We start from the raw sequence: 56524 nt of genomic DNA on the forward strand, positions 1-56524 counted from the left end.
CGCGTCGATGGCCTGCCGTACGTATGCGATTTCCGGCGCGAGCCAGGTCAGCGTGTCGTCGTACGCAGCGTCGGGCGAGCCCATGACCACCAGCAACTGCGCCTCGGACAGCGACGGCGGCGCGGTGTCGGGACTGTGATCGAAGGAGTGCACGTCCAACTGGAAACCCCTGCTGCGCAATTCGGCGTCGAGGGTGCCGATGTCGCGTCGCGCGAGAGCCGGGTCCCGGTCGTGGACGAGTACTACGGCGCGCGGGTCGTTCGTGTATGTCACAGGGCTCCTTTACGGTGTTCGTGCACACCGTACGACAGACTGGATCCGATGCCACCTCGTAGACGCACAGCCCGATCCACCACTGCCCGCACCGTCAAGGCCGGGCAGAGCAGCGCTGCGCGAAAGTTCGCGGCCGCGAAGAACGGTGAGCCGGCACCGAAGAAGGCCGCTGCTCCGAAAAAAGCAGCACCCCGCAAGCGGGCCGCTCCGCGCAAGACCTCGCCGCGCAAGACTGCTGCCCCCGATCTGCGGGTACCCGATCCCGGTGAGCGCGTCTGGGTGCTGGACGTGCCGTTCGAGGATCGGTCGGCGGCAGGCGCTGCCGGAGCGCGCTGGTATCCGGGCCCTCGGGTGTTCGCGTACTACGGCACCGAGTTGCCGGAGTATCTGCAGCCGTACGAGTCGATGCCGTACAGCCTGCAGCGGTGGCTCGAGGACGACGCGAACGAGAATTGGCGTGACGAAGCTGTGCGAGAGCGGGCGATGCAGCCTCGCGACACCCAACTCGAGTCCGTCGGGCGCCATCTCGCCGCCCTCGAGGCCGGTTTCCCGTACTTCGCGCAGATGGATTCGACGGGTCTGGGCAAGACGCTCGCGGTGTGCGAGGCCGTCCGGCAGATGTCGGCGGCCGAGATCGGCACGGTGCTGGTGGTCGCACCCAAGGGCGCGCTGCCGGGGTGGCGTCGCACCATCGCAGACAGCGAGGCAGACATCGAGCCGTCCGAGCGCAAGCGTTGGCTGCTGATCACCTACCAATCGACGAAGAAGCTCCTGTCGGTTCCGCCGGAGACCGATCTGGGCAAACGCAAACGGACACAGAACAAACGGACCATCTCGCTCGGTGAATTGCGGTTCGACATGGACGTGGTGATCGCCGACGAGTCGCATGCGCTGATGAACATCGAATCCCAACAGTCGCAGATTCTCTGGCGGTATCAGGAGGCGGCCCGTTCGGTGGTGTGGATGTCTGCCACGCCCGGCTATCAGCCGCTGCACTTCGCGTACATGGCTCGGGCGGTGGAGCGCAGTCGCGGAGTCGAGATCCTGGGCGACGAGGAGTACCTCGGGTACGCGGTGACGATGAAGTGGGCCGAGTTCCTCATCGAATCCGGGTTCGCCGTGAAGGCGGGCAAGGCGACGACGGGGTTGACGACGTGGCGCTGGGAGCCCGAGGACGCCGCCCGCCGCGCACGTGACATCGCGTCCGTACACGGCTGGTTGTCGGGAGGCACTGTGCCGTGGTCGATTTCGCGTCCCTCGCCACCGACGCCCCGCGAACCGCTCGGGCAGGAACTCACTGCCGCCCAGAAGCGGCTGTACAACTCGGCATGGGTGGACTATCGCAAGGAAGTCGGGCTGCCGATCTGGAAGGCCGTGGGCGGAAAGCGCGTGCTGCAGAAGAACCCGAGTACTCGCGCGGCGACGCTGCGGTTTCGCCAGAAGTGCTCGTACTTGCGCATTCCCGCGTCCGCGGACCAGGTACGGACGTGGGTCAAGGCAGGCAATCAGGTGTTCGTCTCGATGTTCTACCGCGAGTCGGTCGCCGCGCTCGCGCAGACTCTGCGGGACGAGGGTCTCGATGTCGCCGTGGTCGACGGATCCATGAGCAGCCCCGAGCAGGAGGCATCGATCAGACGTTTCCAGACCGGGGCGGCGTCGGTCATCGTGTCGACCACCACCAGTGCAATCAATCTGCACACCAACGAGTTACTGCTGCCCGAGGTGACGGTCTCGACCCTCGCCCCGCGCGTGACGCTGATTCACGACCCGAGGTGGACACCGATCGACATTCGCCAGATCGAGGGGCGTGCGAACCGAATCGACAAGGACCACAACCACACCACCTCGACGTGCTACTACGGTTACGCCGAGGGCACGGTCGAGGAGGAGATGGTACTCACCGGCATCGAGCGCATCGCGGATCTCGGATCGATCGTGGGGCAGGCGGATCTGATCGATCCGGAGGCATTCCTCGCCGCGAAGGTGGATGCCGGAAATTAGCGACAATCGTGAGCAATCGTCCACGTGCCCGAGTAGGTTCGGTTTCATCGGCAATTCGTCGGTACCGGGCTCACTTTGGCACCAGGAGTAGTCATGATCGTTCTCGGAATCATCCTCGCTCTCATCGGCTATTTCGCCGGCATCTCCATCTTGACCACTATCGGCATCATTCTGGTGGTCGTCGGCGCGGTTCTGACGCTGCTCGGTTCGATGGGGCGCGCAGTCGGTGGCCGCAAGACGTGGTTTTGACCCACGCGTTAGAACACACGTTCGATTTCTGTTAGTCTGAGCGTGCCCCCGGAGTTGGCGATGCGGCCAGCGGAGCCACTTCGGGCGGTCCAGAGCGGACTGTACGGATTCTCGAAGGCGGTCGCACGCAATGGCAGTCGAACCCGAGCCTGCGGCCGGCTCGCTCTATCGCGTCGGGGATCGATGGGCCGAGAGAGCACCGAAGCGTTGTGGCAACGGTCATCGGCTCGTCGCAGGGTCGGTTCTCGTCGGTTCGCGGGCATGTTCGTGTGAACTCGGACATCACCGGACGCATCAGTGCCAGTCCTGTGGCGTCGTGAGATTCACCCCCGAACTGGGCCCGTCGTGCAGTGATGCGAGCTTCGATTCGCGCGCCGCGCGCGCCCGACCTGCCGTCGTGGACAATCGTGTTCATGAACGAGGTCATGAAGAACAGTGAAACCGCGGTCGACCTGGGTCGACTCAGGCACGATTTCACGCGATTCATGATGAGCTACAAGTTCGGGATCGACGAGCTGATCACCAAGATCAACATCCTCAAGCAGGAATTCACCCACATTCACCGCTACAGCCCCATCGAACACGTCTCGTCGAGGTTGAAGACGCCCGAGAGCATCATCGACAAGGCCCAACGCAAGAAGTGCTCGCTCAATCTCGACGCGATCCGCGAGAACATCTTCGACGTCGCGGGTGTGCGCATCACCTGCAGCTTCATCTCCGACACCTACCGCATTGCCGACATGCTCAGTAGCCAGAGCGATGTGCGCGTCGTCGAGACCAAGGACTACATCGCGAATCCGAAACCCAACGGCTACAAGAGTTTGCACCTGATCGTCGAGATTCCGGTGTTCATGTCCGACCGCGTCCAACCGGTGCTCGTCGAGCTGCAGATCCGAACCATCGCGATGGATTTCTGGGCAAGCCTGGAACACAAGATCTTCTACAAGTACCGCGGAGAAATTCCGCCCACTCTGCTGGCCGAACTGACCGAGGCCGCCGAGAGCGCGAACAAGCTCGACGAGAAGATGGAAAGACTGCACGACGAGGTGACGGAGCTCAACGGCGATGCCGAGAACTCCATCACCCTCGGTTCGATGCCACCGTTGGCATTGCCGCCGGAGTTGTTGCACATGCTGCTCACCGCGCAGGCCGACGCGATCGACCCGGAGTAGAGACCCGCACTACGACAAACCCCGCTGCTCGACGGGTGAGCAGCGGGGTTCGTCCTGCATGACCTATCCGATGTGCACCGGGGTGTCGCCGACGGGCAGGTCGTCCTTCTTCGCACGGACGAGCACCAACACGACCGGGCACACCAGCGCGACGAGGATCGCCGCGGTCCCGAAGGCCCACGCGTAACCCGAGACCTCGGCTGCGAAGGCGTGGTCGATGGTGGCCAGCACGAAGTTTCGGATCGGCTCCGGCAACGCGGCCAGTACTTCGTCGCTGGGGATCTCCTGGCTCGCGAGAGCTTCGGCAGGAACTCCGGCAGGCGGAGTCGGTGCGGGGTTCTCGGCCAGGTACGTGGACTTGGACGAGGTGTACACCGTGGTGAACACCGCCGCGCCGAGTGCGCCGCCGACCTGCAGAGTGGCGTTGATCAGCGCGGATGCGGCACCTGCGTCGTGATCGGGCACTCCGATGAGCGCGACGTTCTGCATCGGCACCATCAGGAGGCCGAGACCGAGGCCGAGCAGCACGACGCCCGGGAGGACGTGCGTCCAGTACGAGGTGTCGACACCGATCTGCGTGAGCAGCAGCAGGCCGATCGCGGACACGACGGGACCGACGGTCATCAGCGGCTTGGGCCCGATCTTCGGCACCAGCGCGGAGGCGATTGCAGCGGTGATCAGGATTCCACCGGTCATCGGCAGCGACGCGACGCCGGCGATCACCGGGCTCATCTCGAGCACGATCTGGAAGTAGAACGTAAGGTACAACGTGCCGCCGAGCAATGCGGCACCGATGACGGCGGATCCGATGTACGCGGCACCGCGGTCCCGATCGAGCAGCACACTGAGCGGAAGCAACGGGTTGTCCGACTTCGACTCCACCACGACGAAGGCCGCGAGAAGAGCGAGGCCGAGGGCGATGAAGGAGATGGTCGGTACCGTCGCCCAGCCGTCTTCGGCTTCGGTGAAGCCGTAGACCAGCGATGCCAGCCCGAGTGCGACGAGGATCGCGCCCGGCAGGTCGTAGCGAGTGTCTCCGTGCGCCTTGCTTTCCTTGACCAACGGCACCGCGGCAGCGATGGCGACCACGGCGACCGGGATGTTGACGAGCAGGCACCAGCGCCAGTTCGCGTATTCGGTGAGCACTCCGCCGAGGAGCAGGCCGACGGCTGCGCCGCCACCGGCGATCGCTCCGAACACGCCGAATGCCTTGGCTCGTTCCTTGGTGTCGGTGAACGTGACCGTCAGGATGGCCAGTGCTGCCGGTGCGAGCAGTGCGGCGAAGACGCCCTGGCCGGCGCGCGCGATGAACAGCTGCCAGCCCTCCTGGGCGAGTCCGCCGATTGCGGAGGCAACTGCGAAGCCTGCCATGCCGACGATGAACGAGCGCTTGCGTCCCCAGTAGTCGGCGATGCGTCCGCCGAGCAGCAGAAGTGCGCCGAACGACAACGCGTAGGCGGTGATGACCCAGGCGCGGCTGCTGTCGCTGATACCCAGGTCCAGCTGAGCCTGCGGCAGCGCGATGTTGACGATGGTGCCGTCCAGCACGATCGTGAGCTGAGTGATGGCGACGATGCAGAGCACCAGCCATCGGCGCTCGTAGTTCGGGTTGAGATCCGGCGATTCTCGCTCGGAGAGCTGCGACATGTTTCTACCCCACTCGTACTCGTCGATTCTCGGGCACGAAAATGTCCCGATCGAAAAGGTAGGCGATGCCGTCCGAGGTGTCAAACGAACTAGTTGGTAGGCGGTATCGTGACCGTCATGAAGCCTGACGCCAGCGCAACCCGCGCCCGCATCGTCGCCGCCGCTCGCGCAGAATTCTCCGAGCACGGACTGGCCGGAGCACGAGTGGATCGCATCGCCGTCTCTGCCAAGGCCAGCAAGGAACGCCTGTACGCCTATTTCGGCGACAAGCAAGCACTGTTCCGAGCCGTGATGGAGGACGGATTCACCCGATTTCTCGAATCGGTTCCGTTCACCGCCGACGATCTGGGGCGATACGCCGCCCGCGAGTACCTGCACTTCGCCGCACACCCCGAGGAACACCGATTGCTGCTGTGGACGCAACTTCAGGGCGGCAAGGGCGCGGCAGGCGTGGAGAAGGTCCGATCGGTGTTCGCCGAGCGACGAACGGCTGTGGCCGCGGTACAGAAGAAGGGGACGATCTCGGACGCGTTCACCGTCGACGACCTGTTCACCATGATCTTCGGCATCACCTCGTCGTGGATGACCGCGCCGGGTAACGACTGCGGAGCCGTCGACGACACCGAACACCAGCGTCGGGCGTCGATCATCGAGGGTGCGGTACGTCGACTCTGCGCTCCGTAGGGTTGTCTATCGTTCTCTAGCTTTGGGTCGAGAGTGGCGAATAGTGAGGTAGCGGGGCCGGTTTCCCCGCAAACGCGCGCGCGTTTGTCAGACGCGCGCGATTTCGACATCGATCCTGTGGCAATTCCGAACGCGTCCGACGATTCCGCGCGCGTCTGCCGAGTTCACCGCCCCGCCAGAATTGCCGCCTCACGCTCGGCCGAGAGTCCGACGGGCGGCCGATCGTCCCTCATCGGCGTCCGTCCGTTCAGCGACTGCAACCACATCCACGTGTCGGCGATGGTCTCCTGAATCGGACGAGTCCGGAGCCCCGCAGCGACTGCCTTCGAGACATCGGATGCATGCAACGAATCGTGATCGACCCCCGGCGGAATCCAGATCGGGAGCTCCGTCCACGGCTGCACGCCTGCAGCGCTGAGTACGTCCGGCTCCACCCAGCACAGCCGAGCATCGGAGCGGGTGGCTTGGATGCAGGCCTGCAGAACGTCGTCGATCGTGGCATGACCTGGCCGGCTCACCACGTCGTACGCGCCCCCGAGACCCCGGGCCGCTGCATCCAGACTCCAGGCAACGAGATCGCGGGCATCGACATATTGCAGTGCCAGGTCGGCGGGACCGGGCGCGAGCACATCGCCAGCGCGCTCGATTCTGTTCAGCCACCAGGGAAGTCGGCCGATATTTTCGTAGGGTCCCAGGATCAGCCCGGCGCGGACCAGCAGCGCTCGAGCGCCGAACGCTGCAGCAGCGGCCTGCTCACCGCCGAGTTTGCATCGCGCATAGTCCTCGCCAGGCCCGTGGACCGTCGGCCAGGTCTCGTTCGCTCCTGCCTCGGGCGCGTCGTACACGGATCGGCTCGAGACGTAGATGTAGCTATCGACTCGACCGACGAGCGTCGCCGACGACCGCTCGACGGCGCTCGGCTCCCATGACCAGGTGTCGAACACCATGTCCCAGTAACCTTCTCGAATCGCATTCAGCCCATCGGTCGCGCGTCTGTCTCCACGGAGTTGGTTGACCCGGGGATCCGACGGGGTCGTGCCGCGATTGAGTACCGTGACGTTCCACTGCAGATCGAGAGCATGTTCGACGGCAGTTCGCCCCACGAACTCACTGCCGCCGAGGACCAATAGCTTCATGTACCCAGTGTGCCGGTCATCCGGTCCGCGCTGCCGTCGACCAGCCTGATGGGATCGCTGCTGACAGCAGAGTAGCTCCAGCTACACGGGGAGCGTGCTGTGGCCGGTCTCCTTGATGGTCAGCACCGTCGCAACACCGATGGCGCACACGCCCATCACCCAGTACGCCGGTGACATGGCGTTGCCGGTCGATTCGACCAACTGTGCAGCAACGTACGGCGCAGTTCCGCCTGCGGCGATCGTTCCGATGTTGAAGCCCAACGACACTCCGGTGTAGCGAACCGATCGCGGGAACAGTTCGGTGAACAGCGGGAACGCCGGAACCTGTACGACGCCATTGAGCACCATGTAGACGAAGTAGACGACGCCGACGATCAGAATGCTCGACGTGGCACCGAGAATCATGAAGACCGGTAGCGCGATGATCACGTAGGCCACATAGCCGAACAGCAGTACCGGTTTGCGGCCGAATCTGTCGGTCAGCATCCCGCTCAACGGAAAAGTGGCGCAGGCCAACGCAATTGCCACCGCCGACGTCCAGTACACCGAGTCCTTCGAGAACCCGAGGTCGTTGATCAGGTACACGCTGAAGTAGGTCAGTCCGATGTATCCGGATCCGTTCATCGCGATCGCGATGCCGACGACGCGGAGCACCGACCACGGTTGCTTCCTCACCACGTCACTCAACGGGCTCTTGGCTACCTCGTTCTTGGCTGCCATTTCCTCGAACTCCGGGCTGTCCTCCAGCTTCAGCCGGACACGGAGACATACGAACGCCAGGGGCAGAGCAAGCAGGAACGGGATGCGCCATCCCCAGGACGACATTTGTTCGTCGGTCGTGATCAGAGCGACGACCCCGACGACGGCGGCAGCGACGGCGAAGCCGAGTGTCGATCCCACCGGCGTGAACGAACCGAAGAATCCACGACGGTTCGGCGGTGCCGATTCGGCGATGTAGGTTGCGGCACCGCCGATCTCACCGCCCGCCGAGAATCCCTGGGCGAGCCGGACGATGACCAGCAGAACCGGGGCCAGCACGCCGACGCTCGAGTGCGTCGGCAGCAGGCCGAGAATGCCGCAGGCGACGCCCATGCACACCACGGTGATGACGAGGGCGTGCCGACGACCCTTACGGTCTCCGAGTCTTCCGAAGAAGATTCCGCCGAGCGGACGGGCGACGTAGGCGACGCCGAAGACCGCCAAGGTCGCCAGTATCGATACGCCGGGGCTGGTGGATGGGAAGAACAGCGGTGCGATGACGACGGCGAGGAAGCCGTAGACCGCGAAGTCGTAATACTCGATGAGCGTGCCGACACCTCCGGCCAGCGCAGCTCGGCGCGCGGTCGTGGTGTCCGCCTTGGGCGGTGCGACTCCTGCGCGGGAGTGTTCGGTGTTCGTCATCGCGCTGATCCTTCTGTGAGTGGTTGCTTGCTTCGGTGTTCGGAGAGAAGCAGTTCGTACGACCCTCCTGCTTCGATGACGGCGACCGTGCGGGCATTGGGTGGATGACCGGTGATCGTGGTGCCGTCCGCCTTCGACACCTCGGCCCGACGCCAGTCGAGTCCGACTACGTCACCGACGGCCACCGCGTCCGATATTCCGGGGACGGTGATCAGGGGCATACCGTTGAAGGTCTCGCCGCGCCAGAATCCGGGCGAGAACGATTCCGCCACAACGGCACTGATGCCCAGGTTGCGCAACGCCACCATCGGCGGATAGTGCGGATGTCCGTAGCCGAAGTTCCGCCCACCGACGATGATGTCTCCGGGGCGAACTCGATCGACGAAATCCGGGTCGTACGCCGCCATGCAGACCGATCTGAGGTGATCGGGGTCGTAGGACTTGATGTTCGCGACACCCACCACCAGATCGATGTCGAAGTCGTCGCCGAATATCCACGCGACTGCGCCGTCGATGACGTCGGGCGGGGGCGGATATGCGCTCATGACCCCACCTGCGCGATCGTCCCGGCCAGGGCGCTGGCCGCGACGGTGAAGGGTGAACCCATGTAGATGTTGGCGTCGGAGCTACCCATTCGCCCGGAGATGTTCAGCACCCCGGTGGAAATGCAGTTCTCGCCTGCCGCGAGGGGCTTCTGGTATCCGAAGCAGAAGTCGCAGCTCGACACCGCGATATGCGCGCCCGCCGAACGCAGGATGTCCAGCAGCCCTTCGCTTTCGGCTTGATCGTGCACCTTCTGCGAGGTCGGCACCACGTTCAACTCGACCCCGGGTGCGACCGTCCGCCCGTCGAGCACCAGAGCCGCCGCGCGCAAGTCTTCGATGCGGCCGCTGGCACAGGACCCGATGAACGCCTTCGTGATCGGTATTCCGGCCAGATCGGCGGCGGTATGCGTGTTGGCGGCACGGGCCGAGCCGGGCTGCACCACCTGCGGAACGATGGTGGACAGGTCGATGGTGTGGCGGGCCGCGTAGGTGGCGCCCTCGTCGGGGAGCACGGGGCTGAACGCGTGCCGGGCGACGTTGTGGGCGTAGGCGAGCGACAGCTCGTCGGGTTCGAAGATCGCCGAGACCGCTCCGGTGAACATCGCCATCCCGCACAGTCCCTGGCGGTGGTCGATCTTCATCGACCGCGCTCCGGGACCACCGAACTCCATGACCTGGTGGGCGCACCCGTCCGCACCGACCAGGTCGATGATCGTGTGGACGAGATCGCGACTGTCGACGCCGGGGCCGAACTCACCCACGAGGTCGAACCGGGTGGTGGCCGGGATGTCGACGTACAGCTGTCCTGTCACCCATGCCTCGATCAGATCGCGCCGGATGCCCCAACCGAGTGCACCGAAGGCACCGATTCCGCTGATGTGCCCGTCGAAGTGGACGAGGAAATCTCCTGGCGTCGCGAGTCCGAGTTCGGCGGTGAGTTGATGACCGATGCCGCGACCCTCGTGCAGTTCGATGCCGTAGAACTCGCACCAATCTCGCGTGATCTGATGCACCTCTTGTTCTTTGGCGTTCTTCTTGGTGAGCATGTGGTCGATGAAGACGACGTATCGCGCCGGGTCGTCGAGTTCGGTGATGCCGAAGTCCTCGCGCATCTGCCGGAACATCACGTCGGTGTAGCCCGGGAAGTCGTAGGCGATCATCCGTGCGGGTCGCACGGCATGATTCTCTCCGGCGTGCACCACATCGGCATCACAGGTTCGGCCGAGGATCTTCTCGACCATCGTCAGTGCGTCGGAACTCATACCGATCACACCTTCGAGTCGGCGGGAAGGTACTTGCGTTGCGCTGCTTCGACTTCCGGAAAACCGATGAGATCGACGAACTCGTGGTGCTGCAGCGCGTCGGCACTCACCTCCGCCGGGGCTTCTCCGCCTGCGAGTCGGCGCAGAGCCTCACGAGCAGCTCCGGTGGCAGCCATCAGCACCTGGGTCGGCAGTAGAGCGAGTCGAACGCCGATCTGCTGCAACACCTCCGGGGTGAACTCGCGCTCGGTCCACGTAGACGCGGTCAATGTCGCCATCAGTGGGACACCGACGGCGTCGTGACAGCGAGCCCACTCGTCGGCGGTCTCGAAGGTCTTCGTGACCGGCATGATCATGTCGGCACCGGCGTCGACGTATGCAGTCGCGCGTCGGATCGCGTCGTCGCCACGCGCATCGGTGCGGGCAATCATCAGGACGTGGTCCGGCAGCGAATCCCGCACTGCTCTGACCTTTCCCGACGCTTCCTCGATGCTGATGAGGTCCACGGGCTCGCCCACGCAGATGGGGCACTTCTTCGGCGAGAGCTGATCTTCCATGAAGACGCCCTGCACACCTGCGACGGCGAATCGACCTGCGGTCCGCGCCGCGTTGACGGCGTTTCCGTAGCCGGTATCGATATCCGCGACCAACGGTAGTGACGACGCCTCGCCGATGGTGCGCACCGCCTGGAGGTTCTCGGTCATCGTGTACAGCTCGGCGTCGGGGAGTCCGAGTGCGGCCGACACGGCGAAGCCGGAGGCACACAGGGCCGAGAACCCGGCCTGTTCGGCCAGCTTTGCCGTCAGTCCGTCCCATACGCCCGGGGCGTACACCAGGCCCTGTTCGGTCAGATCTCTGAGTGTCGCGGTCATGAGCACCATCCATTTCGTAATGCGGAACGTATTCCGAATTTAGAGTGGCTCGGATCACAAGTCAACACCGGTCGGTGCACTCACCGGTTCCGATCGCTTCGTAGGATGGCGTCGACGCTTCAGCCGACCGGAAGGAACAACACGTGGACGTTCCCACCGAGTCCGATACCCACGCCGGCCGCGACATAGTCGGTGCCGTCGTCAAAGCCTGCACATTGCTCGATCACTTCGATACGACGCATCCGGTGTGGACGCTCAACGACCTGACGACTGCAAGTCGAATGAACAAGACGACCGTGCACAGACTGATGACCACGCTGATTCATGCCGGTTGGGTGGATCGAACGGCCGAAGGCTCGTATCGAATCGCCATGCCCGTGTTCGAGATCGGGTCGTCGGCACTGACCCAACTCGACATCCGCGGTGCGGCGCAACCATACCTGTCGGAGATTGCCGAAAAGTTCGGCGACACTGCATATCTCATGGTCCCAGCGGACGAGGGAGCCGTCTGCATCGATCGCCACGAAGGAAGCAATCCCCTGGTGGTTGCGGGCATTTCGATCGGTTCGGTACTGCCGTATCACGCCACTGCAGGCCCGATGGCCATGCTGGCGTTCTCCGCCCGGATACGCGACCGGTGGCTCGCCGATGACCTACCTGCGTTCACGGATCGAACACCGACCGCGCCGGAAGAGTTGCTCACCCGTCTCGAACAGATCCGGTCTCAGGGGTACGCACTGAGCAACTCGGATTACCTCACCGGTGTCGCGGCCGTCGGAGCACCGATCCTCGGACGAAACGGTGCGGTCGTTGCATCGATCAGCGTGGGCGGCCGAGCGGAGACCTTCGAGGGCGATGCCCTGCGAGAGAAGGTGGCGACGGTTCTGGCCTCCGCACAGAGCTTGTCCCGTGTGGCAGAAGCGCTACCTGCGCCAGGACGAGAACATTGAGTTATTCGTACATCTACCCGATCAGCTAGAGAGCCGAATACTCATCTACCGATTCGCTCGATCAGTCTCATGGCATCGAAGGGTGCGTGTCCCTTGATGTCGTTGTCGAAATACACGTGGACGTCTCGGCCCGTGGCCGTCCAGTCCGAGATCTTCGCCGCCCATCGGTCGAGAGCGTCATCGGTGTAGCCGCTGGCGTACAGCTCCTGGTCGCCGTGCAGGCGGGCGTACATGAAATCGGCCGTCGGAGTGTCAACGTACGGATACTTACCGGCAGTATCGGCGACTACGAACGCAATATCGTTCTCTCGCAACAACTCCACAGCTTCATCGGTGGCGAAACTCTGATGCCGAGCTTCCACGCAGTGCCGAAGCGGCCGAGACGACGGCGAAGGCAGCAACACTCGATCCTCGGCGAGTTTGTCGTCGCGAGAATGGGCCAGAGTGACTGCAGCAGAAACTGTTCGGGGCAACAAGGCGAAGAAATCCGCCATCTTCTGTGCGTCGAATTCGAGGTTCGGTGGCAACTGCCACAGGAACGGTCCGAGCTTGTCGCCCAGCGTCAACACGCCGGTGGCGAAGAAGTTCGCGAGCGCTGCCTCGACCCCGACGAGCCGTTTGATATGGGTGACGTAGCGACCGCCTTTGATCGAGAACACGAAGTCGTCCGGGGTCTCGTCGTGCCATTTGGTGAAGCTCGACGGCTTCTGCATCGCATAGAAGGTGCCGTTGATCTCGATCGACGACAGTTTCTCCGACGCGTACCCGAGCTCCTTGCGATGGGCCAAGCCCGCCGGATAGAAATCACCTCGCCACGGCGCGTACGTCCACCCGGAGATACCGATCAGAACTCGAGGTCGATGCGACGCGGGCATGAGCAGACTGTAGACGGGCAGTTCCCAGACGTTCGGCGCAATCGGCTGCAACCAGCTGGCACCACCATCATCGTCGGACCATAATCGGTTCCTATGCGGTCGGGTGGACGAGCGGTGGTGCTGACGCTGGTCGCTGCCGGCGTGTGGCTCTTCGCGACGCCGCAACTCGATCCGGGAACCACAGACTTCGTGGCCACGCCGGAGCCCATCGCGCCGGCTGCTCCCGTCGTCGAACCGCCGCCGCTGACGCTCGACGAGCTCTCGGCTCGCGTCGATCCCACCGTTGTCACACTGTCGGCATCGGCCGGCTTCACCGGGGTCGCGGGCACCGGCTTCGTCGTCGCGCCGGATGGAATCGTGGTCACCAACTTCCACGTCGTCGAGAACGCCACCGAGATCAGCGCAGTGCACATGGGCAACGGACTGATCTACGACGCCACCGTGCTGGGCTACGACGAGTCCCGTGACGTGGCGGTCGTGCAGTTGATCACCGCGGCCGACCTGCCGGTGGTCGAGCTTGCCCCGGACCCACTTCCCGAGGTGGGTGATGCGGTGACAGCCGTCGGGAATGCCTCGGGTGCAGGGGTATTGGTGCCTGCGCCGGGAGCGGTGACCGCCCTCGATCAGCAGGTGCGTACGCGCAGTTCGGTGGACGGCTCACGAAATACGTTGGAGCGGATGATTCGCGTCGATGCCGATGTGCGAGCGGGGGATTCGGGTGGGCCTCTGTTCGACGCCTGGGGCCGTGTGGTGGGCGTGAACACCGCCGGGTTGTCCGACGAGGCCCGCAACGGCACCGAATTCTCGCCCCCACAGGCACCCGAGGCGTATGCCGTCCCCATCGCCGAGGCGGTCTCGGTACTCGATCAGGTACTCGCCGGGCAATCGGGCGGCACGGTCCACGTAGGCCCCACACCGTATTTCGGTGTCTCGGTACGCGATGTGTCGGTCTTCGAGAACAGGCCGGCGATCGGAGCGGCCGTCGTCTCGGTGACCTCCGATTCCCCGGCCGAGTCCCTGGGGTTGTCCGCCGCGGACGTGATCGTGACGTTCGACGGCACGCAGATCGAATCCTCGTCGGACCTGTCGCAGGCACTCATCGGACGACGCCCGGGCGATTCCGCCGTCGTCGAATGGGTCGACGATGCGGGTGTGACCAGCTCCGGCACAGTCACTCTCGACGCCGGATTGCCGACGGCGTGAGGTCGTTCCGCAGGCTCCACTCCCGACGGCGTGAGGTCGTTCCGCAGGCTCCACTCCCGACAGCCTGAAGTCGTTCCGCAGGCTCCACTCCCGACAGCCTGAGTTCAACCCTGCAGCACCGACAACACATTGCCCGCCGGGTCGGTGAACCATGCGATGAGCGGGCCGCCGTGTCGAAAGATTCCTTTCTCGTCGGTGCCCATGTCCGGATACTGCTCGAACACAATCCCTTTGGCAATCAGTGTGTCGACCGCACTGTCGATGTCGGCAACCGGGAAGTTCAGAATCGTGTACCGAGCGGGCACGTGCCCGGGACGTGGATAGATCAGCACGATCGCCCCGGCGGCGAGGTGCAGCTCGAGCATGCCCATCTCGTTCTCGGTGACCGTCAGTCCGAGGGTCTCGCCGTAGAACGCGCGCGCCGCCTGTAGGTCGTCGACCGAGAACCCGGAGAACGGCTGCCTGGTCAGTTCCAAGATTGTCATCGTCGAATTATCGCGCTCTCACGCGTGCCAGGGGCCGATATCCGAGTAGCGTGGATCTCGTGACTATTCGCCTCGGTTACCAGATGCCCAACTTCAGCTACGACGGTTCGGTCGCAGAGCTCTTTCCCCAGGTCATCGCGCAGGCGCGCGAGGCCGAAGCGGCCGGGTTCGACACCGCATTCGTGATGGATCACTTCTACCAACTTCCCGGAATCGGCAAGCCCGACGAGCCGATGCTCGAGGCCTACTCCGCGCTGTCCGCCCTCGCGACGGCCACCGACACCATCCAGCTCTCCGCGCTGGTCACCGGAAACACCTATCGCAATCCCGCGATCCTGGCCAAGACCGTCACCACACTGGATGTCGTCAGTGGCGGTCGCGCGATCCTCGGTATCGGTGCCGGCTGGTACGAGCTCGAGCACCAGAGCTTCGGACTCGAGTTCGGCACCTTCACCGACCGTTTCGAGCGACTGGACGAAGCCCTGCAGATCATCGAGCCGATGCTTCGCGGCCAGCGCCCCACGTTCGACGGCCTCTGGTACCAGGTGGAGGACGCGATCAACGAGCCTCGCATCCGCGACGATCTGCCGATCATGCTCGGCGGCGGCGGCGAGAAGAAGACGTTCGGACTGGCCGCACAATTCGCCGACCATCTCAACATCATCTGCGACGCAAACGAATTGCCCCGCAAGATCGCTGCCGTCCAAGCGCGCTGCGAGGAGGTCGATCGCGACCCGAAGGACCTCGAAACGAGTTTCCTCGCGTTCGTCATAGTCGACGAGGACGGCGACAAGGCCAAGGAACTGCAGCGCGAGTTCGTGCTCAAGCAGGGCCTCGATCTGACGAACCTGTCGGAGGAGGATGCGGCGAAGGCCACCGATCGCCACTTCTGCGGAACCCCCGACGACGTCGCCGAGCAGGTGCAGAAGCGCGTGCTCGATCACGGCATCGACGGCATCATCATCAACCTGATCACCAACGGACACCAGCCGGGAGCCGTCGAACTGGCAGGTAAGGCCCTGAAGCCGCTCGTCTAGATTTTTCTCCAGCGGTAGCCGCGGGGGCGCGTGCAGTGGCATAGTTCCCCCGTGGCTCAGCTGAGGATGAACGGGCACCGTGTCTTGGTCGCCGACCTGACCGGCGATTCCCTGCGCGCGATGTCGGGTTCCATGGTGGCGTACGAGGGCGACGTCACCTTCAAGAACGCAGGCATGGGCGGCGGCGGCGGATTTCGCGCCGCACTCAAACAGAAGGTGACCGGCGAGTCGCTGTCGCTGATGGACGTGTCGGGCAAGGGCACCGTCTACTTCGCCGTCGACGCTCAGGACATCACTCTCGTCGAGGTCCAGGGCGACAACCTCCACGTCGAATCCTCCCAGTTACTTGCTCTCACAGGGCAACTGGGCACCGACGTCAAGTTCTCCGGCCTTCGCGGCGCATCGTCGGGGCAAGGTTTGTTCACCACCGTCGTCAGCGGATCGGGAACGGTGGCATTGCTGTCGAAGGGTGGGCCGATCATCGCCCTCGCCGTCGACCCCCAGTATCCCTTGGTCGTCGATCCCGACGCGTTCGTTGCCCACCGCGGCCAACTGAATCAGAGCTTCGTCACCGACGTCACGTGGCGCTCCGCCATCGGCGGCGGCAGCGGCGAGGCGTTCTCCCTCCGTTTCGACGGCCAGGGCGTCGTCTACATCCAACCCGAGGAGCGCTGACGTGCCGCTCGAACTCGTCAACAGCAAAGTCGTGAAATCCGTTCTGGCACCCAATCAGAGCGTGCTCGCGCGTCGTGGATCGATGCTCTACTACACCGGCGACGTACGGTTCGTTCCGCACTCGATGGGCGGTTCGGCCGGAGCCATGCCGGGCATGGGCGGCATGGCGGGGATGGCAGGCCGGATGATGGCAGGCGAGCACGTGGCGATGATGGCCGCCGAGGGTCAGGGCGAGGTCTTCTACGGCCACGCCGGGCTGTACATCGAGGTGATCCATCTCGACGGGTCCTCGATGCTCACCGTCGAAGCCGATCGACTTCTGGTGCACGACGGCTACCTTCAGAGTTCCATCGTGGCCCTGACCTCACAGGGCGGTGTTCGCGGAGCGGTGCGCGGCGCGATGACCGGGCAGGGTTTGTTCACGACCCAACTGACCGGTCAGGGCAGCGTCGCGGTTCTCTCGCACGGCGGCGCGACTCCGCTGCAGGTCGGACCGAATCACCCTCAGGTCGTGGTGGATCCGCAGGCGTACGTCTGCCACATCGGCAACATCAACGTCGACATCTCGGCGAACGTCGGGTGGCGAGACGCCGTCGGCAAGGGCAGCGGTGAGGCGATTCAGCTGAAGATGACCGGCATGGGCACCGTGTGGGTGCAGGCGTCCGAGCAGAAGTTCTGAGGAGCAATCTCATGGGTCTCGACATCCACACCCCGTACACGCTGCCGGTCAACGACAACGTCCCCGGCAACGACTACGCGTTCTGCGTCGAACTGGCAGGCCAGCCGTGGTTCACCTCGAAGGGCGCGATGATCGCCTACTACGGCAACGTTCGCTTCGAGCCGCTCGGGCAGACCTCCATGCCCGCCATCGTCGCGGCACGGTTCTCGTCTCCGCTGTACTCGAACGACTGGGTACTGGCGCAGGGCCAGGGCAAGCTCATCCTCGGCGACCGCGGATTCAACATCAACAGCTACGACCTCGACGACGGCAACCTCACCATCCGGGCGTCGAATCTCCTTGCGTTCGAGCCGACTCTGGATCTCAAGCAGTCCATCGTCCCGGGATTTCTCACTCTGCTCGGAACCGGCAAGTTCCTGGCCTCGTCCAACGGCACCGTCATGTTCGCCGAGCCGCCGCTGCGCATCGACCCGGAAGCGCTTGTGGGATGGGCTGATTGCCCGTCACCCTCGCATCACTTCGACGCCGACTGGATGCAGAACTTCCTCGGCGCGGCGCGTGGATTTCTCGGTGCCAACAGCGGCGAGGAGCGCCAGTTCGACTTCACCGGTGCCGGCACGGTGCTGATCCAATCGAGCGAGAAGGTTCTCGACGATTCACATCTGTTGCGGTACGTCGAGTCGCAGACGGTCTCGCTCGGCCAGAACTCCCTGAGATCTCTGCACAACTCGATCGGAGCACGACTACAGCAGGGCGGCGCGTAGTACCTCGACCACACTGGCAGGGTTGTCGGCCATCATGACGTGCCCGGCATCGGCGACTCGTACGACCTCGACTCCAGCGCTGATCAGTTCGGCCTCCCGACTCGGCGGGCCCGTGCGATCTCCGTACACGAATACCCTGGGGACAGTTGCCGACTCGAGCATGGACCGAATCGTCGGCTCCGGTCCCACACACAGCCCGACCGCAGTGCGGTGAAGGGCGACCGGATCGGCAACGCGCAGGGTGGACGCCCACTCCGGATCGGCGTCGGCGATCAGCTCGGCCACACCGGTGTCGACGAACTCGCTCTCCGACTGCCTGGCGATCTCCACGCTCGCGGTGCCGTCCCACGGCAGCAGATTGGGTTCGAGCACGATCAGTCGGCCCACCAGATCCGGCCTCCGGTACGCGAGCACGGTGGCGATCGATCCACCCAGGCTGTGGCCGACGAGGTCGACCGAGGTCAGATTCCGATCATCGAGCAGGCCGGCAACGGCAGCAGCATGGTCGTCGAGAGAGTAGCCGATGTCGTGCGGACGGTCGCTGAATCCGAACCCGAGCAGATCCGGCAGTACCCGTTCCCTGCCCTCGAAAGCAATGTCCGCGGCGATCGCCCCGAACGCCGGGACGCCCGCCGAGCCGAGCCCGTGCAGGAACACCATGGCCGGATCGGTGCTGCCCGGCAAGGTGAACGTTCGGACGCTCGGCGGCTGTTCGGGAAAAACGCGCATACTGGAGTATCACCTGAGGAGGTACAGCCATGGCCAACCAAGGACCCTTCGGATTCGGATCCGACGACTTCGACAAGTTCGCCCGTGAGGCAACCGAGGGCCTGCGTGAGGTGGTCGGCTCGCTGTTCGCCTCCGGCACCGGGGCACCCAAAGCTCCGCCGGAGCCCGAAACCACAGGTCAGAAAGGTGACGGAGTCTGGGCGATCTACAGCGTCGACGACGCCGGCTCACCGCAGATCGATCAGCTCTACGCCACCGAACTCGATGCCCTCCGTGCACACAAGGACAACACCGACCCGCGTCGACGCGTCCGATTCCTGCCGTACGGCGTGAGCGTCAGCGTTCTCGAGGACTGAATCGGGTGCATCGGGCCGCGCTAGGCGCGGCTGGCTGCACCGGATTCACGCAGGCTCGACTCCAGCGAAGCCAACGACGCTTCGAGGAACTCGGCTGGTACCGCCGGAAGTCCACCGACATGGGCGCGGACGGCCTCCGGGGTGTCGGTCCAGTCGTAGGTGAGAGTCACCGTCGTTCCTTCGGCCGCCGCCGCCAGGTCGTAGCGCCACCACCACCCGCCATGGTCGACGGACCCATCCTCCCTCCGCGCTCCCGGCAACCACGCGATGGTTCGATCCTGCACGTACGCGATCACCAGGTTGTGCACCACGTAGTGGCCACCCGCAATCTCGTGAAACATGTTGACCGCGAAGACTTGTCCCATTGCCGTGATGCGATCGGCATCCACCGCCGACCGCACCCAGTCGCCCGGTTCGGTGTCCTGATGTCGGTTGGGGTCGGTCAGCACGGCAAAGATCTCGGCGGGGCTCGCGGCAATCGTTCGGCTCACGACAAGACGCTCCCGGACGGCGTTCATGCGAGCACCTCGCGCAACGCCCTCGCGAATTCGGCGGGATTCTCACCCGTGAAGGCGGAGTGGTCGCCAGGAAGCACCGCCGCTTCGGTGCCGAGGAGTGCCGCGACGGCGTAGGCGGCGCGAGCAGCGATCTCCTCGTTCGATTCCGCACCGACCGCGATGACGACGCGGGTGTTCGCGGCCCTCACAGCGTCGACGTCGGGCAGGAAACTCACGACCCCGCCGCGCATGTTCGCCATCAGCGGGTCGGTACGGTGGCCGTCGTCCTGGGTGGGCAACCCGAACTCCAACGGATCGGGCGCAGGGCGCTCGAGGTACTGCGAATCCAGTTCTCCTCGGTGCATCACCAGTGCGATGAACTGGGCCATCGCCGGTCCGATGCCGGAGGCATCGTAGGTGGCGACGATCCTCTCACACACCGCGTGCAGTGCATCGTGGTCCGGAAGTGCTCCTCCCGCAGGCGGTTCGTGCGCTATCAACGTGCGCAGATCTCTCGGGTAGCGCGCGACCAGGGCAAGTGCGTTGACCGCCCCTCCGCTGGAGGCGAACATATCGACCGGCCCCACTCCCAGGTTCTGCAGAAGGACGTGGAGATCGTCGGCGTGCTGCGCCGGTGTCACCGCCGACGTGGGATCGTCCCGCGTGCTTCGACCGGTGTTGCGCGGGTCGTACGTCACCACCGTTCGATCCTGGAACTGCGCGGCGAGAGCGGCGAAGCCCCCGGCATCCATCGGCGACCCGATCAACACCAGTGGAACCGAACCGGCAGACAGGTCTCCGTGAACGTCGTAGGTGACGGTTGCCCCGGGAACATCGATTGTGAATGTGTTCATGCAAAGACAGACCACTCCCGGGCCCGAATCTCATCGGTACCGATCGCCGCCGCAAACCGCGATCCGGCAATGCGAGTCGCTCTCGAACGGAGGATTCGCACGTTTCCCGATTGCGTCTGCGGCTCTGCGCCCGAAAAGTGCCAAACGGTCTATTTTGAGGCAGACTCTGATCCGAACGATGCCACTCGACGACGAGGATCCTTCATGCGAACGACATTGCGCACCTTGACCATTGCTACGGCCTGCGCAACCCTGGCCCTTGCTGCCCCTACGTCGGCCCTTGCCGCCGAACCCGGAGACATCACGTTCTCGTTCGCTGTCGACGGAACCAGCGTGACCAACACGATCACCAACACATCGGGCACGGTGATCGGTTGCGGAACATCCTTGGCTCCCGCCCCGAACGGCATACTGCCTCCGGTCGGCGAGGTGATCGGAAACGGTCAGTCGCTGTACACCAACGGGGACACTCAGCCGGGCACGACGGTTCAGACGATCGCCGATGTTCCGGCGGGCTCGTATGTCGTCCTCGCATCCTGCACGTCCACCGAGGGCGAGACCACAACCGCGTGGATCTCCGACTACCCCGGGCTCGACGAATTCTTGACTCCGCTCCCGTGGACCTCGTACAAGGTGCAACAGGAATCCACCGTGGTCACCGTCGAGACCGCCTCGTCGTTCCCCGGCAGCGGAAGCGCGTTCGACTGAGGTCAGCCGAGAAAGGCCTCTACCGTATCCGCGGCCTGGTCGACGCCTCCGTGTGATCGCACCTCCGCACTGATCTCGGCTGCGCGCGAGGTCAATTCGCGCGCGCCCGCGACAGCGCCTGCGAGGCTCGCGGCGGTCACCTTCTCGAATTCGAGGTGCACGCCGACGCCGAGTTCGGCGAGCATCGCCGCGTTGCCGAATTGATCGACCGCCTGCGGGACCGCCACGGTCGGTACGCCGAACCACAGGGCCTCGGTGCACCCACCCATCCCGGCGTGGGTGATGAACACCGTGGCCGAATCGAGCACGGCGAGCTGCGGAAGATGTTCGTGCAGTTCCACATTGGCAGGAATCTCGCCGAGCGCGGCCGGATCGACGCGTCGGCCGATGGAGATCACCACGTGCCAGTCGGTGTCGGCGAAGGTCTCGATACACAGTCGGTAGAAGTCGGGTCGCTCGTTGTAGCCCGTGCCGAAGGAGATGTACAGGATCGGTCCTTCGGGCGCGGTCCAGCTGCGGTCGTTCAGGCGTACCGGATCCAGGCACGGTCCGACGAACTGCACCGAGTCGGCCACCCGATCCGCGTTGGGTTGCATCACTCGTGGAATCAGTGACAGGCAGTGCGTCGGATAGGTGATCCACTCCCAGGGATCGGCGTCGATGTCGTTGTCTCGCAACCACGATGCGTAGGTGTCGCGATACGCAACGCCCGTTGTCGACTCCCGAACAGAGGTCATCGCATCACCGAGATCCGCGACGTATCCGTCCCACGCCACGTAGGTCGGCGAGAGTTGTACGGCCGTAACGCCGTAGCGCACGCCGAGTACGGGAGCGGTCATTCCGCCGATGTCGTAGAGGAACAGATCCGGCTGATCGTCGTCGTAGAACGCGGTGAGCACGGGATACGACGCAATGGCCTCGTCGAGGAAGACCTGCATCGCCGCCGCCGGATCGTCCGGCCACGAGCCCTCTCCGTCGGGAAGTATCGAGGAGAACGGCACCACCTCGACGCCCGCGGGTTCGACCACATGCCGCAGAGAGTCACCGACGGCATAGGTGACGCGATGCCCTCGCCGGACCAGCTCGGCAATCACGGCCAGCGATGGGTAGATGTGACTGGGGGCAGTCGTGCCGATCATGGCGATGTGCATGATTGCCACCGTAGAGCCCACTCGGGGCAGCGAGCTAGTGGATTTCGTTGGCGATCAGATCCAGCAGGCCGGGGAATCGATCGTTGAGCTCCTGGCGTCGCAGAGTCACCTTGCGACTGTTGCCGCGGTCGACCTGGAACACCAGACCCGCTTCGCGCAGCACGCGAAAGTGATGCGTCAGAGTCGATTTCGTGACGCCTAGCTCGAACGACATGCAGGTGCGCTCGGCACCGTCGTCGTCGCCGACGAGTTCGGTGACCACCTTGCGGCGCAGTGGATCCGCCAGTGCAGACATCACTGCACCGAGTTGCATCTCGTCGGGTTCGGGGTGCCCGTTCTCGTCCGCCATCGACGCCACCTTTCGCTAGGTACGACTTGCGTCGTACCTTCAAACCTGTTCTAGTACGAAAGTCATCGTACCTACGTCAGCGCAGGGGGATCCATGAGAGCGGTTCTGCCGGTCGTACTCGCGGCACAGTTCGTCGTACCGATGTCCATCTCGGGCACAGCCATCGCGATCCCGGTGATCGCTGCCGATCTCGGCTCCGACCCGACGCAGCTCCAGTGGGTCGTCAACGGCTTCAACGTCGCGTTCGCGCTGTTCACCGTCGTCTGGGGTGCGGTCTCGGATCGCATCGGACACCGCACGTCGTTTCGCATCGGCGTCGTGCTGACCGCCGTCGCCAGCCTGGTCAGCGCTCTGGCGTCCTCGCTGCTTCTGCTCGACGCCGCGAGGGTCCTCGCCGGCACGGGTGCCGCGGCTGTCCTGGTGGGCTCGACGTCGATTCTCTCGCTCCATTTCCAGGGGACCGAACGAGCAACCGCGTTCGCCCTGTTCGGCACCGTGAACGGACTGGGGTTGGCACTCGGGCCGACCATTTCCGGACTGCTGATCGCCGTGCTCGATTGGCGGGGAGTGTTCGCAGCTCAGGCCCTCGTTCTGCTCGTCGCGGCCGTCGGGACGCTGGCTCTTCCTGCCGTGCGAAGCACATCCACACCGTCGAAACTGCCGGATTTCGGCCTGCTGCGAAACCGCCGCTTCCTCGCGCTGTGCCTGGTCCCGGTCGCCGGAGCCATCGGATTCGTCACCCTGCTCACCTACTTGCCCACCGCGCTCGGTGCCGTCGCGTCCCTGACTCCCGGACGAGCCGGACTGTTCATGCTGGCGATGACGATTCCGGTGCTGATCGCTCCGCTGGCGGTCGCCAGGTCCATCGTCGTCTTCGAGGCCGTCACCCCCGACCGTGTGATCCTGACGAGTCTCGGCTTCCTGGTTCTCGGAAATCTCGGCATGCTGGCCCTGCAACCCGGCCTGTCGCTGGCCGCCGTGGTGGTCCCGATGATCGTGTTGGGGCTCGGTTTCGGGCTGCCGATCGGTCTGGTCGACGGCGAAGCGCTCGCGGCAGTTCCGCCGCACAGCAGCGGCACCGCAGCAGGAGTACTCAATCTCTTCCGCATCGGTGGCGAGGCCGTGATGGTCGCCGGCTACGCCTGGCTGCTGGCGATCTTCGTCCGGGACCGGGTGCCCGACGAAGCCGACGCCGAGGCAGCGGCGGCCGGGCGGCAAGGGTTCGCCGACGCCTACGCCCATGCGTTCACCGAAGTGATCGCCCTCGTCGTGGTGGCCGTTGCCGTCACAGCAGCACTGATCATCGCGCTTTCCCGGACGGGCAGATCCGACGTATCGTCGGCGAATGTCCTTTCTGCAGCCGGTGACCCTCACTGACGATCTCGTGACCCTCGAGCCGCTGAGCCACGATCACCTCGAAGGTCTGTGCGACGCCGCGCGCGACGGCGAGCTGTGGAACCTCTGGTACACCAGCGTCCCGAAGCCCGAGGAGATGGCGGCCGAGATCGACCGTCGACTCGGGCTGCTCGACGCGGGCACGATGCTTCCGTTCACACTGCGCCGCAACGACACCGGGCAGATCATCGGAGCGACGACATTCTGCAACGCCGACGCCACCAACCGTCGCGTCGAAATCGGATACACCTGGAATGCCCGCTCCGCGCACGGAACCGGCACCAATCCCGCGAGCAAACTGCTGCTGTTGACGCATGCGTTCGAGGAACTGGGATGCATAGCCGTCGAATTTCGTACCCACTGGATGAACCTGCAATCGCGGACGGCGATCGCGAAACTGGGTGCCAAGCAGGACGGGATTCTGCGCAATCATCAACGCATGTCCGACGGTTCGTTGCGTGACACCGTCGTGTTCTCGATCATCGAATCCGAATGGCCAACCGTCCGCAACGAACTCCGCAGGCGTACCGCACGGTAGGTTGACCCCATGCGTGTGGATGGGCGGGACATTCCCGTAGCGGGGAGCCTGCTTCAGCCGCTGGTGCGAAGAACCAGCGACATCATTCGGGTCGTGTCGGCCTCGGCTCTGCTGGGCGTGGTGATCGCCGGTTCGCTGATCACCAGAAATCAGTGGGATGCGCTCGAGCAATCGGTGTCGAACATCGTCGGTGTGCTCAGCCCCGACCAATCCAATGCGGTCTACATCGTCTACGGAGTCGCCATTCTCGCGCTTCCGTTCGGCGTCCTGATCGGACTGATCGCGGGCCGCAAATGGAAACTGCTCGCCGGGTACGCGGCCGCGGCACTGCTGGCCGCGCTGGCGCTGTCGATCACCGGAACCGGGATCTCCACTCCCACCTGGGACCTCGACGTTCCCGAGCGGCTCGACACGTTCCTCGCGCAGTTCCTCGACGATTCGCGCTGGATCGCGATGTTGGCTGCGGCGCTGACGGTCTCCGGCCCCGGTCTCCCCGCGAAGTGGCGTCGGGCATGGTGGACGCTGTTGCTCGCGTTCGTACCGATCCACCTGGTCGTCTCCACCGTGGTTCCGGCTCGCTCGATGCTCGGACTCGCGGTCGGCTGGCTCGTCGGAGCCGTCATCGTGTTGCTCGTCGGCACACCGGCGCTGGAGGTTCCGCTCGACGCGGCGGTTCGTCTGTTCCACAGCCGCGGTGTCACCGTTCGCAGCTTCACCGTCGTCCGTCCGGCCGGCCCCGGCCCGTTGGTGCTGAACGCGCACACTCCCGACGCCGATGTGGTGGTCGAGTTGTACGGGCAGAATCAGCGCAGCGGCGGTGCCTTGCGCCAGTCCTGGCGGTGGATCACGCTGCGCGGCAGCGAGACTGCGCCGTTGCACGCGTCGATGCGTCGGGCAGTCGAGCATCGCGCCCTGATGGGTCTGGCCATCAAGGGGTTGGGAGCGGCAGGCAGTCACCCGTTGGCGGTGGCAGCGCTCGACAGAGGATGGACCCTGTACGCGCACAGTCTGCCCATCGGTGATCCGGTCGAGGCCGAGCACGACGACGCCACCCTCGGCGCTCTGTGGTCGGCCCTGAACACCCTGCACGAGAATCAGATCTCCCACGGCGACCTGCACCGTGGCGAGCTGAGGATCCACGACGGCAAGGCCCTCTTCTGCGGTTTCGGCCACGCCGAACTGGGTGCGTCGGATTCCCAGATGCAATCCGACGTCGCGCAGTTGTTGCTCACCACGGCAGACCTGTTCGGCTCTCAGCGCGCCGTCGCCACCGCCGTCGACGTACTCGGCTTCGACACCGTGATCGCGGCCTCGGGTCGATTGACCAAGTCCGCCATCCCGCCTCGTATTCGCCAATCGGTACTCGACGCCGACAAGACGATGAAGGCGGTTCGGCTCGAGGTTCTGGAGCAGACCGGCACCGCCAAGATCGAGGCCGAACAGGTCACCCGATTCAGCCGCAACCAGATCATCTCGCTCGTGTTGTTGATCGGATTGGTCTACGTCGCATATCCGTTCATCAGTGCGGTTCCCGCGTTCGTCACCGAACTCGGTTCGGCCAACTGGTGGTGGGCTCTGCTCGGTCTGTCGGTGTCGGCTCTGACGTACGTCGGTGCCGGAGCCGCGTTGTGGGCGTGTGCACTGGGCAAAGTCAGCTTCTGGAATCTGACGGTGATGCAGGTCGCCAACACGTTCGCGGCAACCACGACTCCCGCGGGTGTCGGCGGACTGGCCCTGAGTGTTCGGTTCCTGCAGAAGGGCGGTCTGGGAACGGTCCGCGCGACGGCTGCCGTGGCGTTGCAGCAGTCCGTCCAGGTGATCACGCACGTGAGCCTGTTGATCTTCTTCAGCGTCGTCGCAGGCACGTCGTCCGGGCTGTCGAACATGGTGCCGGGCAACACCGTGTTGTATCTCCTCGCGGGTGCGGCCTTCGGTGTCGTCGGTACGTTCATGTTCGTACCCAAGCTGCGCCGCTGGCTCAAAGTGGCCGTCCGACCGCAGATCAAAGAGGTCCTCGGTGAACTGGGCGAACTCGCCCGCGACCCCAAACGCTTCTCGATCATCATCCTCGGCTGCGCGGCGACGACGTTGGGTGCCGCGCTCGCCTTGTGGGCGAGCATCGAGGCCTTCGGCGGCGGCACCACGTTCGTCACGGTCACGGTCGTCACCATGATCGGCGGGACTCTGGCTTCCGCGGCGCCGACGCCGGGCGGTGTGGGTGCCGTGGAGGCAGCGCTCATCGGCGGTCTCGCGGCCTTCGGCGTTCCCGCCTCCATCGCCGTCCCGTCGGTCCTGCTCTATCGCGTCCTGACCTGCTGGTTGCCGGTGTTTCTCGGGTGGCCGACCTTGCGGTGGCTAACCAAGCGAGACATGGTCTGATTGGTCCGATTCGGGGTGCGTGAACACCCCGAGTGCTAGCGTTCATGCAGGTGGGGGGCCTTATTCGACGGAGGGCGTTGCGATTTCCGATCTGGGAGAGTTCATCCCCACCGCCGAGGAGCGTTGGGTTCGTCTTTTCATCAGCGGAATGACGCTGACGTTCGGACTGGCCGGGGTGCTGATGATCCCGGCGGGGCAGTTCTCCGGTTCGGCCTCGATCGCGGTTCTCCTCGCGTCGGCCACCACGGTGCCCGTGGCCATCGCCTGGTACCTCCGTCCCTGGACATCCCCACGCCTGGCCATGGCCTACATCCTGTACGCCGATGTCGGCATCGTCTCGGTTCTGTTCGCCTTTCGGACCCACTTCGACGCGATGCCGGGTTGCGCGATGTTCGCGATCGTCGCCGCCTTCATCGTCGTCGGAAGTTCCTACCGGATGATGATGCTGCACCTCGCCGTCGCGACCGTCACTCTGCTGACGCTCGGTGTCCTGGCCGTCGTCGATGGTGCCGATCCGTGGTCTGCTGCGTCCCGCATCGTCACCATCGGTTCCCTGTACGCCGCCCCCTTCATGATCAAGGCCTACATCGGGCAGCTCCGACTCAAGGCCGCACGGGCGCTGCGCGACCCGTTGACCGGCCTGTGGAATCGCCGCGGTCTGCTGGACACCGTGGACACCCTCGGCGTCTCGCCTTCCGAGGCAGGCGACGCCGTGGGGGTGACGGTCCTCGACATCGACCGTTTCAAGCAGATCAACGACAGATTCGGGCACCCCTCGGGCGACGCCGTCCTGATCGAGGTCGCCCGACGCCTGTCCGAGGCCGTGGGCGATCGGTCGGCGGTCGCACGACTGGGCGGCGACGAGTTCGTGGTTGTCCGAGCCGGAACTCGCGAGGAGATCATCCAGTCGGACAACAGGATTCGAGCCGCCCTGGAGGAGACGTTCGACGGACCTCGGTTCACCACCAGCCTCGGATCCGCGGTCGAAGCACTCGATTCGGAGACCAGCATTCACGTCCTTGTCAGACGATTGATCGCACTGGCCGACATAGAGATGTACCGATTCAAGTCGCGAACCTCCGGGAACGCGGTGTCGTCCGATCGTCTTCCCGAAACGAACTCGCACGAGCAGACGCGGATCCGGATCGACGAACTCATCGCATCCGGCGGCCCCGATATCTTCTTTCAGCCCATCTGCGAGACCGTCACCGGATCCGTGGTCGGCTTCGAGGCGCTCTCGCGCTTTCCCTTCGGTGCCGGATCTCCGCTGTCGTGGTACCGCGACGCCACCGAGGCCGGCATCGGCCCCCGCCTCGAACGAGCCGCACTCGACAGGGCGCTCGACGCGATGCACGAGCTGCCGCCGGGATCGTTCGTCTCGCTCAACGCATCGGCCGACACCATCCGGACGACGAACCTGCTCGATCGACTACGTCCGCACCTGGCGTCGCGGACGTTCTATCTCGAGATCACCGAGCACGAGCGTGTCGACGACTACCTCGCGGTCACCCGAGCCATCGACACCCTCCGCGCTGCGGGAGTGCAGATTTCCATCGACGACGTCGGTGCCGGATTCGCCGGTCTACGTCACGTGATCGAACTGCGCCCGGACATCCTCAAAGTGGACTACGCGCTGGTCCACGGAATCGACCGTGATCCCCTGCGGCGAGCGGCCGCGGCCGCGATCATCGACTTGGCCCGGAAGATCGACGCCGCCGTCATCCTGGAAGGCGTCGAGACCGAAGGGGAACTGCAGGTGGCGAACGAACTCGGGGCCGAGATGGTCCAGGGCTTCCTCACCGGCCGACCGGAACCGGCGTCCGCGCACTCCCACCGACGAGTGGCGACGTGACCGAACCTTCCGGGATCAGATCGACGAATCGACGGTGAACTTGGTCAACGACGGCGCTGCGGCGAGCAGCGGCGGCAATTCGACGATCTTGCCCGGACCCGCGCGGAACTCGCGGTACTTCGCATCGGCCTCGACCGACTCCCACGTCTCGTAGGCAATCACGTGCGCCTCGTTCTCCTCGTCGACCCACACCTCGACTCCGAGGCAGCCCTCGAATGCGCGAGTATCGGCGAGTACCGTCCGCAACAACGAACGGGCCTCGGCGACGGACTCGGGCTTGAACGTCAGATCCAACAATGCAATGAGAGCCATGGCCCCAGTCTATGGGTCGTTCCGCAGGCTCCGCTCCCGCCCACACTGGTCATCTGAGCCGAAGTGCCAAGTAGAACTCGATTCTGTCCTCCAGTCGCGACAGATCACGACCGGTGAGTTCCTCGATGCGCTGGATGCGATATCGGACGGAATTGACGTGCATGTGCAGCTGTTCGGCGCAACGCGTCCAGGCACCGTTGGTGTCGAGGTACACCGACAGTGTCTCGACGAGATCGCTGTTGTGCAGGTCGTCGTAGTCCACCAGGGGAGTCAGCAGCCGCGAGGTGAACATGCGTCGCACGTCACCCGGAACGTTGGCAAGAAGTATTGTCAGCGTTGCCAATTCGTCGTGCCCGACGACGCTGCAGTCCGAGCCACGGCGCTCGGCGAGCCGGCGGGCGTAGCGCGCTTCCTCTATCGCACTTCGGATGTCGGCGGGCGCGGTCGGTGCGCTGACACCGATCGAGGTGCCGCTACCGATCAGTCCGGGTGCCAGCGTGTGGACGGCTCGCCGAACGGAATCGGTTCGGTCGGTTCGCGCCTCCACCAACGCGATGGCCTCGTCGTCGACGATCCCGACCGTGATCTCCAACGGTGCCAACACTTCTCGCAGCAACGGACGTAACTCACCGAGCCGCAACGGCTCGCCGGATGTGGCCACAGCCACTGCAGCGTAGCGTGTTTCGGTGTCGAGTCCGATGACGTCCATCTGGGCGAGGACGTCGGCGGGCGTCGCGCCCCCGACGATCGTGCGCACGAACTCCTGGGCCAGAATGCCCGACCCCGAGAGACGGTCGTCGACGCGACCGCGCTCCACGGCCACGATCGATGCCAGCTGCCCGGCCAGAGACAGCCTCGGTGCATCCCATGTCTGCCAATCGCTTTCGAATGCCACGAACCAATCCACGACCCGCGGTGCGGACTCTCCATCGACGGCGAACACCGACACCCGCTGCTCTCGGCAGTACCGCGGCAGCCGCACCGATGTCATGAATTCCTGCGCCACGGCCTCGGTGTCCGGCGGGTTGTCGGATCCGGCGAGTACCCGTCCCGACGCAGTGACCACCCAGCAGTTCATGCCCAGATCGGAACTGACCATCTCCAGCAGCGGGCCCAGTCCGCCGCCCGGGCCTGCGCTCGCCACGAGGCGTCGATGCCGGTCGAGCACGAGACTCAGGTCCGATGCTCTCGCCGTCGACAGTTGTCGGACGACACTCTCGGTGACCGTGGCGAAAGCGATGTCGGCCGGAACACGAAAGAGCGGTAGCCCGTGTTCGAGGCACGCATCCACCAGATCGTCGGGTACCACGCCGTCGTCGGATGCCGCGAGCGCTGCGATGCCGGCCTTGGACACCGCCCGCACGAACGTCATCGAGTCCTCGGGGCCCGTCCGCCACATCAGACCGGTAAGCACCAGCTCGCCGCCGCTGAGGTAGCGGCTCGGATCGAGCATGTCGGTGGTCACGACCCATCTGATCGTCGGATCGAAGTGCTCGGGGGTGACGATCGGCTGCAGTTCCAGATCGGGGAGATCAGCCAGATCACGCAGCCGCACGGTGAATCGACCTCCTCTTCGTAGGATCCTCCAAAACCTACACTGTGATCGGCGTCATACTTCGTCGTTCCTGTCTCTCGTTCGCATCGCACGCGGCGGCTGTACTGGGTGAACACGAAGTATCGACAGCGAGCGGAGCACCGAACATGGATTTCCTGCGACCACAGACCTGGGGCGACGCGTTGGCCGCGAAGGCCGACGACGTCGACCTGGTGCCCATCCAGGGCGGCACCGACGTCATGGTCGAGATGAACTTCGATCTGCATCGTCCGGGGGGATTGCTGGACCTGAACCCGATCACCGAGCTCACCGAGTGGGAACAGCTTCCCGACGGCACCCTGCGGGTGGGAGCAGGTGTTCCGTACGTACGGATCATCGCCGAGCTCGGTGACAGGCTTCCCGGCATCGCCCAGGCGTCCCGCACCGTCGGTTCCCCGCAGATCCGCAACCGCGGCACCGTCGGCGGCAACCTCGGTGGCGCGTCCCCCGCCGGTGATCTGCACGCACCCCTGCTTGCGGCGGGCGCAACCGTCGAGGTCGAATCGGCCGAGCGCGGCGTGCGCATGATTCCCGCGACCGAGTTCTACCTCGGCGTCAAACGTAATTCCTGCCTGCCCGACGAACTCATTCGCGCCTTCCACGTGGCACCGGCAGCAGGGCCGCAGTACTTCTCGAAGATCGGCACCCGCAATGCCATGGTCATCGCCGTCTGCTCGTTCTCGATCGCACTGTTTCCACAGGAGGGTCGCGTCGGTACCGGTCTCGGCTCCGCTGCGCCGACGCCGCGCCGGGCTTACGATGCCGAGAACTACCTCGCGGCCGAACTCGAGTGGGACGGTGCTCTCGATCCTCGGGTGTCGGAGGAGTTCGGCCGATTGGTCAGTGCGGCAGCAAGTCCCATCGACGACGTACGTGGCACTGCCGATTACCGCAAGCACGCCCTGTCCGTGATGGCCCGGCGAACACTGGGTTGGGCATGGCGGGACCTCACAGCCGCACGGAAGGTGGCCTGAAACATGCGAGTCAATTGCACCATCAACGGTAAAGACATGGAAGCCGACGACGTCTGGGAGGGCGAAAGTCTGCTGTACCTGCTCCGCGAGCGCATGGGACTACCCGGGTCCAAGAACGCGTGCGAACAGGGCGAATGCGGTTCGTGCACCGTCTATCTCGACGGCATTCCGGCCTGCGCCTGCCTGGTGGCGGCCGGTCAGGTCGAGGGCCGCGAGATCCGTACCGTCGAGGGTCTCGCCGAGGGCGACAAGCTCGACCCGATGCAAGAGGCGTTCGTCGAGTGCGGAGCCGTTCAGTGCGGATTCTGCACCCCGGGACTGGTGGTCCAGGCGCACGACCTGATCGAGCGCGTTCCCAACCCGTCGGACGTCGAAATTCGCGAATCTCTCGCTGGAAACCTCTGCCGCTGTACCGGATACGAGAAGATCCTGGATGCAGTTCGGCTCGCTGCTACACGAAAGGCCGAAGCCGAATGACCACGGTGATCTCGGGTGCGTACATCGCACCCATCGTCGGGGACGAAATTCCCTCCGGATATCTCGTGGTCGAGGGCACCACGATCAGCGCCATCGGCTCGGGCCCCGCACCGGTGATCGCCGGGGCCGAGAATATCGACGCGACGGGTTGCCTCGTCACCCCCGGCCTGGTCAACACCCACCACCACCTGTACCAGTGGGCGTCCCAGGGCCTCGCCAAGGACAACACGCTCTTCGAATGGCTTGTCGCCTTGTACAAGCCGTGGTCGAAGATGGACGCCGAGGTGGTCGGAGGAGCCGCAGCCGCCGGTCTCGGATGGCTCGCCAAGTCGGGCTGCACCACCAGCACCGATCACCACTACATCTTCCCCAAGGGCCGAGGCGATCTGTTCGCCGCCGAGATCGATGCCGCACGACGCATCGGCGTCCGATTCCAGCCGTGCCGCGGCTCGATGGACCGAGGCGTGTCCGACGGCGGGTTGCCGCCGGACGAGGTGGTCGAATCGCTCGACGACATCCTCGCCGCGACGGCCGAGGCCATCGACACCTACCACGACGCGTCCTTCGGTTCGATGCTCCGCATCGCGGTCGCACCGTGCTCGCCGTTCTCCATCAGCAAAGAATTGCTCGTGGAGTCCGCGGGGCTTGCCCGCGCCAAAGGTGTTCGCCTGCATACGCATCTGGCCGAGACCCTCGACGAGGAAGAGCACTGCCTCGCTCAGATGAACTGCACCCCGGTCGAGTACATGGAGCAGGTCGGCTGGCTGGGTGACGACGTGTGGTTCGCCCACGCGGTACACCTGCACGATTCCGATATCGCGAAGATGGCGGCCACCGGTACCGGTACCGCTCATTGCCCGAGCTCGAACGCACGACTCGGCGCGGGCATCGCTCGTATTTCCGACTTACTCGCCGCAGGCGCACCCGTCGGCCTCGGAGTCGACGGTTCGGCCTCGGCCGAAATGGTGCCGCTGGCCGGCGAAGTGCGACAGGCGATGTACATGCAACGAGCCAAGTACGGACCGACCGCACTGACGGCGCGTCAGGCACTCGAGATCGGAACACTGGGCGGAGCAACGGTACTGGGACGGCAGAGCGAGATCGGTTCGCTCGAGGTCGGCAAGCTGGCCGACATCGCGATCTGGCGCACGGACGGTTTCTACTCGGCCGTGGACGACCCCGTCGTCGCGTTCGCCTACGGGCAGACACCACCGCTCGCGCGGTTGATGGTGGGCGGTCGAACGATCGTCGAGAACGATGTCCTGACCAGCGCACCGCAGGACGAAATAGGCCGCGCCGGAGCCGATGCGCACCGTCGCCTGATGAAACTCGCGGAGGACGTGCTGTGAGCGCCCCGACCACCACACCCCGGCAAGCTCCCGCCGACATCCCCGCACCGGGACGCGGTCGCGTCGGAGACAGCCCACTGCGACCCGACGGCACTCTGAAGGTCAAGGGCGAGTTCGCATATTCGTCGGACCTGTTCATCGACGGCATGCTCTGGGGCGCAACGCTTCGCAGCCCTCATCCCCGGGCGAAGCTCATCTCGGTCGACATCTCCCAGGCTCTGGCGACTCCTGGCGTCGAGGCCGTGCTCACCCACGACGACGTGCCGGGACGCAAATGCTTCGGACTCGACCACACGTGGGACCAGCCGGTCCTGGCCTTCGACGAGGTGCGGCACGAAGGCGAACCGATCGCACTCATCGCCGCCGATCATCCCGAAACTGCCCGGCGTGCAATGGAAAAGATCGTCGTGGTCTACGACGTGCTCGAACCCCTGACCGATGCCCGGCGCGCAGCCCTCGACCCGAACTACCCGAAGGTGCAGGAACGCGGCGGAGTGGCCCGCCATCAGCCGGTTCGCGTCGGCAACGTCGCAGCCGCTCGGGCGACCGCGGACGTGATCGTCAGCAGCGACTTCGCCGTCGGCATTCAAGATCAGGCGTTCCTGGGACCCGAATCGGGACTGGCTGTTCCGGCCGAGGACGGCGGCGTCGACCTGTACGTGGCGACCCAGTGGATGCACAACGACCTCGCGCAGATCGGGCCCTGCCTCGGACTGCCCGAGGAGAAGATCCGGATGACGCTCGCCGGCGTCGGAGGAGCATTCGGTGGCCGCGAGGACCTCTCGATGCAGATCCACGCGGCGATGCTCGCCATGCACACCGGAAAGCCCGTCAAGATCGTCTACAACCGCTACGAATCGTTCTTCGGACACGTGCACCGCCACCCCGCGCAGATGCACTACGAGTACGGTGCGACTCGCGACGGCAAGCTCGTGTTCGCCGATGTCGAGATCATCCTCGACGGCGGCGCGTACACCTCCGCCACCCTCAACGTGGTCGGCAACGCCGCCTCTCTGGGCGTCGGACCGTACGTCATCCCCAACATCGAGATCGACGCGTACGGGGTGTACACCAACAACCCGCCGTGCGGCGCTATGCGTGGATTCGGCGCAGTACAAGCATGTTTCGCGTACGAGTCGATGATGGACAAGCTCGGCGAGGCCTGCGGCATCGGTCCGGTGGCGATCCGGCAGATCAACGCCGTCAGCCAGGGATCGATCCTGGCGACCGGCCAGGTCATCGAAGCGCCCGCCCCGCTCGCCGAGATGCTCGCCCGAGCCGAGGCGATGGAACTGCCTGCTCCCGTGGACGCGTCGGACATCCGTAATTTGCCGGGTGGGGCATCGCAGACCACCCACGGCGAAGGCGTCGTACGCGGGATCGGGTACGGCGTCGGCATCAAGAACATCTGCTTCTCCGAGAACTACGACGACTACTCCACCGCGCGCGTTCGACTGGAGGTGATCGGTGGCGAGGCAACAGCATTGGTTCACACCGCCGCCGCCGAGGTCGGGCAGGGACTGGTGACGTTGGAGGCGCAGATCGCACGCACCGAGCTCGGTGTCACCAAGGTCGTCATTCACCCCGCCGACACCAAGGTCGGCAATGCCGGATCTTCCTCGGCGTCACGGCAGTCGTACATGACCGGCGGGGCGGTCAAGACCGCCTGCGAGGCCGTGCGCGAGGCGGTATTCGTCCTGGCCGGCCTGTACCTGGGTCGCGCGGTGGCAGACCTAAGCCTCGACGGCGGCAAGATCGTCTCGGCCACCGACGGTGTGCTGGCGACGATCGAGGATGTGCTCGGCGACCGAGTCATCGAGCAGACCCGCGAATTCCACCATCGCCCCACCAGCGGAATGGATCCGGTCACCGGACAGGGCGCGAGCCACACCCAGCTCGCACTGTGTGTCCATCGCGCCGTGGTGGACGTCGACGTCGAACTCGGCCTGGTCAAGGTCGTCGAGATGGCGGCCGTGCAGGACGTCGGCAAGATTCTCAACCGCCTCTCGCTCGAGGGCCAGATCCACGGCGGCACAGCGCAGGGCCTCGGTCTGGCGGTGATGGAGGAAATAGTCGTCGTGGACGGTCTGGTGAAGAACCCGTCGTTCACCGACTACCTGATTCCGACCATTCTGGACATGCCGCCCATGAAGCTGGACATCCTCGAGAACCCGGATCCCCTGGCACCGTACGGTCTTCGCGGTGCGGGTGAGCCACCCACCCTCTCGTCGACGCCCGCAGTGGTCGCAGCCATCCGCAATGCCACCGGGCTCGCGTTGACTCGCGTGCCCGTTCGACCCGAACACATCATCAACAGCTGATCCGAGTTCCATCACCATTCGACGAAACCTTATCCGGCACAACCGCACCGACGCCAAATCCCCCGGCACGTCGGCCCGGCCCCACGCTCGACGAGGTTGATCACGCCCTGGGAGGGCCGATCATGACCGACGTACGCACATCCAGCACTCGCCAAAGTGGGCGAGGTCGATCCCAGATCGACAAGTTCTTCGACATCACCGGTCGCGGTTCGACGCTCTCACGCGAAATTCGCGGTGGCGTCACCACATTCGTGGCCATGGCCTACCTGATCGTCCTCATTCCGCTGATCATCGGTGATGCCCGCGATGTCACCGGTGCCACGCTCGATCCGGCTCAGCTGTCGACCATGGTGGCATTGTCGGCCGGTCTGACGACCATCCTGATGGGGGTCGTCGGAAACGCGCCCCTCGCCATGGCGGCCGGCCTCGGGGTGACGCCCATCGTGGTGTTCCAGGCAGCCCCGTACATGACCTGGCCGCAGGCGATGGGACTGGTGGTTCTCGAGGGCGTCGTCATCGTGGTCTTCGCTCTCACCGGCGTGCGTCAACTCATCATGGATGCCATACCTCTGGTCCTCAAACAGGCGATCGGTGTCGGAATCGGCGCGTTCATCGCGCTCATCGGACTCGTCGACGCCGGGTTCGTCGGGCACCACGAGTCAGCAGCCACCGCGGTCACCCTCGGCACGTTCGGCAAGCTCGCCGGCTGGCCCGTGTTCGTCTTCTGTGTCGGCCTGATCTTGATGATCATGCTGTTCGTGCGGAAGGTGCCGGGTGCGATGCTCATCGGAATCTTCGTGGCCACCAATCTGGCGATCGTCCTGAACTCGGTGTTCGACATCGCACCGGAGGCCTGGGGACCGGTTGTTCCGAAGGTGCCCGATTCCATCGTCGCCACACCACAATTCGACTTGCTGTTCAACGTCGACCTGTTCGGCGGGTTCGCTCGGGCCGGAATCGTCACCGCGTCGGTCGTTCTGTTCACTCTCGTTCTCTCGGGCTTCTTCGACGCGATGGGTACCATCCTCGGAGTCGGTGAAGAGGCCGGACTGGTCGACAAGCAGGGCAGGATGCCCGGTCTGAGCCGCATCCTCACCGTCGACGGCATCGGTGCCATCGTCGGTGGTGCGATCAACGGATCTGCGAACACGGCCGTCGTGGAGTCCGCGGCGGGGGTCACCGAGGGTGCGCGAACGGGTCTCGCCAGCGTCGTCACCGGCGGATTGTTGACGAGCCTGATCTTCTTCACTCCGCTGGCCGGCGTGGTTCCGGTCGGTGCTGCGGCCCCGGCCCTGGTTCTGGTCGGTGCGCTGATGATGACGCACGTGCGCAAGATCGACTGGGAGAACACCGAAATCGCGATCCCGGCCTTCCTGACCATCGTGCTGATGCCCTTCACGTACTCGATCACCGTCGGAGTCGCGGCGGGTGTCATCGCGTACACCCTCGTCCGCCTCGCCAAAGGTAAAGCGCGTCAGACGCATTGGCTGCTGTATCTGATGTCGGGCATCTTCCTGATCTACTTCGCCCTGCACCCGATCGAAGAAGCGTTGGGAATCTCGTAACGTGAAAGAGATCGTCGATCGTCTGACCGCCTGGGACCACGCGGGTGTTCCCTACGCGGTGGCGACAGTCATCGCGGTGTCCGGAAGTGCTCCACGACTTCCGGGTGCCGCGATGGCGGTCTGCGCCGACGGTGAGGCCGTCGGCAGTGTCTCCGGCGGGTGCGTCGAAGGCGCGGTGTACGAATTGTGTCTGCAGGTACTCGAGACCGGCGAGTCCAAACGAGAGTCGTTCGGCTACAGCGATATCGACGCGTTCGCGGTCGGCTTGACCTGCGGGGGTGTGATCGAGGTCTTCGTCCGCCTCGGGCCGCCGCGGTCCGTACTCGCGGCCATCGCGTCGGATACTGCAGTCGCCACGGTGACGATGCTCGACGGCTCCGGACAGTCACTTGCGGTCTCGTCTTCGGCAACAATGGGCACGACCGGTTTCGCCGACGTCGACGCGGTGGTCGTCGGCGAAGCGCAGGCGATGTTGGACTCCGGCGGCACCGGCATTCGGTCGGTGCGGTGCAGGCCGGACCTCGACGTGTTCGTGCAGTCCTACGCAACCGCCCCGCGGCTACTGATCTTCGGAGCCATCGACTACGCCGGCGCACTCGCTCGGGTGGGCAAGTTTCTCGGCTACCACGTCACGGTGTGCGATGCGCGGCCGGTATTTGCCACTGCTGCACGGTTTCCCGATGCCGACGAGGTGGTGACCGAATGGCCGCACAGCTATCTCGCGCGGACGGCAGTCGATGCCCGGACAGTGATCTGCGTGCTCACCCATGACGCCAAATTCGATGTGCCGCTGCTCGAGGTAGCTCTGCGACTGCCCGTCGCATTCGTGGGGGCTATGGGATCGCGCCGGACTCACGACGATCGCGCGGCCCGGCTGCGTGACGTCGGATTGACCGAGCAGGAGCTCGCACGCTTGAAGTCGCCGATCGGCTTGGACCTGGGAGCCAGAACACCCGAGGAAACTGCGCTGGCCATCGCGGCGGAATTCGTCGCCGTGCGACGCGGGGGTAGTGCGCTGCCACTGACACGTACGGCCGGTCCGATTCACCACGACGGGGCGGACGCCAAGTACGCATAGTTCGATGCGCCAGGGCTCGGAGCCACATGCGGTATCGCTGCCGCGGTTCATCGACCGTCTCGCCAAGGCCGCTCGGCCCATTCCTGATTCGGGGCATCCGTAAGCCGACTCCTCGATTATCGGGCTCCGCTCGGCGATCAGAGGTTCTGGTTGTAAAAGTTCGAGAGCCTGTCGACTGCCTGATCCACATACCTCGGCTCGTCGTACATTTCGTAGTGGCCGGCACCGTCGACGATGAGCAGGTCGACGGGGTTCGGGGCCATGTCCCACAATGCCATTCCTGCTTCGTACTGGCCGGTGTTGCCCTTCCGACCGGCGATGATCACTTGGAGGGGTTGGGTGAGCAGCGGATCGACGAGGTGAAATGCGTCGTAGCCCATCAGAAGTGAATCGCTTCGTGACAGTCGGCGGTTGGTAGAACGTTCGTGGCTGCCGCGCGGGGTCCGGTAAAAGGCGATCGCCTGAGTGCTGTCGATGTCCGTGATACCAAGTGCAACTGCATCTTCGGGAGTGTCGGGCAGCCAGTTCACGCGCTCGACCGTACCTGCGGCCACGTGCGCTGATCGGGCCGCGGCGAGTTCGTCGAGGGCTACGGCTGGGCCGTTGAGGGCTGAGCCCGCGCGCCAGGCCGCTCCGATGTTGCTCGCGACGACGGTGCCGACGGCTTTGATGCGGTGGTCGGTGCGGGCCGTGTGGACTGCGTATCCGCCTCCAGCGCAGATCCCGAGGGTTCCGATGCGTTCGGCATCGATCATGTCGAGTTTCGTTACTTCGTCGATCACGTACGAGATGTCCTCGCCCCGACGGTAGGGATCTTCGAGATCGCGTGGTTCGCCGCTGCTCTCGCCTTGGTAGGCGGGGTCGAACGTGATGGCTGCGATTCCCCGGCGGGCGAGCGCTGCTGCATAGTTGGCACCGATCTGCTCCTTGACGCTGCTGCCCGGCGTGGACAGCACGATGAGTGGATGCGGCTGCGTCTGATCGAAATTGCTGGGTAGGTGGAGATCGGCTGCCAGGGTGAGGGTGCCTCGAGGGATGGATAGATGCTCGATCATGAAAGCGTCTCTCGTATTCTTGTTCAGCTTCGCAATGCATGCAAAGCATGATTGTTCGATATGAAACTAGTACGAAACTGTACCAGTTGAGGAGGGCGCATGCAGTCGACCGATTCGGCACAGTTGTGGAAATTGAACCACCGGCTCTTGACGCGAGTGATGAACGCGGCAGCGCCGCAGTTCGACGATCTCGGGATCGAGACCAAGGAGTTCTTCGTTCTCGACGAGGTGGACAACTGCAAACACCCCGCCGAGCTGGCCGCACAATTGATGCTGCCCAAAGCCAGTGTCACGGTCTATCTTCGTGCACTTGTCGCCAAAGGCTTGGTCACCCGAGAGATCGATGAAACCGATCTACGTCGTCATCGACTATCGACAACGACGGAAGGCCGGCTGGTCTTGGAGCGTGCGCTTGCTGCTCTGGCGAAAGAGTTCGGCGCGATGATGGACAAGTTGGATGAACAAGACAGAGCCGACTTTCGGAGGATCCTGCTGTCGATCGTTACGAACGACTAGTCGAGCCAGTCTCGTCAGGAGAACTGTCCGACGCAGTCGGGCCGGGTTGCCTCGCGAGTTCGCTCGGCTTGCGAGACCAGCGCTGCGTGCCGTTTCAGCCGCCGGAGCCGATCACTGGTCTCGGAAGTGCTTGTAACGCAGGGTTTTTTGGACTCAGCGGCGCTCATACAAGCTTTCTGGTGAGCCCCTCGGTTGCCTCGGCTGTGTACGACATCGTGATCCTTGGCGTGACGCCGATCGATCGACCCACTCTCGTGACCAATACGGTTCAGAGATCCAGGAAGACGACGCCCGGTCGTAACCTGATCGCCTCCGGCACGGATCACTTCGCCGGACCCTGCACGAAACAATGCATTCAGCGGCCTTGAACCGCGGGCTTTCGTTTCTTGTCGGAGGGTCGCGATACTCTTTGTTCAGTTCGAACATGCGTTCTGAATTGTTGCTCACCGGGGGGGTGAATGGGGATGGCAGTACCGACCGTGTCGCTGGAGGCGTTGACCGCGGCCGCGTGTGAGGAGAATCGGCAGGCCGCCCGCAAGATCTCCGCATGCTACGACGTCCATCGGAGTTGGATCACCCTCGACACCGAGCACAAGCAGTACAGCCGATACGGGCGCACCGAAATGGCGGTCGCGTTGGGATGTTCGGCGACGGTCGCCGAATCGTACGTCTCGATCGCCGTCGCTTTGCACACCCGATTGCCACTGTTGCGCGCGGCGTTCGAGACCGGTGAGGTCGACCTTGCGCGGGTTCGGACGGTATGCCGGATCCTCGACAACCTGAGCGACGACATCGTGAAGAAGGTCGAGGACGAGATCGTCGAGGCGGCCCACCGGTTGTCACCGGGCCCGCTCGAGAAGGAGATCTGGGACATCCTGCTGCGGGTCGCACCCGAGGAGGCAGCAGCGTTGCGGGAGTTCGCGAAGAAGTTCCGCACCGTCACCTACACCCCGGCCGGGGAACTGGCCCGCATTCGGGCGGAGTTGACCGCACCCGAAGCCGCCGCCGCATGGCAGCTGCTCGAGGAGATGGCCGACACCCTCTGCCCGAAAGACCCGCGTGGGAAGAAGGAACGCCTGTGCGATGCCTTCATGGCCCGCATGCACGGCGAACCCCGACTGGAATGCTTGTGCCGACGGGAGGACTGCCCCAAAGCGGGAGCAGCATTGCGCGATCGGCGGGTGCCGCTCACGATGATCACCGTCGACATCGCCACCCTGATCGGCCTGCTCTCGAACCCGGCGTATCTGGCCGGGCACGGTTCCATCGACCCCGACCTCGCCCGGGAACTCGCACGCAACAGTCAGTGGCAGGTCCTGCTGACCGAAGCGATCACCCTCGCCGAATCCCTCGGCCTCGCCGTCCAGAACCCGGAGACAGGGGAATGGGAACGAACACCGAAAGAGCAAGAGCAGGAGTCGGACCCAGGGTCGGCTGCGACATCGGACACGGACACCGACACGTCAGCGCCAGCGGGCGCCGTTCCGGGCACGGCGGCGGGGGCGGTACCGGATTCGGATGCGGATGCCTCTGCGGGCACCGACACGACTGCCGAGACACCCACGGACGCGAACGCAGGTGCAGGTGCAGGTGCACAGAATGCATCGACGGCTGATTCGAGTGCGGAGACAGCTTCGGCGTCGGAACCAACCGGGCCCAGTTCTCCTGCACCCGAACACAGCTCGCCGGCAGGAGATAGGGTCGATCAGGTCGACAATCCGGTGCCTATCACCGAGCCCGCGACCGACCCGGCAGCAGCTACCACCCCAGGCTCAGGCCCAGCCCACAAGCACGCAGCAACAACCGCTTCGGCGGCTATAACCACGCCGCTACCGGAGCCGTGTAAGGCGACCGGCCCAGAGCCAGTGGCGTCACCAGCACCCGCACCCACTTCGTCGACACCTGTCCAACAGAGGCCGACCGCTGATCCAGCGCCAGATACGAACGAAAACCAATCTCCCACTGCACCATCCGATACCACCAGGAACCACGAAACCGGCAGTGACGAGGAAACTATCAGTGGATCCGAGCCCACACCGATCGGTAGTCCGGCACCGAGTACTCGCCCGGATGCGGGTACCGATACCGAGGATCGACCTCCGCGCCGCCTGCAATCGTTGACCTCCGCCGCAGCGCTGTTCTGCACCCACACCCCTGTCGGCAGGGGTACACGGCACAGCTCTGCCCTCGACCTGGCCTCTGCGATCCGGCGCAACAACCGAACGATCCCCACTGCAAGCCACACTCCCTCCGGCCTCTATATCGGCAACGCCTCCCTTGCCGCCGCACTCGAAGCCGCTATCGCCGCCGACCCCACCCTCGGAAAGTCGGTCTCCCGCGACCCCCTGACCGACCGGGCCCTGATCTACCGCCCCGACACTCTCACCACCGCAGCGGTCCGACTCCGCGACAAACACTGCCGCTTCCCCGGCTGCCACCGCCCCGCCGCCCGCTGCCAACTCGACCACATCAACCCGTTCGACCACACCAACCCGCTCGGCGGCGGCTGGACCACCGTCAACAATCTGCAGTGCCTCTGCGAATACCACCACACCGTCAAAACCGCCGGCTACTGGAAAGCCGTCATGCTCCCCGGCGGAGCGATCCTGTGGACATCGACATCGAAGACCACCCGAATCACCCTTCCCGCCAACGGCACCGCCGTCCCCATCCTCGGCAACGACCTCAGACCACACATCCCCACCCAACCGAGAAACTCCGGCATCATCGCCTACCCCAACCCACCCGACAACCAGGAGCAGGAGACAGACGACACGGCAGCACCGCCGTTCTAGGCGCGCGCCAACAAACGCCCGGTCGAGGATTCCGATCCCGCGATCCAGGACCGCCGCACCACACCCGACAGCCCGAGTCGGTCGTACGCCGTCACCGGATTACGGTGGTACAGCTGCGCGACGTCGACGGTGAACCGTTCGTCGGGTGCGAACACCACAAGATCTGCAGCGCAACCGATATCGATGCGTCCGCGATCGGCCATACCGACCTGATCGGCAGTATTCGTGGCCATCCACCGCACGATGTCGGTCAGTGCGAACCCACGGGCACGCGCCTCCGTCCACACCGCAGCGAGCGAGACCTGCAACGACGCGATCCCGCCCCACGCATCACCGAAGTCTCCGGTGTCGAACCTCTTCAGATCCGGCGTGCAGGGGGAGTGGTCGGTGACGATGGTATCGATCGTGCCGTCGGACAAACCCTGCCACAACAACTCTCGATTGCCGGCCTCGCGGATCGGCGGGCAACACTTGAACTGGGTGGCGCCCGCCGGCACTGCTTCCGCATCGAAACACAGGTAATGCGGGCAGGTCTCGACGGTCACCCGCACCCCGTCGCGCTTCGCCGCCGCAATCATCGGCAACGCATCGGCACTCGACAGATGCAGAATATGCACCCGGCACCCCGTCCTCCGCGACAACTCGATCACCTGCTCGATGGCCCGGTTCTCGGCGGCACGTGGACGCGATTCCAAGAATCCCGAGTACTCACGACCCGTCGCCGACGGTGCCTCGGCGATCACCTCGGCGTTCTCGGCGTGCACGATCATCAACCCGTCGAACGACGCGATCTCGATCAGAGCTTTCTCGAGCTCCGGAATCGTCAGCGGCGGAAATTCGTCCACGCCCGACGCGAGCAGAAAGCACTTGAAGCCGAACACCCCCGCCTCGTGCAGCGGCCGCAGCTGCTCGACATTTCCCGGAACGGCACCACCCCAGAAGCCGACGTTGACGACCGACTGATCCGCCGCCACCCGCCGCTTGATCTCCAAGGCCGCGACGTCCACCGTCGGCGGGATGCTGTTGAGCGGCATATCGACGATGGTCGTGATGCCTCCCGCGGCCGCGGCTCGGGTCGCGCTGGCGAACCCTTCCCATTCGGTGCGCCCCGGCTCGTTGACGTGCACATGGGTGTCCACCAAACCCGGCAGCAGCACCTCGTCCGGCCCCAGCTCGACCGCCACCTCCGCGGACGCGCGGGCATCCACGGAGTCGATGGCCACGATTCGGCCGTCACGAACGGAGATCGAGGCCGCAACCTCCCGTCCGCCGATCACCGCCCGCGACGCGCGAACAACCAGATCAGACTGCACTGGAGACACTCTGGAGCTCCGAGGACTTCCACGCGATGTCGGCCGCATCGAGAGCTTCGGCGTCGAGCTCACCGAACAACCGCAATCGGGACAGTCCGCCGTCGGGGTACACGTCCAGTCGCAGGTGCGTGTACGCGTCGGCCTCGTTCAACAGGAACCGGTGTCGCGTATCCGGTTGGACGGCGGTGCGGGGCAGAATCTCGGTCCATGCCGTCGGGTCCGTGATGTGTCGGCGACGAGAATCGATGGCGCTGAGCCGAATCCACCCCGGTGCGTTCCCGACGTAGTAGCTGGTGTCGACCTCCACGTGGCGTGGGGCGCCGGGCGATGCGAGAGCGAACACTGCGAAGTCGTTGCCGCCGTTGCGTCGTCGAGAGTTCTCCCAGCCTTCGCCCATGTTGCGAGCACGCCCGGGCAGGATGATGTTGGCCGGCGAGGAGTAGAAGGCGTCGGAGCACTCGGTGAGCCGAGCGCCGTTCTCCGCGGCCAGCAGGTCGACGGTGCCTGCGAGGAACCGCGGATCCTGCACCACCTGGCCGTGCACACGGAACCGGGCGACGCCGCCGTCGGGGTAGATCGACAGACGCACATGCGTCCACCGGTGCCGATCGGCCACCTCGTACCTGTTCGCGGTGTCACCGGCCGCCGGGGACTTGTCGACGATGGCGTGCCACTCCGCATTCTGCACATCCTCGATGGACGGATAGCCCTCGATCGACGCAGCCTCGACGGACACGAACGGCGGGTAGTTGCCGGTGAAGTGAGCGGTGTCGACCACGACGCCGTGCACGATGCCCGGGGCTCCCAACCGTACGATGGCCCAGTCGTGACCGCCCTCGTCACGGCGACGGCGAGTCTCCCACCCGTCGTACACCTTTCCCTTGTGGCCGAAGTCCGCTGGATCGAACAGCGGAGCATCGGGCTTGATCAGGTTCTCGCGCTGAGCGAACAATTCGTCGTTCGCTGCGGAGACGCTGCCGCCGAGCGCCCGAGATGCCAGATCGGTCAGAGTGGTGAAATCGGTTCCGGTCATGAAGTTCCTTCCAAAATGTGTGTGGTGGCCAAGGTTCGGCCCACCTCGTGCAACAGCCGGGCCGCGTCACGCATCGAGATCCGAGGGTCCGGCTCCAGCTCGGTCAGCGCATAGGAGGCGGTGATTCCGTAGGGACGCAATCGATCCAAACCGACGGTGCTCCGTCCGGCGACGGTGATCACCGGGACACCGGCTGCACGTGCGGTGTTCGCGACACCGATCGGTGCCTTGCCGTGCAGGCTCTGCTCGTCCAGCGAGCCCTCACCGGTGACGACCAGATCGGCCGACGCCAGAGCGCTACCGAAGTCGATCAGTTCGAGCACCGTCTCGATCCCCGGCTTGGCCGCGGCACCGAGTACGGCCATGGCACCGAAGGCGGTTCCGCCGGCCGCCCCTGCGCCCGCCAGGCCGCTGAGGTCACGACCGATTGCGTTGCGCACCAGATGCGACCACTGCCGCATCCCGTGTTCCAGATACAGCAACTCCTGCGGTCCGGCACCCTTCTGCGGGCCGTAGACCGCCGCGGCTCCGGTGACACCGAGCAACGGATTGTCGACGTCACACGCCAGCTCGAACACCGCGTTCCGAGCCGACGGCAGCAATCCGCTCAGATCGAGGTGGACTGCACCGCGGAGCGGACCACCACCGCGCGCCACCTCGCCTCCGCCGGCATCGAGGATGCGCGCACCGAGCGCGACGAGCATGCCCGCGCCGCCGTCGGTGGAGGCACTGCCCCCGAGCCCGACGACGATACGCCGCGCACCCGAACCAGACCCGGCACCTGACTCGAGTGCGTGCGCGACTACGGTACCGAGACCGAATGTACTCGCTCCCAACGTATCCGGCTCACCGCCGGGCAGGAGCTCGAGCCCGACCGCCGACGCCAGCTCGACAACAGCGGTGTCACCGCGACGGGCATACGACGTCTTTACCGGCTCACCCGTCGGCCCCGCACACGTGACGGCCACTCGATCCCACCCGGCGGTGACGGCAGCGTCGACGGTGCCGTCACCCCCATCGGCGACGGGCAGGCACACCGTCTCGAGGGACGAGTCGACCGAGAGCATCCCCGACGCCAACGCCCGCGCGACCTCGGCCGCCGACAGCGAGCCCTTGAACTTGTCCGGAGCGAGCAGAATGCGCGTCATCTCTAGTCCAGCAGAAGCAACGCGGTCGGCGCGTCGGACGAGGTGGTTGCCAGCTCCTCGAACTCGCCGACGTTGTCGATCTCGGTGCCCATCGAGATGTTGGTGACCCGCTCGAGGATGATCTCCACGACGACGGGAACCTTGTGCTCGTTGGCCAGAGTCCTGGCCCGCACCAGCGTCTCGCCGATGAGGTCGGGATCGGTGACGCGAAGCGCTTTGCAGCCCAATCCTTCTGCCACCCGAACATGGTCGACGCCGTAGCCCTTGGGGATACCGGGCTGCGTGTCCTGTGATTCCTGAGTATTGATGTTGTCGAACCCCAGCTGCACGCAGAAGTCCATGTCGAACGCGCGCTGCGCCTGCCGGATCAGCCCGAGGTACGAGTTGTTCACCACCACGTGCACGTACGGCAGGTTGAACTGCGCGCCGACAGCGAGTTCTTCGATCATGAACTGGAAATCGTAATCTCCCGACAGTGCAACGACATTCGCCTTGGGGTCGGCTGCCACCGCACCCAGTGCCGCGGGAATGGTCCAACCGAGCGGGCCGGCCTGCCCGCAGTTGATCCAGTTGCGTGGGGAGTAGACGTGCAGGAACTGACCGCCCGCGATCTGCGAGAGCCCGATGGTGCTGACGTAGCGGGTGTCTCGGTCGAAGACCTTGTTCATCTCCTCGTACACGCGCTGCGGCTTGATCGGCACGTTGTCGAAGTGGGTGCGGCGATGCATCGTCCGCTTGCGGGTCGCACAGTCCTCGACCCAGCCCGAGAGATCACGCACCGTGCCTGCCGCCCGACGTTCTTCGGCAACGGCCACGAACTGCTCGAGGGCGGCCTTGGCGTCGGAGATGATGCCGTAGTCCGGTGCGAAGACGCGTCCGATCTGGGTCGGCTCGATGTCGACGTGGACGAACTTGCGGCCCTTGCGGTACGTGTCCAGTCCGCCGGTATGCCGATTGGCCCAGCGGTTTCCGATGCCGAGCACGAAGTCCGAGGCCAGCAGGGTCGCGTTGCCGTACCGGTGCGCGGTCTGCAGCCCGACCATGCCTGCGGCGAGACGGTGATCGTCCGGGATCGTGCCCCAGCCCATCAGGGTCGGGATGACCGGGACGTCGAGTATCTCGGCGAGCTGGACGAGCAGGTCCGAGGCATCGGCGTTGATGATGCCGCCGCCGGCCACGATCAACGGGCGCTCGGCCGCGAGGAGCATGTCGATGGCCTTCTCTGCCTGTGCGCGCGAGGCGACGGGCTTGTGCACGGGCAGCGATTGGTAGGTGTCGGGATCGAAGTCGATCTCGGCCAGCTGCACGTCGATGGGCAGGTCGATCAACACCGGTCCCGGACGGCCGGATCGCATCAGGTGGAACGCCTGAGCGAACGCACCGGGAACCTGCGCCGGTTCGAGCACGGTCATCGCCATCTTGGTCACCGGTGCGGCGATCGCCGCGATGTCGACGGCCTGGAAGTCCTCCTTGTGCAGCCGCGCAACCGGGGCCTGGCCGGTGATGGCGAGGATCGGAATGGAGTCGGCCATGGCCGAATACAGCCCGGTGATCATGTCGGTACCGGCCGGGCCGGAGGTTCCGATGCAGATGCCGATGTTGCCCGGTGCCGCTCTGGTGAACCCCTCCGCCATGTGCGAGGCACCCTCGACGTGGCGGGCCAGCACGTGGCGGATCCCACCGTGATCGCGCATCGCCGCGTAGAAGGGATTGATGGCCGCACCGGGGAGACCGAATGCGGTTGTGGCACCTTCGAGTTCGAGTATCTTCACTGCGGCATCGGCCGCGCGCATCCTGGGCATATCAGTTTCCCTTACCGGAGAGCCGAGCGACGCCGCGGTACAGCGCCGAATGATCCAGTCCACCATCACCATTGGCGCGGGCCGAGGCCATCAGCTGCGCCAGCACCGCGCCCATCGGGATCACGACCCCCGCCTCACGCGCAGCCGAGGTGACGATGCCGAGATCCTTGTGGTGCAGGTCGATGCGGAACCCGGGCTCGAACGAGCGGTCCAGCATCTTCTGTGCCTTCTGGTTCAGCACTGCCGAGCCGGCGAGGCCGCCGCCGAGAACCTCGACCGACGCTGCCAGGTCCACGCCGTACGCCTCGAGGAACGCGATGGCCTCGGCGAGCACCTGAATGTTGCCTGCCACGATCAGCTGGTTGGCCGCCTTGACGGTCTGCCCGGACCCACTCGGACCCACGTGCACGACGGTCTTGCCGACGACGTCGAGAATCGGCTTGGCCGTGGCGAAGTCGTCCGCGCTGCCACCGACCATGATCGACAGGGTCGCGTTCTCGGCACCGGCCTGGCCTCCGGAGACCGGGGCATCGAGGATCCGGAAGCCGCGCGAGATCGCGTCGGCGGCCAAGGTGGCGGTGACGTCGGGACGGATGCTGGAGAAGTCGATGATCAGCGCGTCGCGTCGAGCATTGTCGAACACACCACCCTCACCGACCAGGACGTCCTGCACATCGGGGGAGTCGGGAACCATGATCGCGATGACATCCGCGTCGTGGACGGCCTTGGCGATGGAGTCGGCGGCCGTGCCGCCCGCTTCGACCAGGGGCCCGGTGCGATCGGGAGTCAGGTTGTAGCCGACCACCTGGTGGCCCGCCTTGGCGAGATGAACGGACATGGGGCTGCCCATGATCCCGAGGCCGATGAATGCGATGGTGCTCATATCAATCCCTACTTGGTAGTGGTGCCGGTGGAAAGAGCCAGCTCCAGCCAGTCGAACGTGTCCTGGCGGGTGGCTTTGTATTCGAGTCCGACGTAGCCGTCGTAACCACGTTCGGCGAGGCCGGCGAGCTGTCCGCCGAGGTCGAGCGATCCGGTGCCCGGTTCTCCGCGGCCGGGGGAGTCGGCGATCTGCACGTGCCCGATCAGGTCGTGGTGGGCCTCGAGCGCTGCGGGCACGTCGTCTCCGTTGACGGCGAGGTGGTACAGGTCGGCAAGCAGGCGCAGATTGTGGACGTCCTGTTCACGGGCAACTCGACGGATGGTGGCGACGGCTCCGGCAGCGGACTTCAGCGGGTAGGCGGGTGCGCCGCTGACGGGTTCGACCAGTACGACCGCACCGATTTTCGCTGCGGCCTTCCCGGCTGCGGCCAGGTTCTCGATCGCGACCTCGTCCTGGTCGAGCGGGTCGACTCCGTCGATGCGGTTTCCGTAGAGGGCGTTGAACGTCTTGGTGCCGAGTTGTTCGCCGATTCCGACGGTGGCGTCGATGTTGTCGCGAAAGGCCTGCACCTGCGCTGGATCGGACAGAATCCCGCGGTCGCCTGCCGGCATGTCGCCGGCGGCGAAGTTCAGACCGGTCAGCTGTACCCCGGCATCGCGGATCGAGGACACGAACGCAGAGACATCGGCGTCCGACGGCACCGGGCCCCCGAACGGCCACCAGAATTCGACGGCGTCGAAGCCGGCATCTCGGGCGCGCTGCGGTCGATCGAGCAGAGGCACGTCGGTGAAGAGAATGGAACAGTTGACGGTGTAGTGAAGCCTGGAATCAGCGAAGGTGTTCATGCACAGTGCCTTTCAGTTCTGAGGTTGCGGCAGGCCGCGGTACCTACGCCAGCTGCCGGTGTAGGTGATGTCGGTCAGCTCGTCCGGTTGTGCATCGAGCACCCCGGGGCGGAGGCCGACGCCGAGGACCGAGCGCCCGTCCTCGAGCGCGACCACGGTGAGTTCGAGCTCCGGCGGTTCGTCCGGCAGGAACGCCGTGCGGATGTCGTCGAGCGGAATGTCGTAGAGCTCGCCCTCGATGGCCGCACCTGCGGTGTGGTCGAGCAGCAGCGCCGGGAATTCGTCTCGTACCGAGAAGAAGCGGTAGTTCGGTGTGGTGCGCACTGTCCCGACGAACGGGTGGGACGAGACGTTGTGGTGCAGGCTGCCGCCCCGCATCGCACCACCGTTGCAGAAAAGCTCCGTCATGAAGTCGTTCCTCTCGGGCTCGATCGGATCGGACACAAAGTCCGTAATTCGGAATAGTGATTCCGTTTTGTGATTCGAGTGTGGCGTGCACCACGTGGATCTGTCAAGACCCGCTCACCCGGACTGCCCGACCGAAGCGCCGAATACCGCAGTGCGGCAACACCGAAAGACTCGACGCAGACAGTCCGAGATCAACCCTTGACAGTGGATGTGATCGGTGTCACGCTCGTTTGGTGGAATCAACATTTCGTATAGCGGAATCAGAAACCGACGCTGCAGTCGTCGAGCTGAACGCGGCCTCCGACGCCGATGCGGCACGCAGGCTGTCACTGTGCCTGGACGTACCCCGCTGGGTCGAGGGAGTTCTGAGCGCCCGCCCGTTCACCGACACCCAGGCGCTGCGCCACGCCATCCGTCACGCTGCCCGACCATTGACGGCCGAGGAGGTGGCGCGAGCACTCGCCGTGCATCCGCGTATCGGGGAAAGACCCGACGGCCGCGACGCAAGTTCGGAGTACGCGAGCGCCGAGCAATCCGGCGTCGACATCTCCGACGCGAGCATCGAACAACGGCTACGAGCGGGAAACGTGGCCTACGAGAACCGATTCGGACAGGTGTTTCTGATCAGGGCCGCAGGCCGGGATGCCCACGCGGTTCTCGACGCTCTGAACAGCCGACTCGGCAACGACCCGCACACCGAGGCCGTCGTCGTCGAACACGAACTGCGGGAGATCGCCGAGATTCGGGCAACAGGAAGTCTCGGCGATGTCTGACCAGAGGAGCCATGTGACCGCTCACGTGCTCGATGCGGCGAGAGGCGTTCCTGCGCAGGGTGTCTCGATAGTGCTTGCCGATCACCACGGCACCCCGGTCGCCGACGCGGTCACCGATGAGCAAGGACGCGTCGCCGCGCTCGGTCCCAGCGAACTCGAACCGGGCGTCTACCGCCTCACTTTCGCAACCGGCGCGTACTTCGCCGCCCAGCACACCGAGTGCTTCCACCCCGAGGTTCTCGTCACTTTCGAGATCACCGCATCCGACCAGCACTACCACATACCACTTCTGTTGAGCCCGTTCGCTTTCACCACCTATCGAGGGAGCTAGAACCCATGACCATCGTGCTCGGAGCAAACCAGTACGGCAAAGCCGAATGCAGACTCGTCCGCATCGACCGCGAGACTCCTCGCCACCGCATCACCGACGTCAGCGTCACCTCGCAGCTGCGCGGAGATCTCGAGGCCGTCCACACCGAGGGCGACAACGCCCACGTCGTCGCGACCGACACCCAGAAGAACACCGTGTATGCCTTCGCCCGCGACGGCATCGGCGCGATCGAGAACTTCGCTCTGCGCCTCGGCGCGCACTTCACCGACAGCTTCGACTGGATCACCGGCGGCCGCTGGGAGATCGAGCAGTACTCCTGGTCGCGAATCGCCGACGGTCAAGACGGATACGACCACTCGTTCGTCAAGGCCGGCGACGAGAAGCGGAACACGATCGTGACGGTCGATGGCGACAACATCTCCATCGTCTCCGGAATCAGCGATCTCGTGGTCCTCAACTCGACGGCGTCGGAGTTCTGGGGGTACCCGAAGGACCGCTACACGACGCTGAAGGAAACCACCGACCGCATTCTGGCCACCTCGGTCAGCGCCCGCTGGCGGTATCTCACCACCGAGCTCGATTTCGACAAGACCTTCGACGACGTCCGCTCGATCATGCTCGACGCCTTCGCCTCCACTCACTCTCTTGCGTTGCAGCAGAGCCTGTTCCAGATGGGCAAGCAGGTTCTCGAGGCACACCCGGAGATCGGCGAGATCAAGTTCTCGATGCCCAACATCCATCACTTCCTCGTCGACCTCGAGCCGTTCGGACTCGACAACCCCGGTGAGGTCTTCTACGTCGCGGATCGCCCCTACGGTCTGATCGAGGCCACGGTGCAGCGCGACGATGCCCCGGACGCAGGCCGCGCCTGGGATACCGTGCCCGGATTCTGCTAGGAGCGAGCCGACATGAAGCTGACGAAACGCACTGCGGCCAAGACCCATGCACCACACGACCCCGCCCGTCCCGAGGACGAGCGATTGTCGATCGGTAGGTCGTATCTCTACGGATTGCAGCACATCCTGACGATGTACGGCGGCGTCATAGCACCACCTCTGATCGTCGGCGGCGCAGCGGGGTTGACCGGCACCGAGATCGCGCTGTTGGTCTCGGCCGCGTTGTTCGTCAGCGGAGCGGCCACCCTGCTGCAGACCTTGGGAGTGCCGTACTTCGGCGCAAAACTCCCTCTGGTGCAGGGCATTTCGTTCGCCTCGGTGTCGACGATGGTGGCCATCGCAAGTGGGCCGGGCGGATTGAACTCGGTGTTCGGAGCCATCATCGCCGCCGGTGCCATCGGCATCCTCATCACCCCGTTCTTCAGCAAGATCGTTCGCTTCTTCCCACCGGTGGTGACCGGCACGATCATCACCGTCATCGGTATCTCGCTACTGCCCGTTGCGGTTCGGTGGGCGATGGGCGGTGATCAGCAGGCCACCGACTGGGGCTCGATGTCCAACATCGGTCTCGCGGCGTTCAGCCTCGTGGTGGTTCTGCTCGTCAGCCGACTGGTGCAGGGCACACTGTCGCGGCTGTCGATCCTCATCGGCATCATCGTCGGCACGGTGTTTGCGGTCCTGGTCGGCAAGGCCGACTTCTCCGGTGTCGGTGACGGTGCCATCTTCAGCCTCCCCGAGCCGTTCGCGTTCGGAGCACCGACCTTCCAGATCGCGGCGATCCTGTCGATGGTGGTCGTCATCCTCGTCATCATGACCGAGACCACCGCGGACATCCTGGCCGTCGGCGAGATCGTCGGCACCGACGTCGATGCCCGACGTGTCGGCGACGGGTTGCGTGCGGACATGGTGGCCACCACCATCGCTCCCGTCTTCGGCACGTTCCCCGCCAGTGCGTTCGCCCAGAATGTCGGTCTGGTGGCGGTCACCGGAATCAAGAGTCGCTACGTCGTCGCCGCCGGCGGCTCGGTGCTGCTGTTCCTCGGACTCTTTCCCATCCTCGGTCTGGTCGTCGCATCGGTTCCGTTGCCGGTACTCGGCGGCGCGGGCATCGTGCTGTTCGGCTCGGTGGCCGCCAGCGGCATCAGGACGCTGTCCAAGGTGGAGTTCGACGGCAATCTCAACCTCGTCATCGTGGCCGTCGCCATCGGCTTCGGCGTCATCCCCATCGCGGTACCGGGCTTCTATGCAGCCTTCCCCGACTGGGTCCACGTGGTACTCGACTCGGGCATCAGTGCCGCGAGCATCGTCGCGGTCCTGCTGAACATCGCCTTCAACGTCGTCACGATCGGCCAGAAGGCCTCACCCTCGGTGGTGACCGCGGCTCCACCGGTGGCGACGCGGCATCACCAGTAGTGTTCTACCGAGATCGGTGGAAGCTACGAGCATGCGAGGTGGGACTGTGGCGGCAGGTGGCGGGGTGCAGTCCGTGGAGCGCGCATTCGAGCTGCTCGACATCATGGCCGCCTCGGGCGGATCCATCGGGATCAGCGAACTCGCCGAGGGAACCGATCTGCCGATGCCGACCGTGCATCGACTGATCGGGACCCTCGTCTCGCTCGGCTACGTCAGGCGGCTGCCGTCCCGTCGATACGCATTGGGCACCAAGCTCATTCGGCTCGGTGACAGCGCCTCCAAACTGATCGGCGGATGGGCCAAGCCGTACCTGGCCGAGCTGGTCCGGATCACGCACGAGACGTCGAACATGGCATTCCTCGAAGACGACATGGCGGTCTACGTCGCGCAGGTGCCGTCCGAACACGCCATGAGAATGTTCAACGAGGTGGGACAGCGGGTGCTGCCGCACTCCACCGGCGTCGGCAAAGCTCTCCTCGCGCAGTTGGACGACGACGCCGTCCGCGCGATCGTCGGCCGCCTCGGTATGGCACCCCGTACCGTCAACACCATCACCACGCTGGACGCGTTACTCGAAGATCTTGCGGTGATCCGCCAACGCGGCTACGCGATCGACGACGGCGAGCAGGAAGTGGGCGTGCGCTGCTTCGCCGTACCGGTGATCGGTGCACCCACGCTGACGGCGATGTCCATCGCCGGACCCACCGCGCGAGTCACGCTCGAATCGGCCGAACAGTTCGTACCCCTGCTGATCTCGGCCGCCGAGCGACTGGCGAAAGATCTCGCGGGCAACAACCCCGCACCCTAATCTTTCAGAATTCTCGCATCGCGAGCGAAGGACTCGACCTGCTCGGTCAGCCACACATGAGCCGGAACCGCGCCGCCGAGCAGTTCGCGAGCCAACGAGGGGGAATCCCCGATCTGCACATCGCTGCCCGCGATGATGATGTTGCCGTAGCGCCTGCCCTTGAGCATCGCCGGATCGGCGACGATCGCCAGATGCGGAAAGACACTGCGAAGAGTCGACGCCTCCTGCTTCGCGAGCGAAAGATCGCGTCGATCACCGCAATTGACGACGTACATGCCGCCGGGCGCGAGGACGCGTCGAACATGGGCGGTGAACTCGGCAGTCAGCAGCGGGGCCGGAGTGACCGCCCCGGCGAACACATCTCGCACGATCAGGTCGCGACTGTTCTCGCTCAAGGTCTCGGTGACCGCCCGCGCCTCACCGACGCGGATACGGAGCAGCGGTGCTCGCGGGAGGTCGAACCATTCGCGTACCAGCTCCGAGAGCTTGCCGTCGAGTTCCACGACCACCTGACGCGCACCGGGGAATTCGGCGGTGAAGGAACGCGCCAGTGTGCACGCCCCACCCCCGAGGTGCAGCGCCCGTAGCGGAAAGGTCGAATCCCACTGAGCGCGAACCAGTCCGGAGATCCACCGCATGTACTCGAATTCGAGCACGGTGGGGTCGTTCATGTCGATGTGCGAACTCGGGACGTCGTTGACGTTGACGACCCAGCCGTCGTCGGAGAAGGCGTCGCGGACCAGTTCACAGGTGCCCGAATCGATCTCGAACACTCCGGGTTGCAGCGAGCCGACCGGTGCCGACGCGCGCTTCCTACCCATTCGCGGGCCCGTCGAGCCGAAAGTCCTCGAAATCGAATCCCGGCGTGACGGTACAGCTGACCAGACTCGGCTCGTCGCCCACCGGACGCGCCCGCTGCCACACCGAGGGCGGCACGATCTGCTGCGGCGCGTCCGGTGCGACCAGCAGCGAAGTCACGGTTCCCGGCTCGTCCCCTGCGCCGCCGAGGTCGAGCTGCACCGGACTACCACGGTGATACAGCCACATCTCGGTCCCGCGGACGGTGTGCCACGCCGACTGCTGGCCGGGCATGAGCAGGAACAGGATCGCCGTGCCTGCCGCGCGCGGACCGGGATAGCCGTCGGGCAGGAACTCCTGCGGGATGGTGACCTCGCTGCGCCAGGTCTCGCGGAACCAACCACCCTCGGGATGGGGTGCGAGGTCCAGGCCGAGAGCCCAGTGAGGCAGCGACGTCATGGACGCAACCCTAATCCGTAGCGATCTGAACCCGGAACGTGTCGCGCCCGGTGTGCAGGCTCCACAGCTGCTCGGCGAGAGCCTCGGGGCTCTTCCTCGGGTCGCTACCGTCGATGGCACCACCGATGATCAACTGCGACACCTGGATTCCCTCTTCGGCCAGCTCCTCGTTGAGCAGCTGCGCGTAGGCTGCCTGGCCGGCGAAGGCGATGGACGTGCCGGTGACGGTGCGACCCGGCTTGACTGCGGAGCCGCCGTTGACGAACAGGATCGTGCCCTTGTTCTCGCCGAGAAACCGCATGCCCGGGAGCACCTGGTGGACGGCGGCGATCGGTCCGTAGATCGAGAACTCGACCGGGCCGACCATGTCGGCCGGGGTGGTCTCGAGCACCGGCCGCATGAAGTCCTTCTGCGGAAGGGGGCTGTACTGCAGCACCTCGATGGGCCCGAGCGTTTCGGTGACCTGCTCGAGCGCTGCGGCGATCGAGGCCGGGTCACGCACGTCGGCGACGAAGCCCTTCGCGGAGATACCGTCGGCGGCGAGCTGATCGGCCAGAGCGTCGACACGGGCCTGGTTTCGGGAGATGAGGCCGACCGAGAAACCCTGCGCGCCGAACTTGCGCGCCACCGCTGCTCCGAGACCTGCACCTGCTCCGACAATTGCTATGGAAGTCATGACCTGTGCAAGGCGAGTCCATCCTCGACTATTCCGACGACCGACTCGAGCAGGGCCTCTGCGCTCTCGTGCAGCGCCGTGACATCGCCAGTCCAGCCGAGCACACGCAGTGCGGCTGCGGCGATACCGGCGGCATCGGCTGTCGGGTCGCTCCGGCCGTTCTCACGATCGGCCCGCGCGTTCA

Annotated in this window: 57 protein-coding genes (2 of these 57 only partly in view); 29 read left to right on the forward strand and 28 right to left on the reverse strand. The window is 64.9% G+C overall.

What is annotated here, in order from left to right; translation table 11 throughout:
- A protein-coding gene (locus tag CH274_RS01945; protein ID WP_094656604.1) for a type 1 glutamine amidotransferase crosses the window boundary here: on the reverse strand, positions 1–273 show its 5' end (the start). Its footprint begins 441 nt before the window's first position; 273 of the gene's 714 nt are visible here — the first part of the coding sequence; it begins with the start codon at positions 271–273; its stop codon lies beyond the left edge, outside the window.
- Positions 274–321: 48 nt separating this feature from the next.
- Here CH274_RS01945 and CH274_RS01950 point away from each other — a divergent pair, with 48 nt between their 5' ends.
- The 3 genes from CH274_RS01950 (at position 322) to CH274_RS01960 (ending at position 3695) form a co-directional block, all read left to right on the forward strand.
- Positions 322–2274: a helicase-related protein gene (locus CH274_RS01950; RefSeq protein ID WP_256993452.1), complete on the forward strand. Its 1953-nt coding sequence runs from the start codon at positions 322–324 to the stop codon at positions 2272–2274.
- A 93-nt stretch (positions 2275–2367) separates the two neighbouring features.
- Complete coding sequence (locus CH274_RS29045) at positions 2368–2523, forward strand: DUF6131 family protein (protein WP_094611554.1); 156 nt, start codon at positions 2368–2370, stop codon at positions 2521–2523.
- Between the two features lie 413 nt (positions 2524–2936).
- Positions 2937–3695 (forward strand): GTP pyrophosphokinase, encoded by a 759-nt coding sequence (locus CH274_RS01960; protein ID WP_052050039.1) that lies wholly within the window; start codon positions 2937–2939, stop codon positions 3693–3695.
- A gap of 63 nt (positions 3696–3758) precedes the next feature.
- Here the strand turns inward: CH274_RS01960 and CH274_RS01965 are convergent, their stop codons facing one another.
- A complete protein-coding gene (locus CH274_RS01965; protein WP_032396824.1) occupies positions 3759–5342 on the reverse strand; it encodes an MFS transporter in 1584 nt (527 codons plus the stop codon).
- A gap of 117 nt (positions 5343–5459) precedes the next feature.
- Between CH274_RS01965 and CH274_RS01970 the strand changes: the two genes are divergently transcribed.
- Complete coding sequence (locus tag CH274_RS01970) at positions 5460–6026, forward strand: TetR family transcriptional regulator (RefSeq protein WP_032397298.1); 567 nt, start codon at positions 5460–5462, stop codon at positions 6024–6026.
- 164 nt (positions 6027–6190) lie between these two features.
- Here the strand turns inward: CH274_RS01970 and CH274_RS01975 are convergent, their stop codons facing one another.
- From CH274_RS01975 to CH274_RS01995, 5 genes are all read right to left on the reverse strand, one after another.
- Entirely contained in the window at positions 6191–7162 is a 972-nt protein-coding gene (locus CH274_RS01975; protein WP_094656606.1) for an NAD-dependent epimerase/dehydratase family protein, read from the reverse strand.
- A gap of 81 nt (positions 7163–7243) precedes the next feature.
- On the reverse strand, positions 7244–8563 hold the full coding sequence (locus CH274_RS01980; protein WP_032396826.1) for an MFS transporter: 1320 nt from the start codon (positions 8561–8563) through the stop codon (positions 7244–7246).
- The gene (locus tag CH274_RS01985) at positions 8560–9108 is read right to left on the reverse strand and encodes a 3-isopropylmalate dehydratase (RefSeq protein WP_045197542.1); all 549 of its coding nucleotides are present in this window, start codon (positions 9106–9108) and stop codon (positions 8560–8562) included. Before CH274_RS01985 ends, CH274_RS01980 begins: the two co-directional genes overlap by 4 nt.
- The gene (locus CH274_RS01990) at positions 9105–10370 is read right to left on the reverse strand and encodes a 3-isopropylmalate dehydratase large subunit (RefSeq protein ID WP_373453899.1); all 1266 of its coding nucleotides are present in this window, start codon (positions 10368–10370) and stop codon (positions 9105–9107) included. The genes CH274_RS01985 and CH274_RS01990 overlap by 4 nt, the downstream gene beginning before the upstream one ends.
- 5 nt (positions 10371–10375) lie before the next feature.
- On the reverse strand, positions 10376–11251 hold the full coding sequence (locus CH274_RS01995; protein ID WP_032396828.1) for an isocitrate lyase/PEP mutase family protein: 876 nt from the start codon (positions 11249–11251) through the stop codon (positions 10376–10378).
- A 134-nt stretch (positions 11252–11385) separates the two neighbouring features.
- On the opposite strand from CH274_RS01995, the gene CH274_RS02000 reads away from it, so the two are divergent.
- A complete protein-coding gene (locus CH274_RS02000) occupies positions 11386–12192 on the forward strand; it encodes an IclR family transcriptional regulator (RefSeq protein WP_094646161.1) in 807 nt (268 codons plus the stop codon).
- A gap of 41 nt (positions 12193–12233) precedes the next feature.
- Here CH274_RS02000 and CH274_RS02005 read toward each other — a convergent pair whose 3' ends face one another.
- The gene (locus CH274_RS02005) at positions 12234–13067 is read right to left on the reverse strand and encodes a DUF72 domain-containing protein (RefSeq protein ID WP_094656780.1); all 834 of its coding nucleotides are present in this window, start codon (positions 13065–13067) and stop codon (positions 12234–12236) included.
- 93 nt (positions 13068–13160) lie between these two features.
- Between CH274_RS02005 and CH274_RS02010 the strand changes: the two genes are divergently transcribed.
- Complete coding sequence (locus CH274_RS02010; RefSeq protein ID WP_094656607.1) at positions 13161–14270, forward strand: S1C family serine protease; 1110 nt, start codon at positions 13161–13163, stop codon at positions 14268–14270.
- A 104-nt stretch (positions 14271–14374) separates the two neighbouring features.
- On the opposite strand, the gene CH274_RS02015 is transcribed toward CH274_RS02010, so the two are convergent.
- Positions 14375–14755, reverse strand: a complete 381-nt coding sequence (locus tag CH274_RS02015; RefSeq protein ID WP_094646163.1) for a VOC family protein — start codon at positions 14753–14755, stop codon at positions 14375–14377.
- Positions 14756–14814: 59 nt separating this feature from the next.
- On the opposite strand from CH274_RS02015, the gene CH274_RS02020 reads away from it, so the two are divergent.
- From CH274_RS02020 to CH274_RS02035, 4 genes are all read left to right on the forward strand, one after another.
- On the forward strand, positions 14815–15792 hold the full coding sequence (locus CH274_RS02020) for an LLM class F420-dependent oxidoreductase (RefSeq protein WP_032397300.1): 978 nt from the start codon (positions 14815–14817) through the stop codon (positions 15790–15792).
- A 66-nt stretch (positions 15793–15858) separates the two neighbouring features.
- Positions 15859–16467, forward strand: a complete 609-nt coding sequence (locus tag CH274_RS02025; RefSeq protein WP_094656608.1) for an AIM24 family protein — start codon at positions 15859–15861, stop codon at positions 16465–16467.
- Between the two features lies 1 nt (position 16468).
- Positions 16469–17146: an AIM24 family protein gene (locus CH274_RS02030; protein ID WP_032396834.1), complete on the forward strand. Its 678-nt coding sequence runs from the start codon at positions 16469–16471 to the stop codon at positions 17144–17146.
- Between the two features lie 11 nt (positions 17147–17157).
- A complete protein-coding gene (locus CH274_RS02035) occupies positions 17158–17910 on the forward strand; it encodes an AIM24 family protein (protein ID WP_045197553.1) in 753 nt (250 codons plus the stop codon).
- On the opposite strand, the gene CH274_RS02040 is transcribed toward CH274_RS02035, so the two are convergent.
- Positions 17890–18639, reverse strand: a complete 750-nt coding sequence (locus tag CH274_RS02040; protein WP_094656609.1) for an alpha/beta fold hydrolase — start codon at positions 18637–18639, stop codon at positions 17890–17892. The two genes, CH274_RS02035 and CH274_RS02040, sit on opposite strands and share 21 nt — an antisense overlap.
- A gap of 29 nt (positions 18640–18668) precedes the next feature.
- On the opposite strand from CH274_RS02040, the gene CH274_RS02045 reads away from it, so the two are divergent.
- Complete coding sequence (locus CH274_RS02045; RefSeq protein ID WP_032396836.1) at positions 18669–18995, forward strand: hypothetical protein; 327 nt, start codon at positions 18669–18671, stop codon at positions 18993–18995.
- 20 nt (positions 18996–19015) lie between these two features.
- Here the strand turns inward: CH274_RS02045 and CH274_RS02050 are convergent, their stop codons facing one another.
- Positions 19016–19513 carry an SRPBCC family protein gene (locus tag CH274_RS02050; RefSeq protein ID WP_094656610.1) on the reverse strand — a complete coding sequence of 166 codons (498 nt, stop codon included), beginning with the start codon at positions 19511–19513 and terminating at the stop codon, positions 19016–19018.
- On the reverse strand, positions 19510–20346 hold the full coding sequence (locus CH274_RS02055; protein WP_094656611.1) for an alpha/beta fold hydrolase: 837 nt from the start codon (positions 20344–20346) through the stop codon (positions 19510–19512). The genes CH274_RS02050 and CH274_RS02055 overlap by 4 nt, the downstream gene beginning before the upstream one ends.
- 204 nt (positions 20347–20550) lie before the next feature.
- Here CH274_RS02055 and CH274_RS02060 point away from each other — a divergent pair, with 204 nt between their 5' ends.
- Positions 20551–21054, forward strand: coding sequence for a hypothetical protein (locus CH274_RS02060; protein ID WP_094656612.1), 504 nt, complete (start codon positions 20551–20553; stop codon positions 21052–21054).
- A gap of 2 nt (positions 21055–21056) precedes the next feature.
- Here CH274_RS02060 and CH274_RS02065 read toward each other — a convergent pair whose 3' ends face one another.
- Both CH274_RS02065 and CH274_RS02070 read right to left on the reverse strand, forming a co-directional pair.
- Complete coding sequence (locus CH274_RS02065) at positions 21057–22205, reverse strand: macrolide family glycosyltransferase (protein WP_094656781.1); 1149 nt, start codon at positions 22203–22205, stop codon at positions 21057–21059.
- A gap of 34 nt (positions 22206–22239) precedes the next feature.
- Positions 22240–22554, reverse strand: a complete 315-nt coding sequence (locus CH274_RS02070; protein ID WP_032396840.1) for an ArsR/SmtB family transcription factor — start codon at positions 22552–22554, stop codon at positions 22240–22242.
- A 93-nt stretch (positions 22555–22647) separates the two neighbouring features.
- Here CH274_RS02070 and CH274_RS02075 point away from each other — a divergent pair, with 93 nt between their 5' ends.
- The 4 genes from CH274_RS02075 to CH274_RS02090 all read left to right on the forward strand — a co-directional run bounded on the left by CH274_RS02075 (position 22648) and on the right by CH274_RS02090 (position 28718).
- Positions 22648–23931: an MFS transporter gene (locus tag CH274_RS02075; protein WP_032396841.1), complete on the forward strand. Its 1284-nt coding sequence runs from the start codon at positions 22648–22650 to the stop codon at positions 23929–23931.
- Entirely contained in the window at positions 23900–24487 is a 588-nt protein-coding gene (locus CH274_RS02080) for a GNAT family N-acetyltransferase (RefSeq protein WP_032397303.1), read from the forward strand. The genes CH274_RS02075 and CH274_RS02080 overlap by 32 nt, the downstream gene beginning before the upstream one ends.
- 9 nt (positions 24488–24496) lie before the next feature.
- Positions 24497–26866: a lysylphosphatidylglycerol synthase transmembrane domain-containing protein gene (locus CH274_RS02085; RefSeq protein WP_094629122.1), complete on the forward strand. Its 2370-nt coding sequence runs from the start codon at positions 24497–24499 to the stop codon at positions 26864–26866.
- 148 nt (positions 26867–27014) lie between these two features.
- Positions 27015–28718, forward strand: coding sequence for an EAL domain-containing protein (locus tag CH274_RS02090; RefSeq protein WP_032396843.1), 1704 nt, complete (start codon positions 27015–27017; stop codon positions 28716–28718).
- A gap of 15 nt (positions 28719–28733) precedes the next feature.
- Here the strand turns inward: CH274_RS02090 and CH274_RS02095 are convergent, their stop codons facing one another.
- Positions 28734–29030 (reverse strand): putative quinol monooxygenase, encoded by a 297-nt coding sequence (locus tag CH274_RS02095; RefSeq protein ID WP_032396844.1) that lies wholly within the window; start codon positions 29028–29030, stop codon positions 28734–28736.
- Positions 29031–29079: 49 nt separating this feature from the next.
- A complete protein-coding gene (locus tag CH274_RS02100; RefSeq protein WP_256993453.1) occupies positions 29080–30585 on the reverse strand; it encodes a PucR family transcriptional regulator in 1506 nt (501 codons plus the stop codon).
- A 146-nt stretch (positions 30586–30731) separates the two neighbouring features.
- On the opposite strand from CH274_RS02100, the gene CH274_RS02105 reads away from it, so the two are divergent.
- The 6 genes from CH274_RS02105 to CH274_RS02130 all read left to right on the forward strand — a co-directional run bounded on the left by CH274_RS02105 (position 30732) and on the right by CH274_RS02130 (position 38388).
- A complete protein-coding gene (locus CH274_RS02105) occupies positions 30732–31598 on the forward strand; it encodes an FAD binding domain-containing protein (protein WP_094656782.1) in 867 nt (288 codons plus the stop codon).
- Between the two features lie 3 nt (positions 31599–31601).
- Positions 31602–32075 carry a (2Fe-2S)-binding protein gene (locus tag CH274_RS02110; protein ID WP_032396847.1) on the forward strand — a complete coding sequence of 158 codons (474 nt, stop codon included), beginning with the start codon at positions 31602–31604 and terminating at the stop codon, positions 32073–32075.
- The gene (locus tag CH274_RS02115) at positions 32072–33424 is read left to right on the forward strand and encodes an 8-oxoguanine deaminase (protein WP_179275613.1); all 1353 of its coding nucleotides are present in this window, start codon (positions 32072–32074) and stop codon (positions 33422–33424) included. The genes CH274_RS02110 and CH274_RS02115 overlap by 4 nt, the downstream gene beginning before the upstream one ends.
- The gene (locus CH274_RS02120) at positions 33421–35745 is read left to right on the forward strand and encodes a xanthine dehydrogenase family protein molybdopterin-binding subunit (RefSeq protein WP_256993454.1); all 2325 of its coding nucleotides are present in this window, start codon (positions 33421–33423) and stop codon (positions 35743–35745) included. Before CH274_RS02115 ends, CH274_RS02120 begins: the two co-directional genes overlap by 4 nt.
- A gap of 122 nt (positions 35746–35867) precedes the next feature.
- Entirely contained in the window at positions 35868–37310 is a 1443-nt protein-coding gene (locus CH274_RS02125) for an NCS2 family permease (RefSeq protein ID WP_094646172.1), read from the forward strand.
- Between the two features lies 1 nt (position 37311).
- Positions 37312–38388, forward strand: coding sequence for an XdhC family protein (locus tag CH274_RS02130; protein ID WP_218829187.1), 1077 nt, complete (start codon positions 37312–37314; stop codon positions 38386–38388).
- A 137-nt stretch (positions 38389–38525) separates the two neighbouring features.
- Here CH274_RS02130 and CH274_RS02135 read toward each other — a convergent pair whose 3' ends face one another.
- Entirely contained in the window at positions 38526–39443 is a 918-nt protein-coding gene (locus tag CH274_RS02135) for an alpha/beta hydrolase (protein WP_094629119.1), read from the reverse strand.
- A 99-nt stretch (positions 39444–39542) separates the two neighbouring features.
- On the opposite strand from CH274_RS02135, the gene CH274_RS02140 reads away from it, so the two are divergent.
- Both CH274_RS02140 and CH274_RS02145 read left to right on the forward strand, forming a co-directional pair.
- Positions 39543–39959 (forward strand): MarR family winged helix-turn-helix transcriptional regulator, encoded by a 417-nt coding sequence (locus CH274_RS02140; RefSeq protein ID WP_094629118.1) that lies wholly within the window; start codon positions 39543–39545, stop codon positions 39957–39959.
- Positions 39960–40423: 464 nt separating this feature from the next.
- Positions 40424–42754, forward strand: coding sequence for an HNH endonuclease (locus CH274_RS02145; protein ID WP_179275614.1), 2331 nt, complete (start codon positions 40424–40426; stop codon positions 42752–42754).
- Here the strand turns inward: CH274_RS02145 and allB are convergent.
- The 7 genes from allB to CH274_RS02180 are packed head-to-tail and all read right to left on the reverse strand — an operon-like array spanning position 42751 to position 50186.
- Entirely contained in the window at positions 42751–44115 is a 1365-nt protein-coding gene (gene allB / locus CH274_RS02150) for an allantoinase AllB (RefSeq protein ID WP_094656614.1), read from the reverse strand. The genes CH274_RS02145 and allB overlap by 4 nt on opposite strands.
- The gene (gene alc / locus CH274_RS02155; protein ID WP_094646175.1) at positions 44057–45100 is read right to left on the reverse strand and encodes an allantoicase; all 1044 of its coding nucleotides are present in this window, start codon (positions 45098–45100) and stop codon (positions 44057–44059) included. The genes allB and alc overlap by 59 nt, the downstream gene beginning before the upstream one ends.
- The gene (locus CH274_RS02160; RefSeq protein WP_094656615.1) at positions 45097–46248 is read right to left on the reverse strand and encodes a glycerate kinase; all 1152 of its coding nucleotides are present in this window, start codon (positions 46246–46248) and stop codon (positions 45097–45099) included. Before CH274_RS02160 ends, alc begins: the two co-directional genes overlap by 4 nt.
- Positions 46249–46250: 2 nt before the next feature.
- Entirely contained in the window at positions 46251–48050 is a 1800-nt protein-coding gene (gene gcl / locus CH274_RS02165) for a glyoxylate carboligase (protein ID WP_094646177.1), read from the reverse strand.
- A gap of 1 nt (position 48051) precedes the next feature.
- On the reverse strand, positions 48052–48933 hold the full coding sequence (locus tag CH274_RS02170; protein ID WP_032396854.1) for a 2-hydroxy-3-oxopropionate reductase: 882 nt from the start codon (positions 48931–48933) through the stop codon (positions 48052–48054).
- An 8-nt stretch (positions 48934–48941) separates the two neighbouring features.
- A complete protein-coding gene (locus CH274_RS02175) occupies positions 48942–49778 on the reverse strand; it encodes a hydroxypyruvate isomerase family protein (protein WP_094646178.1) in 837 nt (278 codons plus the stop codon).
- 12 nt (positions 49779–49790) lie between these two features.
- Positions 49791–50186, reverse strand: a complete 396-nt coding sequence (locus CH274_RS02180; RefSeq protein WP_032396855.1) for an allophanate hydrolase-related protein — start codon at positions 50184–50186, stop codon at positions 49791–49793.
- Between the two features lie 233 nt (positions 50187–50419).
- Here CH274_RS02180 and uraD point away from each other — a divergent pair, with 233 nt between their 5' ends.
- The 5 genes from uraD to CH274_RS02205 are packed head-to-tail and all read left to right on the forward strand — an operon-like array spanning position 50420 to position 54407.
- The gene (uraD, locus tag CH274_RS02185; RefSeq protein ID WP_094656616.1) at positions 50420–50959 is read left to right on the forward strand and encodes a 2-oxo-4-hydroxy-4-carboxy-5-ureidoimidazoline decarboxylase; all 540 of its coding nucleotides are present in this window, start codon (positions 50420–50422) and stop codon (positions 50957–50959) included.
- The gene (uraH, locus tag CH274_RS02190; protein WP_094656617.1) at positions 50952–51290 is read left to right on the forward strand and encodes a hydroxyisourate hydrolase; all 339 of its coding nucleotides are present in this window, start codon (positions 50952–50954) and stop codon (positions 51288–51290) included. Before uraD ends, uraH begins: the two co-directional genes overlap by 8 nt.
- A 5-nt stretch (positions 51291–51295) precedes the next feature.
- Complete coding sequence (pucL, locus tag CH274_RS02195; RefSeq protein WP_094656618.1) at positions 51296–52186, forward strand: factor-independent urate hydroxylase; 891 nt, start codon at positions 51296–51298, stop codon at positions 52184–52186.
- Positions 52187–52198: 12 nt separating this feature from the next.
- A complete protein-coding gene (locus tag CH274_RS02200; RefSeq protein ID WP_082073850.1) occupies positions 52199–53599 on the forward strand; it encodes a nucleobase:cation symporter-2 family protein in 1401 nt (466 codons plus the stop codon).
- Positions 53600–53630: 31 nt separating this feature from the next.
- Positions 53631–54407, forward strand: a complete 777-nt coding sequence (locus CH274_RS02205) for an IclR family transcriptional regulator (protein WP_045197588.1) — start codon at positions 53631–53633, stop codon at positions 54405–54407.
- On the opposite strand, the gene CH274_RS02210 is transcribed toward CH274_RS02205, so the two are convergent.
- The 4 genes in view from CH274_RS02210 to CH274_RS02225 are tightly spaced (at most 10 nt apart) and all read right to left on the reverse strand, a layout consistent with a single transcriptional unit that may run on beyond the window.
- Positions 54404–55228, reverse strand: coding sequence for a spermidine synthase (locus CH274_RS02210; protein WP_094656619.1), 825 nt, complete (start codon positions 55226–55228; stop codon positions 54404–54406). The genes CH274_RS02205 and CH274_RS02210 overlap by 4 nt on opposite strands.
- Complete coding sequence (locus CH274_RS02215) at positions 55221–55664, reverse strand: cupin domain-containing protein (RefSeq protein WP_094629106.1); 444 nt, start codon at positions 55662–55664, stop codon at positions 55221–55223. The genes CH274_RS02210 and CH274_RS02215 overlap by 8 nt, the downstream gene beginning before the upstream one ends.
- A gap of 10 nt (positions 55665–55674) precedes the next feature.
- Positions 55675–56340: an SDR family NAD(P)-dependent oxidoreductase gene (locus CH274_RS02220; RefSeq protein WP_045197593.1), complete on the reverse strand. Its 666-nt coding sequence runs from the start codon at positions 56338–56340 to the stop codon at positions 55675–55677.
- A protein-coding gene (locus CH274_RS02225) for a TetR/AcrR family transcriptional regulator (protein ID WP_094629105.1) crosses the window boundary here: on the reverse strand, positions 56337–56524 show its final stretch. 514 nt of this gene lie beyond the right edge of the window; 188 of the gene's 702 nt are visible here — the last part of the coding sequence; its start codon lies beyond the right edge, outside the window — the gene reads right to left on this strand; its stop codon occupies positions 56337–56339. Before CH274_RS02225 ends, CH274_RS02220 begins: the two co-directional genes overlap by 4 nt.

Source organism: Rhodococcus sp. 06-418-5 (assembly GCF_002258285.1).
Taxonomy (GTDB): Bacteria; Actinomycetota; Actinomycetes; order Mycobacteriales; family Mycobacteriaceae; genus Rhodococcoides.

Coding starts and splice junctions, on each gene's coding strand:
- CH274_RS01950 (WP_256993452.1), top strand. CDS start 322: ATGCCACCTCGTAGACGCACAGCCCGATCCACCACTGCCCGCACCGTC.
- CH274_RS29045 (WP_094611554.1), top strand. CDS start 2,368: ATGATCGTTCTCGGAATCATCCTCGCTCTCATCGGCTATTTCGCCGGC.
- CH274_RS01960 (WP_052050039.1), top strand. CDS start 2,937: ATGAACGAGGTCATGAAGAACAGTGAAACCGCGGTCGACCTGGGTCGA.
- CH274_RS01965 (WP_032396824.1), bottom strand. CDS start 5,342: ATGTCGCAGCTCTCCGAGCGAGAATCGCCGGATCTCAACCCGAACTAC.
- CH274_RS01970 (WP_032397298.1), top strand. CDS start 5,460: ATGAAGCCTGACGCCAGCGCAACCCGCGCCCGCATCGTCGCCGCCGCT.
- CH274_RS01975 (WP_094656606.1), bottom strand. CDS start 7,162: ATGAAGCTATTGGTCCTCGGCGGCAGTGAGTTCGTGGGGCGAACTGCC.
- CH274_RS01980 (WP_032396826.1), bottom strand. CDS start 8,563: ATGACGAACACCGAACACTCCCGCGCAGGAGTCGCACCGCCCAAGGCG.
- CH274_RS01985 (WP_045197542.1), bottom strand. CDS start 9,108: ATGAGCGCATATCCGCCCCCGCCCGACGTCATCGACGGCGCAGTCGCG.
- CH274_RS01990 (WP_373453899.1), bottom strand. CDS start 10,370: ATGAGTTCCGACGCACTGACGATGGTCGAGAAGATCCTCGGCCGAACC.
- CH274_RS01995 (WP_032396828.1), bottom strand. CDS start 11,251: ATGGTGCTCATGACCGCGACACTCAGAGATCTGACCGAACAGGGCCTG.
- CH274_RS02005 (WP_094656780.1), bottom strand. CDS start 13,067: ATGCCCGCGTCGCATCGACCTCGAGTTCTGATCGGTATCTCCGGGTGG.
- CH274_RS02010 (WP_094656607.1), top strand. CDS start 13,161: ATGCGGTCGGGTGGACGAGCGGTGGTGCTGACGCTGGTCGCTGCCGGC.
- CH274_RS02015 (WP_094646163.1), bottom strand. CDS start 14,755: ATGACAATCTTGGAACTGACCAGGCAGCCGTTCTCCGGGTTCTCGGTC.
- CH274_RS02025 (WP_094656608.1), top strand. CDS start 15,859: ATGAACGGGCACCGTGTCTTGGTCGCCGACCTGACCGGCGATTCCCTG.
- CH274_RS02035 (WP_045197553.1), top strand. CDS start 17,158: ATGGGTCTCGACATCCACACCCCGTACACGCTGCCGGTCAACGACAAC.
- CH274_RS02040 (WP_094656609.1), bottom strand. CDS start 18,639: ATGCGCGTTTTTCCCGAACAGCCGCCGAGCGTCCGAACGTTCACCTTG.
- CH274_RS02045 (WP_032396836.1), top strand. CDS start 18,669: ATGGCCAACCAAGGACCCTTCGGATTCGGATCCGACGACTTCGACAAG.
- CH274_RS02050 (WP_094656610.1), bottom strand. CDS start 19,513: ATGAACGCCGTCCGGGAGCGTCTTGTCGTGAGCCGAACGATTGCCGCG.
- CH274_RS02055 (WP_094656611.1), bottom strand. CDS start 20,346: ATGAACACATTCACAATCGATGTTCCCGGGGCAACCGTCACCTACGAC.
- CH274_RS02060 (WP_094656612.1), top strand. CDS start 20,551: ATGCGAACGACATTGCGCACCTTGACCATTGCTACGGCCTGCGCAACC.
- CH274_RS02065 (WP_094656781.1), bottom strand. CDS start 22,205: ATGCACATCGCCATGATCGGCACGACTGCCCCCAGTCACATCTACCCA.
- CH274_RS02070 (WP_032396840.1), bottom strand. CDS start 22,554: ATGGCGGACGAGAACGGGCACCCCGAACCCGACGAGATGCAACTCGGT.
- CH274_RS02075 (WP_032396841.1), top strand. CDS start 22,648: ATGAGAGCGGTTCTGCCGGTCGTACTCGCGGCACAGTTCGTCGTACCG.
- CH274_RS02080 (WP_032397303.1), top strand. CDS start 23,900: ATGTCCTTTCTGCAGCCGGTGACCCTCACTGACGATCTCGTGACCCTC.
- CH274_RS02085 (WP_094629122.1), top strand. CDS start 24,497: ATGCGTGTGGATGGGCGGGACATTCCCGTAGCGGGGAGCCTGCTTCAG.
- CH274_RS02090 (WP_032396843.1), top strand. CDS start 27,015: ATGACGCTGACGTTCGGACTGGCCGGGGTGCTGATGATCCCGGCGGGG.
- CH274_RS02095 (WP_032396844.1), bottom strand. CDS start 29,030: ATGGCTCTCATTGCATTGTTGGATCTGACGTTCAAGCCCGAGTCCGTC.
- CH274_RS02105 (WP_094656782.1), top strand. CDS start 30,732: ATGGATTTCCTGCGACCACAGACCTGGGGCGACGCGTTGGCCGCGAAG.
- CH274_RS02110 (WP_032396847.1), top strand. CDS start 31,602: ATGCGAGTCAATTGCACCATCAACGGTAAAGACATGGAAGCCGACGAC.
- CH274_RS02115 (WP_179275613.1), top strand. CDS start 32,072: ATGACCACGGTGATCTCGGGTGCGTACATCGCACCCATCGTCGGGGAC.
- CH274_RS02125 (WP_094646172.1), top strand. CDS start 35,868: ATGACCGACGTACGCACATCCAGCACTCGCCAAAGTGGGCGAGGTCGA.
- CH274_RS02135 (WP_094629119.1), bottom strand. CDS start 39,443: ATGATCGAGCATCTATCCATCCCTCGAGGCACCCTCACCCTGGCAGCC.
- CH274_RS02140 (WP_094629118.1), top strand. CDS start 39,543: ATGCAGTCGACCGATTCGGCACAGTTGTGGAAATTGAACCACCGGCTC.
- CH274_RS02145 (WP_179275614.1), top strand. CDS start 40,424: ATGGCAGTACCGACCGTGTCGCTGGAGGCGTTGACCGCGGCCGCGTGT.
- allB (WP_094656614.1), bottom strand. CDS start 44,115: ATGCGGCCGACATCGCGTGGAAGTCCTCGGAGCTCCAGAGTGTCTCCA.
- alc (WP_094646175.1), bottom strand. CDS start 45,100: ATGACCGGAACCGATTTCACCACTCTGACCGATCTGGCATCTCGGGCG.
- CH274_RS02160 (WP_094656615.1), bottom strand. CDS start 46,248: ATGACGCGCATTCTGCTCGCTCCGGACAAGTTCAAGGGCTCGCTGTCG.
- gcl (WP_094646177.1), bottom strand. CDS start 48,050: ATGCCCAGGATGCGCGCGGCCGATGCCGCAGTGAAGATACTCGAACTC.
- CH274_RS02170 (WP_032396854.1), bottom strand. CDS start 48,933: ATGAGCACCATCGCATTCATCGGCCTCGGGATCATGGGCAGCCCCATG.
- CH274_RS02175 (WP_094646178.1), bottom strand. CDS start 49,778: ATGAACACCTTCGCTGATTCCAGGCTTCACTACACCGTCAACTGTTCC.
- CH274_RS02180 (WP_032396855.1), bottom strand. CDS start 50,186: ATGACGGAGCTTTTCTGCAACGGTGGTGCGATGCGGGGCGGCAGCCTG.
- uraH (WP_094656617.1), top strand. CDS start 50,952: ATGTCTGACCAGAGGAGCCATGTGACCGCTCACGTGCTCGATGCGGCG.
- pucL (WP_094656618.1), top strand. CDS start 51,296: ATGACCATCGTGCTCGGAGCAAACCAGTACGGCAAAGCCGAATGCAGA.
- CH274_RS02200 (WP_082073850.1), top strand. CDS start 52,199: ATGAAGCTGACGAAACGCACTGCGGCCAAGACCCATGCACCACACGAC.
- CH274_RS02205 (WP_045197588.1), top strand. CDS start 53,631: ATGCGAGGTGGGACTGTGGCGGCAGGTGGCGGGGTGCAGTCCGTGGAG.
- CH274_RS02210 (WP_094656619.1), bottom strand. CDS start 55,228: ATGGGTAGGAAGCGCGCGTCGGCACCGGTCGGCTCGCTGCAACCCGGA.
- CH274_RS02215 (WP_094629106.1), bottom strand. CDS start 55,664: ATGACGTCGCTGCCTCACTGGGCTCTCGGCCTGGACCTCGCACCCCAT.
- CH274_RS02220 (WP_045197593.1), bottom strand. CDS start 56,340: ATGACTTCCATAGCAATTGTCGGAGCAGGTGCAGGTCTCGGAGCAGCG.